The organism is Edwardsiella piscicida (genome assembly GCF_021733145.1).
Taxonomy (GTDB): Bacteria; Pseudomonadota; Gammaproteobacteria; order Enterobacterales; family Enterobacteriaceae; genus Edwardsiella; species Edwardsiella piscicida.
Genome location: NZ_CP090968.1, coordinates 2,121,485 through 2,179,155 on the forward strand (window position 1 = coordinate 2,121,485; position 57,671 = coordinate 2,179,155).

Annotated in this window: 48 protein-coding genes and 3 tRNA genes (2 of these 51 running past the window's edge); 30 read left to right on the forward strand and 21 right to left on the reverse strand. The window is 56.6% G+C overall.

The annotated features are described in order from the left end of the window. The 6 genes from atoC to L1P05_RS09665 form a co-directional block, all read left to right on the forward strand. A protein-coding gene (atoC, locus tag L1P05_RS09640; protein WP_012848848.1) for an acetoacetate metabolism transcriptional regulator AtoC crosses the window boundary here: on the forward strand, window positions 1-363 show its end. 1,023 nt of this gene lie to the left of the window's left edge; 363 of the gene's 1,386 nt are visible here — the last part of the coding sequence; its start codon lies beyond the left edge, outside the window; its stop codon occupies window positions 361-363. A 228-nt stretch (window positions 364-591) separates the two neighbouring features. Beyond that, window positions 592-1,254, forward strand: a complete 663-nt coding sequence (gene atoD, locus L1P05_RS09645; RefSeq protein WP_012848849.1) for an acetate CoA-transferase subunit alpha — start codon at window positions 592-594, stop codon at window positions 1,252-1,254. Continuing rightward, complete coding sequence (locus tag L1P05_RS09650; protein WP_012848850.1) at window positions 1,254-1,904, forward strand: 3-oxoacid CoA-transferase subunit B; 651 nt, start codon at window positions 1,254-1,256, stop codon at window positions 1,902-1,904. The genes atoD and L1P05_RS09650 overlap by 1 nt, the downstream gene beginning before the upstream one ends. Continuing rightward, on the forward strand, window positions 1,901-3,223 hold the full coding sequence (locus L1P05_RS09655; protein WP_012848851.1) for a TIGR00366 family protein: 1,323 nt from the start codon (window positions 1,901-1,903) through the stop codon (window positions 3,221-3,223). Before L1P05_RS09650 ends, L1P05_RS09655 begins: the two co-directional genes overlap by 4 nt. A 33-nt stretch (window positions 3,224-3,256) precedes the next feature. Further along, a complete protein-coding gene (locus L1P05_RS09660; protein WP_012848852.1) occupies window positions 3,257-4,441 on the forward strand; it encodes an acetyl-CoA C-acetyltransferase in 1,185 nt (394 codons plus the stop codon). A gap of 265 nt (window positions 4,442-4,706) precedes the next feature. After that, on the forward strand, window positions 4,707-5,264 hold the full coding sequence (locus tag L1P05_RS09665; protein ID WP_012848853.1) for a 5-methylcytosine restriction system specificity protein McrC: 558 nt from the start codon (window positions 4,707-4,709) through the stop codon (window positions 5,262-5,264). Window positions 5,265-5,453: 189 nt separating this feature from the next. On the opposite strand, the gene L1P05_RS09670 is transcribed toward L1P05_RS09665, so the two are convergent. Genes L1P05_RS09670 through L1P05_RS09680 form a run of 3 tightly spaced genes read right to left on the reverse strand, consistent with a single transcriptional unit; the run spans window position 5,454 to window position 8,103 of the window. Beyond that, on the reverse strand, window positions 5,454-6,464 hold the full coding sequence (locus tag L1P05_RS09670; protein WP_012848854.1) for a DUF2955 domain-containing protein: 1,011 nt from the start codon (window positions 6,462-6,464) through the stop codon (window positions 5,454-5,456). Further along, window positions 6,454-7,569, reverse strand: coding sequence for an HlyD family secretion protein (locus tag L1P05_RS09675; protein WP_012848855.1), 1,116 nt, complete (start codon window positions 7,567-7,569; stop codon window positions 6,454-6,456). Before L1P05_RS09675 ends, L1P05_RS09670 begins: the two co-directional genes overlap by 11 nt. Before the next feature lie 39 nt (window positions 7,570-7,608). Then, on the reverse strand, window positions 7,609-8,103 hold the full coding sequence (locus L1P05_RS09680) for a hypothetical protein (RefSeq protein ID WP_041692524.1): 495 nt from the start codon (window positions 8,101-8,103) through the stop codon (window positions 7,609-7,611). 996 nt (window positions 8,104-9,099) lie between these two features. Here L1P05_RS09680 and L1P05_RS09685 point away from each other — a divergent pair. Both L1P05_RS09685 and L1P05_RS09690 read left to right on the forward strand, forming a co-directional pair. Then, window positions 9,100-9,915, forward strand: a complete 816-nt coding sequence (locus L1P05_RS09685) for a Cof-type HAD-IIB family hydrolase (RefSeq protein ID WP_012848857.1) — start codon at window positions 9,100-9,102, stop codon at window positions 9,913-9,915. Between the two features lie 24 nt (window positions 9,916-9,939). Further along, the gene (locus L1P05_RS09690) at window positions 9,940-15,642 is read left to right on the forward strand and encodes a condensation domain-containing protein (RefSeq protein WP_012848858.1); all 5,703 of its coding nucleotides are present in this window, start codon (window positions 9,940-9,942) and stop codon (window positions 15,640-15,642) included. 395 nt (window positions 15,643-16,037) lie between these two features. On the opposite strand, the gene L1P05_RS09695 is transcribed toward L1P05_RS09690, so the two are convergent. The 3 genes from L1P05_RS09695 to L1P05_RS09705 form a co-directional block, all read right to left on the reverse strand. Further along, complete coding sequence (locus tag L1P05_RS09695; protein ID WP_015461660.1) at window positions 16,038-17,333, reverse strand: M4 family metallopeptidase; 1,296 nt, start codon at window positions 17,331-17,333, stop codon at window positions 16,038-16,040. 357 nt (window positions 17,334-17,690) lie between these two features. Further along, entirely contained in the window at window positions 17,691-18,443 is a 753-nt protein-coding gene (locus tag L1P05_RS09700) for a 4'-phosphopantetheinyl transferase family protein (protein WP_226081845.1), read from the reverse strand. A gap of 386 nt (window positions 18,444-18,829) precedes the next feature. Continuing rightward, a complete protein-coding gene (locus L1P05_RS09705; RefSeq protein ID WP_231295910.1) occupies window positions 18,830-20,656 on the reverse strand; it encodes a sigma 54-interacting transcriptional regulator in 1,827 nt (608 codons plus the stop codon). 833 nt (window positions 20,657-21,489) lie between these two features. Here L1P05_RS09705 and L1P05_RS09710 point away from each other — a divergent pair. Further along, window positions 21,490-22,431: a DMT family transporter gene (locus L1P05_RS09710; protein WP_034167962.1), complete on the forward strand. Its 942-nt coding sequence runs from the start codon at window positions 21,490-21,492 to the stop codon at window positions 22,429-22,431. Between the two features lie 185 nt (window positions 22,432-22,616). Here the strand turns inward: L1P05_RS09710 and L1P05_RS09715 are convergent, their stop codons facing one another. Continuing rightward, on the reverse strand, window positions 22,617-22,970 hold the full coding sequence (locus tag L1P05_RS09715) for a diguanylate cyclase domain-containing protein (protein WP_012848866.1): 354 nt from the start codon (window positions 22,968-22,970) through the stop codon (window positions 22,617-22,619). 330 nt (window positions 22,971-23,300) lie between these two features. Between L1P05_RS09715 and L1P05_RS09720 the strand changes: the two genes are divergently transcribed. The 6 genes from L1P05_RS09720 (at window position 23,301) to L1P05_RS09745 (ending at window position 29,381) form a co-directional block, all read left to right on the forward strand. Then, on the forward strand, window positions 23,301-24,494 hold the full coding sequence (locus L1P05_RS09720; RefSeq protein WP_015683391.1) for a CaiB/BaiF CoA transferase family protein: 1,194 nt from the start codon (window positions 23,301-23,303) through the stop codon (window positions 24,492-24,494). 2 nt (window positions 24,495-24,496) lie between these two features. Next, window positions 24,497-25,435, forward strand: a complete 939-nt coding sequence (locus tag L1P05_RS09725; RefSeq protein ID WP_012848869.1) for a hydroxymethylglutaryl-CoA lyase — start codon at window positions 24,497-24,499, stop codon at window positions 25,433-25,435. A gap of 59 nt (window positions 25,436-25,494) precedes the next feature. After that, window positions 25,495-26,760 carry a 3-isopropylmalate dehydratase large subunit gene (locus tag L1P05_RS09730; protein WP_012848870.1) on the forward strand — a complete coding sequence of 422 codons (1,266 nt, stop codon included), beginning with the start codon at window positions 25,495-25,497 and terminating at the stop codon, window positions 26,758-26,760. A gap of 10 nt (window positions 26,761-26,770) precedes the next feature. Further along, entirely contained in the window at window positions 26,771-27,274 is a 504-nt protein-coding gene (locus L1P05_RS09735) for a LeuD/DmdB family oxidoreductase small subunit (RefSeq protein ID WP_015461669.1), read from the forward strand. After that, window positions 27,264-28,421, forward strand: a complete 1,158-nt coding sequence (locus tag L1P05_RS09740; protein WP_012848872.1) for a 2-methylaconitate cis-trans isomerase PrpF family protein — start codon at window positions 27,264-27,266, stop codon at window positions 28,419-28,421. The genes L1P05_RS09735 and L1P05_RS09740 overlap by 11 nt, the downstream gene beginning before the upstream one ends. Before the next feature lie 471 nt (window positions 28,422-28,892). Continuing rightward, window positions 28,893-29,381 (forward strand): YbhB/YbcL family Raf kinase inhibitor-like protein, encoded by a 489-nt coding sequence (locus L1P05_RS09745; protein ID WP_080514640.1) that lies wholly within the window; start codon window positions 28,893-28,895, stop codon window positions 29,379-29,381. Between the two features lie 280 nt (window positions 29,382-29,661). Here L1P05_RS09745 and L1P05_RS09750 read toward each other — a convergent pair whose 3' ends face one another. Further along, window positions 29,662-30,183, reverse strand: a complete 522-nt coding sequence (locus L1P05_RS09750) for a papain-like cysteine protease family protein (protein WP_012848874.1) — start codon at window positions 30,181-30,183, stop codon at window positions 29,662-29,664. A 544-nt stretch (window positions 30,184-30,727) separates the two neighbouring features. Between L1P05_RS09750 and L1P05_RS09755 the strand changes: the two genes are divergently transcribed. Continuing rightward, entirely contained in the window at window positions 30,728-31,342 is a 615-nt protein-coding gene (locus L1P05_RS09755; RefSeq protein ID WP_146203337.1) for a hypothetical protein, read from the forward strand. 403 nt (window positions 31,343-31,745) lie between these two features. Here L1P05_RS09755 and L1P05_RS09760 read toward each other — a convergent pair whose 3' ends face one another. After that, entirely contained in the window at window positions 31,746-33,038 is a 1,293-nt protein-coding gene (locus tag L1P05_RS09760; protein ID WP_034167960.1) for a VasL domain-containing protein, read from the reverse strand. A gap of 362 nt (window positions 33,039-33,400) precedes the next feature. On the opposite strand from L1P05_RS09760, the gene L1P05_RS09765 reads away from it, so the two are divergent. Then, window positions 33,401-34,324 carry an IS5 family transposase gene (locus L1P05_RS09765; RefSeq protein ID WP_012848877.1) on the forward strand — a complete coding sequence of 308 codons (924 nt, stop codon included), beginning with the start codon at window positions 33,401-33,403 and terminating at the stop codon, window positions 34,322-34,324. A gap of 919 nt (window positions 34,325-35,243) precedes the next feature. After that, complete coding sequence (locus L1P05_RS09770; protein ID WP_015461695.1) at window positions 35,244-35,396, forward strand: Hok/Gef family protein; 153 nt, start codon at window positions 35,244-35,246, stop codon at window positions 35,394-35,396. Window positions 35,397-35,679: 283 nt separating this feature from the next. Here L1P05_RS09770 and L1P05_RS09775 read toward each other — a convergent pair. The 6 genes from L1P05_RS09775 to uvrY form a co-directional block, all read right to left on the reverse strand. Beyond that, a tRNA-Leu gene (locus L1P05_RS09775) sits at window positions 35,680-35,766 on the reverse strand. A gap of 14 nt (window positions 35,767-35,780) precedes the next feature. Continuing rightward, a tRNA-Cys gene (locus L1P05_RS09780) sits at window positions 35,781-35,854 on the reverse strand. Window positions 35,855-35,892: 38 nt separating this feature from the next. Beyond that, a tRNA-Gly gene (locus L1P05_RS09785) sits at window positions 35,893-35,968 on the reverse strand. A 137-nt stretch (window positions 35,969-36,105) separates the two neighbouring features. Then, entirely contained in the window at window positions 36,106-36,654 is a 549-nt protein-coding gene (gene pgsA / locus L1P05_RS09790; protein ID WP_012848878.1) for a CDP-diacylglycerol--glycerol-3-phosphate 3-phosphatidyltransferase, read from the reverse strand. A gap of 54 nt (window positions 36,655-36,708) precedes the next feature. Continuing rightward, on the reverse strand, window positions 36,709-38,541 hold the full coding sequence (gene uvrC, locus L1P05_RS09795; RefSeq protein ID WP_015683393.1) for an excinuclease ABC subunit UvrC: 1,833 nt from the start codon (window positions 38,539-38,541) through the stop codon (window positions 36,709-36,711). Beyond that, window positions 38,534-39,190: a UvrY/SirA/GacA family response regulator transcription factor gene (gene uvrY, locus L1P05_RS09800; RefSeq protein WP_012848880.1), complete on the reverse strand. Its 657-nt coding sequence runs from the start codon at window positions 39,188-39,190 to the stop codon at window positions 38,534-38,536. The genes uvrC and uvrY overlap by 8 nt, the downstream gene beginning before the upstream one ends. 566 nt (window positions 39,191-39,756) lie before the next feature. Between uvrY and L1P05_RS09805 the strand changes: the two genes are divergently transcribed. Both L1P05_RS09805 and L1P05_RS09810 read left to right on the forward strand, forming a co-directional pair. Then, the gene (locus L1P05_RS09805; protein ID WP_012848881.1) at window positions 39,757-39,981 is read left to right on the forward strand and encodes a DUF2594 family protein; all 225 of its coding nucleotides are present in this window, start codon (window positions 39,757-39,759) and stop codon (window positions 39,979-39,981) included. Window positions 39,982-40,073: 92 nt separating this feature from the next. Then, a complete protein-coding gene (locus L1P05_RS09810; protein ID WP_012848882.1) occupies window positions 40,074-40,403 on the forward strand; it encodes a GlpM family protein in 330 nt (109 codons plus the stop codon). 34 nt (window positions 40,404-40,437) lie between these two features. On the opposite strand, the gene hchA is transcribed toward L1P05_RS09810, so the two are convergent. Both hchA and icd read right to left on the reverse strand, forming a co-directional pair. Further along, window positions 40,438-41,292 carry a glyoxalase III HchA gene (gene hchA / locus L1P05_RS09815; protein WP_015461697.1) on the reverse strand — a complete coding sequence of 285 codons (855 nt, stop codon included), beginning with the start codon at window positions 41,290-41,292 and terminating at the stop codon, window positions 40,438-40,440. Window positions 41,293-42,223: 931 nt separating this feature from the next. Then, the gene (icd, locus tag L1P05_RS09820; RefSeq protein ID WP_012848885.1) at window positions 42,224-43,477 is read right to left on the reverse strand and encodes an NADP-dependent isocitrate dehydrogenase; all 1,254 of its coding nucleotides are present in this window, start codon (window positions 43,475-43,477) and stop codon (window positions 42,224-42,226) included. Between the two features lie 243 nt (window positions 43,478-43,720). Between icd and rluE the strand changes: the two genes are divergently transcribed. The 7 genes from rluE to L1P05_RS09855 all read left to right on the forward strand — a co-directional run bounded on the left by rluE (window position 43,721) and on the right by L1P05_RS09855 (window position 50,367). Next, window positions 43,721-44,350 (forward strand): 23S rRNA pseudouridine(2457) synthase RluE, encoded by a 630-nt coding sequence (rluE, locus tag L1P05_RS09825; protein ID WP_370686058.1) that lies wholly within the window; start codon window positions 43,721-43,723, stop codon window positions 44,348-44,350. Between the two features lie 37 nt (window positions 44,351-44,387). Next, window positions 44,388-44,834, forward strand: a complete 447-nt coding sequence (locus tag L1P05_RS09830; protein WP_012848887.1) for an NUDIX hydrolase — start codon at window positions 44,388-44,390, stop codon at window positions 44,832-44,834. 92 nt (window positions 44,835-44,926) lie between these two features. Next, on the forward strand, window positions 44,927-46,030 hold the full coding sequence (gene mnmA / locus L1P05_RS09835; RefSeq protein WP_012848888.1) for a tRNA 2-thiouridine(34) synthase MnmA: 1,104 nt from the start codon (window positions 44,927-44,929) through the stop codon (window positions 46,028-46,030). Between the two features lie 158 nt (window positions 46,031-46,188). Continuing rightward, window positions 46,189-47,244: a GGDEF domain-containing protein gene (locus L1P05_RS09840; protein WP_012848889.1), complete on the forward strand. Its 1,056-nt coding sequence runs from the start codon at window positions 46,189-46,191 to the stop codon at window positions 47,242-47,244. Between the two features lie 162 nt (window positions 47,245-47,406). Next, complete coding sequence (gene hflD, locus L1P05_RS09845; RefSeq protein ID WP_012848890.1) at window positions 47,407-48,033, forward strand: high frequency lysogenization protein HflD; 627 nt, start codon at window positions 47,407-47,409, stop codon at window positions 48,031-48,033. A 28-nt stretch (window positions 48,034-48,061) separates the two neighbouring features. After that, the gene (gene purB, locus L1P05_RS09850; RefSeq protein WP_012848891.1) at window positions 48,062-49,432 is read left to right on the forward strand and encodes an adenylosuccinate lyase; all 1,371 of its coding nucleotides are present in this window, start codon (window positions 48,062-48,064) and stop codon (window positions 49,430-49,432) included. Between the two features lie 176 nt (window positions 49,433-49,608). Beyond that, the gene (locus L1P05_RS09855) at window positions 49,609-50,367 is read left to right on the forward strand and encodes a GntR family transcriptional regulator (protein WP_012848892.1); all 759 of its coding nucleotides are present in this window, start codon (window positions 49,609-49,611) and stop codon (window positions 50,365-50,367) included. Between the two features lie 51 nt (window positions 50,368-50,418). Here the strand turns inward: L1P05_RS09855 and L1P05_RS09860 are convergent, their stop codons facing one another. Beyond that, a complete protein-coding gene (locus tag L1P05_RS09860; RefSeq protein ID WP_012848893.1) occupies window positions 50,419-51,471 on the reverse strand; it encodes an ADP-ribosylglycohydrolase family protein in 1,053 nt (350 codons plus the stop codon). A gap of 354 nt (window positions 51,472-51,825) precedes the next feature. Between L1P05_RS09860 and phoP the strand changes: the two genes are divergently transcribed. The 3 genes from phoP (at window position 51,826) to L1P05_RS09875 (ending at window position 55,243) form a co-directional block, all read left to right on the forward strand. Next, complete coding sequence (gene phoP / locus L1P05_RS09865; protein WP_012848894.1) at window positions 51,826-52,500, forward strand: two-component system response regulator PhoP; 675 nt, start codon at window positions 51,826-51,828, stop codon at window positions 52,498-52,500. Further along, complete coding sequence (gene phoQ / locus L1P05_RS09870; RefSeq protein WP_012848895.1) at window positions 52,497-53,963, forward strand: two-component system sensor histidine kinase PhoQ; 1,467 nt, start codon at window positions 52,497-52,499, stop codon at window positions 53,961-53,963. The genes phoP and phoQ overlap by 4 nt, the downstream gene beginning before the upstream one ends. Window positions 53,964-54,121: 158 nt before the next feature. Beyond that, the gene (locus L1P05_RS09875) at window positions 54,122-55,243 is read left to right on the forward strand and encodes a ribosomal protein uL16 3-hydroxylase (RefSeq protein WP_012848896.1); all 1,122 of its coding nucleotides are present in this window, start codon (window positions 54,122-54,124) and stop codon (window positions 55,241-55,243) included. A 78-nt stretch (window positions 55,244-55,321) separates the two neighbouring features. On the opposite strand, the gene cobB is transcribed toward L1P05_RS09875, so the two are convergent. The 3 genes in view from cobB to lolE are tightly spaced (at most 11 nt apart) and all read right to left on the reverse strand, a layout consistent with a single transcriptional unit that may run on beyond the window. Further along, entirely contained in the window at window positions 55,322-56,182 is an 861-nt protein-coding gene (cobB, locus tag L1P05_RS09880) for a Sir2 family NAD+-dependent deacetylase (RefSeq protein ID WP_012848897.1), read from the reverse strand. Continuing rightward, window positions 56,182-57,087, reverse strand: a complete 906-nt coding sequence (gene nagK, locus L1P05_RS09885; RefSeq protein WP_012848898.1) for an N-acetylglucosamine kinase — start codon at window positions 57,085-57,087, stop codon at window positions 56,182-56,184. The genes cobB and nagK overlap by 1 nt, the downstream gene beginning before the upstream one ends. A gap of 11 nt (window positions 57,088-57,098) precedes the next feature. Beyond that, window positions 57,099-57,671: the 3' end of a lipoprotein-releasing ABC transporter permease subunit LolE gene (gene lolE, locus L1P05_RS09890; RefSeq protein ID WP_012848899.1), read on the reverse strand. Its footprint extends 675 nt past the window's final position; the window shows 573 of its 1,248 coding nt (coding positions 676-1,248); its start codon lies beyond the right edge, outside the window; it ends in the stop codon at window positions 57,099-57,101.

Genomic DNA, 57,671 nt, shown 5'->3' on the forward strand with positions numbered 1-57,671 from the left:
ATGATTGAGATCGATCCGGCGGCGATGTCGCTGCTCAGCGCCTGGCCCTGGCCGGGCAACATCCGCGAGCTCTCCAACGTCATCGAGCGCGCGGTGGTAATGAGCACCGGCGCGGTCATTTTTGCCGACGATCTGCCGGCTCCGCTGCACCAGCCCATCGGCGGCGGCGCTGGCGCCAAAAGCGCCCCGCCCGGCGAGCGCAATCTGAAAGAGGAGATCAAGCGCGAGGAGCGGCGCATCATCAGCGAGGTGCTCGAACAGCAGGCGGGAAACCGCACCCGCACCGCCCTGATGCTGGGCATCAGCCGCCGCGCCCTGATGTACAAGCTGCAGGAGTACGGCATCGATCCGGCCGGGTGCTAGGCGCCGCCTATCGCCCTGCGGGGCCCCCCGCGGCCAAAATCTGCTATGCAGAATTTTGCACAGTGCGCAACGCTCTGCACAGCGCCCCGCGCGCCGCCGCACGGCGGCATTCATCATAATCCATATTATTCAATACGATAATCAATAATCTCGTCCACAGGCCACTCTGGCATTCGGCTTGCTATTCCCTGTACGTACTCACATTCGTGCAAACACCAGGGAACAATAATGAAAACCAAGCTGATGACCTTACAGAGTGCCCGCGCGCTGTTTCGCGACGGCATGACCATTATGGTAGGCGGTTTTATGGGCGTAGGCAGCCCGCCCCGCCTGATCTCGGCCCTACTGGAGTCCGGCGTCAGGGACCTGACCCTGATCGCCAACGATACCGCCTTTGTCGATACGGGCATCGGCCCGCTGATCGTCAACGGGCGGGTCAGCCGCGTCATCGCCTCCCACATCGGCACCAACCCGGAAACCGGGCGGCGCATGATTGCCGGGGAGATGGAGGTTCAGTTGGTTCCGCAGGGCACCCTCATTGAGCAGATCCGCTGCGGCGGCGCCGGGCTCGGCGGTTTTCTGACCCCCACCGGCGTCGGCACCGTCGCCGCCGAGGGCAAGCAGACCCTTGAGCTCGACGGCAAAACCTGGCTGCTGGAGCGCCCGCTGCGCGCCGATCTGGCGCTGATCCGCGCCCATCGCGCCGACCCCCTGGGCAACCTGACCTATCAGCTCAGCGCCCGCAACTTTAACCCGCTGATCGCCCTTGCCGCCGACGTCACCCTGGCTGAGCCCGACCAACTGGTGGAGACCGGCGCGCTGCTGCCTGACCACATCGTGACGCCCGGCGCGGTCATCGACCATATCGTCCTGCCTCAGGAGAATTCATAATGGATACCAAACAGCGTATTGCGCGCCGCGTGGCGCGAGAGCTGCGCGATGGCGACATCGTCAACCTGGGCATAGGCCTGCCGACGCGGGTCGCCAATTATCTGCCGCAGGGCATCCACATCACCCTGCAGTCAGAAAACGGATTCCTGGGGCTGGGGCCGGTCACCACCGCTCACCCCGATCTGGTAAACGCCGGGGGACAGCCCTGTGGGATCCTGCCGGGCGCGGCCATGTTCGACAGCGCGATGTCGTTCGCCCTGATCCGCGGCGGTCACGTGGACGCCTGCGTACTGGGCGGGCTGCAGGTCGATGAACAGGCCAGCCTCGCCAACTGGGTGATTCCCGGCAAAATGGTGCCGGGCATGGGGGGCGCCATGGATCTGGTCACCGGGGCGCGCAGGGTGATCATCGCCATGGAGCACTGCGCAAAGGATGGATCGGCCAAAATCCTCCGCCGCTGCACCCTGCCCCTTACCGCCCGCCATGCGGTGCATGTGCTGGTCACCGAGCTGGCGGTATTCCGCTTTATCGACGGCAAAATGTGGCTGACCGACATCGCCGAAGGGTGCGATCTGGCCACCCTGCGCGCGAAGACCGAGGCCCATTTTGACGTCGCCGCCGATCTGCAGATCCTGCGAGGTGACGCATGATTGGCCGCATCTCACGCTTTATGGCGCGCTTCGTCAGCCGCTGGCTGCCCGACCCCTTGATTTTCGCCATGCTGCTGACCCTGCTGACCTTCGGCATCGCGCTGTGGCTAACCCCGCAAACGCCGCTCAGCATGGTGCGCTTCTGGGGCGACGGCTTCTGGAACCTGCTGGCCTTCGGCATGCAGATGGCGCTGATCATCGTGACGGGCCACGCGCTGGCGAGCTCCGCTCCGGTGAAAAGCCTGCTGCGCACCGCCGCGTCGGCCGCCAAAACCCCCGCCCAGGGCGTGATGCTGGTGACCTTTTTCGGCTCCGTCGCCTGCGTCATCAACTGGGGATTTGGGCTGGTGGTGGGGGCGATGTTTGCCCGCGAAGTCGCCCGCCGCGTGCCGGGCTCCGACTACCCGCTGCTGATCGCCTGCGCCTACATCGGCTTTCTGACCTGGGGCGGCGGCTTTTCCGGCTCGATGCCTTTACTGGCGGCCACCCCGGGTAACCCGGTGGAGCACGTCGCCGGGTTAATTCCGGTCAGCGATACCCTCTTCACCGGCTTTAACCTGTTTATCACCCTCGCCCTGATCGTGGTGATGCCCTTTATTACCCGCCTGATGACCCCCAGGCCGTCGGAGGTCGTCAGCATCGATCCGGCCCTGCTGCAGGAGGAGGCCGATTTCCAAAAAAGATTACCGGCCGACGCCCCCCCGTCGGAGAAGCTGGAAGAGAGCCGGACGCTGGCGCTGATCATCGGCGCGCTGGGCATCGCCTATCTGGGCGTCTACTTCGTCGAGAAGGGGTTCAACATCACCATCAACACCGTCAACATGATGTTTATGATCGCCGGTCTGCTGCTGCACAAAACGCCGATGGCCTATATGCGCGCCGTCAGCGCCGCCGCGCGCAGCACCGCCGGCATTCTGATTCAGTTCCCGTTCTACGCCGGGATCCAGCTGATGATGGAGCACTCCGGCCTCGGCGGCCTGATCACCGAGTTCTTCATCAACGTGGCCAATAAAGACACCTTCCCGCTGATGACCTTCTTCAGCTCTGCGCTGATCAACTTTGCCGTGCCGTCCGGCGGCGGCCACTGGGTCATTCAGGGGCCGTTCGTCCTGCCCGCCGCGCAAACCCTGGGGGCCGATCTCGGGAAATCGGTGATGGCCATCGCCTACGGCGAGCAGTGGATGAACATGGCGCAGCCCTTCTGGGCGCTCCCCGCCCTGGCCATCGCCGGGCTCGGGGTGCGCGACATCATGGGCTACTGCATCACCGCCCTGCTGTTCTCCGGCGTCATTTTTGTTATCGGTCTGACCCTGTTCTGACCGCGCCCTCTCCCCGTTTTTAAGGAACAGAAGATGAAAAATTGTGTCATCGTCAGCGCGGTACGCACCGCCATCGGCAGCTTCAACGGCGCCCTGTCCGGCGTCAGCGCCATCGATCTGGGCGCCACGGTCATCAGGGCCGCCCTGGAACGCGCCCGCCTCGACCCGCAGCGGGTGGATGAGGTGATCATGGGCAACGTGCTGCAGGCCGGCCTGGGGCAAAACCCGGCGCGCCAGGCGCTGCTGCGGGCCGGCCTCAGCGAGGCGGTCTGCGGTTTTACCGTCAACAAGGTCTGCGGATCGGGGCTTAAGAGCGTGGCGCTGGCCGCCCAGGCCATTCAGGCGGGGCAGGCGCAGGCGCTGGTCGCCGGCGGTATGGAAAACATGAGTCAGGCGCCGTACCTGCTGAATGCAAAGGCGCGCTGGGGCTACCGCCTGGGCGACGGCACGCTGACCGACGTTATCCTGCAGGATGGCCTGCTGTGCGCCACCCACGGCTACCCGATGGGGATCACCGCCGAAAACATCGCCCGCGAATACGGCATCAGCCGTGAGATGCAGGATGCGCTGGCCCTGCACTCCCAGCAAAAGGCGGCCAGCGCCCTCCAGCGCGGCGCGTTTCGGGCCGAGATCGTCCCGGTCAGCGTGACATCGCGGAAAAAAACCACCCTCGTTGAGCGCGACGAATTCCCCAAAGCCGACACCACGGCGGAAGGGCTCGCCGCCCTGCGCCCGGCGTTCGATCAGGCCGGCAGCGTCACCGCCGGCAACGCCTCGGGGATCAACGACGGCGCGGCGGCGCTGGTGGTGATGGAGGAAAGCGCCGCCCGGGCGGCGGGGCTGACGCCGCTGGCGCGGATTAAGGGCTATGCCAGCGCCGGCGTCGCACCGGCGCTGATGGGGATGGGGCCGGTGCCCGCCGCCCAGAAGGCGCTGCGCCAGTGCGGGCTGCAGATGACCGATATCGATCTGATTGAGGCCAACGAAGCCTTTGCCGCGCAGTTCCTGGCCGTCGGCAGGACGCTGGGGCTGGAGGCTGAAAAGGTCAACGTCAACGGCGGCGCCATCGCGCTGGGCCACCCCATCGGCGCCAGCGGCGCCCGGATCCTGGTCACCCTGCTGCACGCGCTCGCCGCCCGGGACAAAACCCTGGGGCTGGCGACGCTGTGCATCGGCGGCGGCCAGGGGATCGCCCTGATCGTGGAGAGGATCGGCTAAAACCGGAGCGGGCGCGCGTCGGCGCGCCCATCGGCCTGCCCGTTATCCCCCAGCCAGCGACACGCTTCAGCCGGGATGCTCCCACCCCGCGCTGGCGCGCCCCACGCCGCCATCGCCGCGGCCGGCGCGACGTTTTACGGCGCCGCAGCCGCACATTGCCGCACCACAGAACGCCCCCCTGCGGCCCGGGGCGGCACTATCCGCGCCTCCGCGCCGGAGCCATCGCGCGCCCTGGGTCAAGATAGGTGGTTTTTCACCCCAAACCATGAAAGGCGATAACCGGGCCTTCTCACTGTTGTTTCCCATGGAGAAGGTATTTGAACACTACGTGGCGAAGACCCTGCGTGAGCAGTATGCGCCGCAGGTCGCGGTTCACGCGCAGGTTCAGAGCAAGAGCCTGGTCACCCATGCGGATGCGCAGTGGTTCAGGCTTAAACCCGACATGGTGATGATACAGGGTAAGCAGGTGATCGCCGTTCTGGATACCAAGTGGAAGCTGCTTGATCCCACTTTGGCCAATGGCGCTGATAAATATGCGCTGCAGCAGAGCGATTTCTATCAGATGTTTGCCTATGGTCATCATTATTTTGATCAGCAGATTACGGTGCGGGAGATGTTTCTGGTGTACCCGGCACATGCCAATTTTACCGCCCCGATCGCGCAGCATTTTGCGTTCCCTACGCCAGGTAAACCGCCTTTGCGCTTATGGGTGGTCCCTTTTGTCATCGATAAGGTTAATCCACGCCTGGCGCTACCCGAGGCGAGCCAGCTGTATCAGGCTTGCGCCGCTGCGGGCGCCGTATCGCTATCCGTGAGCGGATGATCGCCTGCGCCCGCCGCTCATCCACGGACTGCGGGCATACGTGGGAAAGGCGGCCGCTGCGATCAACGGCGTGAAAGACCCGCGGGTGGAACCCCCGCTTTTTTCAGGAGCACCCACCCAACATAGCGCGCCCCTTAATGCCGTATCGGCCTCATCGAGGGGCGCGGAAAAGCCGCAGGCGTTGCAGGGCTATCTTATCTCGGGTTCCGCGGATGGCGCTGGCTGCATGATAATCAGCGCCATGACGCCCAGGGCTACCGCCAGCATCACGGAGCTAAAGCGGATCAGGCCATCGCTGAACGCATCGATGCTGGTTGAGGTAATCGAGTAAAACACCAAGACCACGTAGCTCGAATAGAGCAGTTGAATCGAGTTGTAGCTGGCCTTTTTCTTCACCGCGTGGATCCCCATAAATAAGGCGCAAACCACCGTGACGCCCAGCTGCCCAATCAGATTGGTCTGTAGCACGCACATGATCAGCGGGGGAACAGCGTAGAGCACGCTGGCATAGGTCGTCAGTAAACGTCTGATGCCGTAGTTATGCCCCAGGGCGGGATTGGAATCTTTGATGATCAGCGCAACCACGATGGTAATAATCGTGCTCTGCTCCAGATCGAGCGAGATGCCGGTACAGAGAATCGTCAGCACCAGTGCCGCCTTAAACAGGGTGTGCCAACGCCGATGGGGACGCGTGCTGGCGCTATTGGCGGCTGCACAGGCATCGGTTAATGGCTCTCCGCCCGGGAAAATAAAATAGGCGAGGTAGGCGGTAAACCCTGCGACGAAGATATTCTTCAACAGAGCCAGCGGTATTTGATCAACCGAAATCGCTTTCTGTTTAACGAAAACGGCGATCATCGCCGTTGCCACAATAAGCAAAATCGCCACCAGGTCCTGCGCATTTTTCCGCGTTCGATCCATGCACCAGTAGAATATCCCCAGCAGCGCCAGATAATAGACCTGGGGATAATCCAGCAATAACGTTGCCAGCCAGGCCTGCACCCACGAGGTCAGGTACAATACCACGGCCATCAGAAATACCATGATGAGCGGCGGGGGATTGTGCGTCGTGGTGAGGAATACCGCACACATGGCCGGAGCCAGCAGCGGTAAGTCCGTCCCAAATACATACTGCCAAAACAGCAGCAGCACCGGAAATAGCGCTACCCGCAGCAAGGCGTTAGCGGGACTATGAAACATAGCTGATATAGCTCCATGCCCATATCCACAGATCTTCTAGCCGCTCGCCCAGGTATGAGCGCCCCGGGTAGAAGGCAACCACCGCACGGCCACCGTAGCGCAGATTTACACCGGGCGGCAGGGGATCAAGCTGGATATTGACAGGGAAGCGCTGGGCGCTCGGGTTCGCGGTCGGTGAATCCAGCAGTCCGGTGCTCGCATCGACCTGCAGATTGCCGTTGCCGCTGCTGCCAAAGCCTATCGAGCTGATTTTGCCCGAGAAGCGCTGACCAGAATACGCATCCAACACCACTTTGACGCCATCCCCCCGCTTCAAATGCGCCAGCGAGTTCTCCCTGACCATCGCGGTCAGCCACAGTTTATCGGTATTAATAAAGGTCAGCAGCGGCTGGCCGGCGCTGGCGTAGTTGCCTTTCGCCAACGCCATATTGGTGATGACGCCATTGGCCGGCGCTCTCAAATCCGTATATTCAAGATTGAGCCGAGCCTGGGCTCGCCTGTTGAGCACGGTCTGAATTTCGGGGTTTTCCTCACCGCGTGGGCCGCTCTCAAAGCGGGCTTTTTCCAGCGCAGAGGTGGTCTGCGCCAGATTGGCCTCGGCGGTTTTCAGCTGGGTCAACGTATCATCCATGGCGGCCTGGCTAATGGTGCCCTTTTTCAGCAGCACCCGATATCGCTCCACCTGTAGCCGGGCATTATGGGCAACGGCGCGGGCAGAGGCCTCATTAGCCTGCGCGACCTTGATGGATGCCGAGTCCGCATGATAGGACTGGGCGGCCTGCTGCAAAGCCAGATCGGCCGCCTTAACCTCCAGCGCGAAAGGCGTTTTATCAATGGTGGCCAGCAGCTGCCCTTTTGTCACTTCATCGTTATTGGCGACATCAATATCAGCAATGGGGCCGGAGACCTGCGGTACCAGACGGATTATCTCTCCATTGACCCTTCCCATGTCGGTCATCGGCGTAACGCGATCGGCCCACAGGCTGTAAATCCACAGAATAACAACGGCCAGGAAAATACTATAGGTCAGCGACCGCGCCTGCGTCGTCTTATCCTGCGCAGATGGCGCCGCACTACGCGCTTCCGACGGAGTGGAATCACTCATTAACCTTATTCCTTTTCTACAATCATTAGGGGTACACAATCAATCTAACAGACTAATTTTTTTAGTAATCAGACTCTGCTTGGTGCGATACTCGATGAACAGCGTGATGACAAATGCAAATCCACCGACCAAGAAGGCTGCCCATGAACTGGGGACGATGATCTCCCCCATATATTTGGTCCAGATCACCGCAAGCGCCACAAACCAACCGAATAGCGCAGCGCATTGGGTTATCGCAATAGGAAGCATGGTACGCCAGAACGACGGATTAAATTTGTTTTGCATCGCAGGCAATGCCTTGTGCAGATGCTTCACGAACAGCGCTGCGGTAATCAGCGACAAGATGATCCCCAGCCCAAACGTCAGCGAAATCACCTCTCCCCATACGGAGGTTTGTTCATGTGCAATGGCATTGAGTGATAAAGGGACTCGCGTAACATCCTTGAAGTGCCAGTGTGCAATCGCGCCATCGATCACTCCATTAATCAATCCCGCGGCAAGAGAATCTTGCAGCCGGATAGTCGATTTGGACATAAATAAACATCCTCATAACTGAATACAAAAATAGTTACCAATGTGAAAGTTTGGCCAAATAACGATACGCAATAGTCTATCCCGCGCAGAAAACGCAATCTGACGAAAAAACGGAAGGGGCGATCATAACATCAATACCCTGCCTTAAACGATGCCTAATATTGAAGGCGTGGGATAACCACCGTGATAAGCGCAATCCCCCGCAGCCCCGCCCTATCTTATCGGGAATCCAATAGATTGTGCGCATTGACGTGATATTTTGTTACCAAATACGCGCTATTGATTCATTTCAATCGTGACGTTAATTGCGTGAAAAACACACGACTAACGATGCCAATATAAGTAATACATTATTGCCAATGAATATCCGCCGGCGCGGTTTAGCGAATTCACTCCACGCAACCGGGATCAGCGCAAGTCTCCCCAATGGCGGTATCGCGAGCCCCTCACCTACGCGCGCCACGGCGCGTTGCGTTGGCGGCGAGGCCGTACCGACGGCGTGGGAACGCGCTAAAAATGGCCATAGGCAACCAGGCCACCCGCGGTTGGGCGACCGCGCCAGCGCGGACGCCTGCGGGATCGCCGCGCGGTGCTTTATCCCGCGGGGTCGGCAGCGGGGTCTGCCTGCCAGGCGGATGAGTTAATCGGCGCACCGTCCCCAATAGCTTTCATTTTGCTTCGAAGTACGCAATGAATATTTCAATTACTGGTGACTTAGGGTTAAATAGAAAGAATAATACCGCGGTATCATGCCTGCCCGACAGGATTTATCGACGAATAGGCGTCCGCGGTGCGCCGAATTATGATCATACCAATAGCGCGCCGTCGGGAGATAGATCGTCCGCGCCGGCGCTATTACAGCCGTGGCTGTAACCCATCTTATAAATCCATGAGTAATAGAATCAATATAAATAATAATTATAGGTTAAGACTAAAAAGACAAAAGTCGATGGATTTAGCAGCGAAGTGCTTGCATACTAGGCGCGGAATATTGTCATGGAGGACCATATATTGAAATATAAGGCTGTCGTTACTGATTTAGATGGTACGTTATTGAATCCGCAGGGCCAACTTTCTACGCATACCCTCGTCATATTAAAAAAGCTCAGCGCGTTAGGAATAACGCTGGTATTCGCCACGGGACGCCACCCGCGCGATGCCCAGAGAATAGCGCAGGCGCTGGAGCAGCGACCCCATATTGTCGGACTTAATGGCTCGCTGACGCTATGTCAGCAGAGCGACGCCATTCTTTGCGAGCATGTCATCGCGCAGGATATTATCGCCGACATAATGCGCTTCATCGCGCCCTATCATATTCACCTCAGTGCATTCGATAGCCATGGCTGGAAACTCTACGAAGTCAACGAGATGGCCAACGACTACGTCAAGCTCTCCGGATTTTCCTATCTACAGATCGCACCGTCAGATATTTTTTCATTAAAAATTAATAAATTATTACTGTGGAGCACGAATGATATCGCGCCGCTAGAGCAGCGACTGCAGCAGCAGTTCGGGCAATATTTAGCGTGTTATCGCACCTTCGCGCAGCAGTTGGAGATCGGCCCCAGGGGCATCTCCAAAGCCAGCGCCGTCGCGGCGCTACTCGCGGAGAAAGGAATCGACTTTCAGCGCCAGGCAATCGCATTCGGCGATGGGCACAATGATACAGAGATGCTACGCCAGGCGGGCCTTGGAATTGTCATGGACAATGCTCCCTGCGAATTAAAAATGCAGCTGGGCACCCTACCCGTCGCGCAGAGCAATGCTGACGATGGCGTCGCGCAGATGCTGCAGCACATTTTTAAAATATAATCTCTTTAGTTTAAGGCTCCCCTTATGAAATTGTTAGCTTCGCGCTACGAGAAGTCGTTCTATATTGAAGCGTTGACCGAAAGCCATAACGTTATATCCAACTCCTTCCTGACCCTGGACATCGAGGGCGCGTGCGATCCCGCATTAATGCAGCAGGCCATGCACCATGTCTTCAGCCACCCTGAATTCCATGTACGCTACGAGCTGCAGGGTGAACATCTGTACAAATTTGTTAATCACCAAGAATACGCTATACCGCACATTGACTTAACCACACAGCGCGACCCCGAATATGCGTTCCAACAATTACTGACGACCTATTACAGTGAAAAGCTAACCTTCGAACATCCCCTGCTCTTTAAGGCCTGCCTCTGCCAAATTGCACCGGCCCATTATCGGGCAATTATTATGGTTCACCATATTTGCCTGGACGGTACGGGTTTCCAGCGATTTTTTGATGAGTTAACCCAGAGCTATGGCCGACTGCGCCGGGGCGAGGCGCTGGCCCCCATCGCCGCCCCGTTAGCCCAGGAGCAGGCGCCGCCGCTGTCCGAGTCCCTGCAGCAGGAGGCATTGGCATTCTGGCGTCGCGCCCTCGACGGGCAGCCCGTACGTACCGACTTTAACCATGCCATTAACTCAGAGCAGCGCCGCGCCTGCACAGAGAAATGCGCGTTGGGCACCGACCTCAGCCAGCGGGTAAAGGCCTACTGCCGACGCCACGGACTAACGCCAAACCTGTTCTTCAAAGGGCTATATGCCCTTCTCGTCGGTCGCATGGCGAATCAGCGCATGATTGCCATCAGCTCGCCAATGGACAGACGCAGCAAGGCAATGCGGCGACAGATCGGCTGCTTCGTCAACACCCGTCTGGATCTCTTTGACCTGCGCAGCATCGCCACGCTCAGCGCCTATTGGGCGCAGATCAGGCAGTTTAATAAGGCGACCAAGCCGTACGCCGAGCTGCCCTATGCCCAGCTGGTGCACGCCCTACAGAAACAAAGCCAAGACCCCGAGGCGATGCTCAGCAACGTTGTCTTTGGTAGCACCGTGGGGATCGGCGAAACATACCCGCTAGACGCACAGTGCCGCATCGCACAGGATTACCGCTTTATCGATCTCAACGCCGATCTGCAGCTCCTGTTCTGTGAGTCCAGCCAGCACAGCTTCAATTTCCGCTTCGACTACCTACAAGGCTTTCAGGCGTGCGGCCTGTTCACCCACTTCCTGGCGCGTTTCCAGCGCCTGATCGCGTGGACGTTAGCGCAGGATGACGGGGCGCTGGCGCAGATGCCCTTTCTCGGCCGCGCGGAGCTGGACAGGCTGACGCAGCTGAATCAGCGGCGCCAGCCCTACCCCGATGACAGCCTGGCGCAGCGAGTCCAGCGCTGGGTTCAGGAGACGCCCGCGGCGACGGCGCTGATCGATAGTGAAAATAATCAGGCGATCGACTACGCACAGCTGCATGAGCGGGTTTCGGATATCGCCCACTACCTCTCGACGTTGGCCCCGGCGGATCAACGCGCGCAGGGCTGCGTCGTCATTAACCTGACGAGCCTGGTGGATACCGTCATCGCCATCCTGGCGACGCAGTACAGCGGCCTCGCCTTTACCTGCGTCGATGCCAGCGCCCCGATGGCCAGAAAGCAGCTGATCATGGAGCAGCTATCACCGTTACTCCTGATCGGCGACGCGATCCCCGGCGCACAGGCGAGCCACGCCCACCATATCGCCGCGTTGGAGCTCATTCCACCGGCGCCCGGTCGATACCTGCCGCGCCCCGACGCCGCCGAGCAGATCAGCCAGTATATCTTTACCTCCGGCACCACCGGCCAGCCCAAGGCGGTCGCCCTGACGCACCGCGCCTTGGTCAGCACCCTGTATCAGAATGACGCCATCCCGGTGGGGCAGCGCCTGCTCTATTCGGCCAATGAGGCCTTCGACGCGGCCTCCCTCCAGCTCTGGCTCGCCTTACTGCATGGGCGGACGCTGGTGATCCCCCAGCGGGGCGATATCGCCAACCCGCACGCCATGACCCAGCTGCTGCAGCGCTACCAGATAGACCACCTCTTTCTGACCACCGGGCTGTTTGAAACCTACATGGCCTCCGCCAAACGCGACATCTTCGGCCAGCTGGAGATCCTGTGCTTTGGGGGCGACAGCGTCTCGCAGCAGGCGGTGGCCCAGGGGCTTGAATGCAATATTCGGCATCTGATCAACCTGTATGGCCCGACCGAGACCAGCATTTATGTTACCGCCCACCGCTGCGGCCCCCAGGATCTCGCGGCGGGGATCATCCCCATCGGGAAACCCCGGCCGAACGCCCAAACCTGGATTGTGGACGATAGCGATAATCTGTTAGGCATCGGCATGGTCGGCCATATCATCGTCAGTGGCGACGGGCTGGCGCAGGGCTATCTGGGACAGCCGCACAATGCAGCCTTCTCGTCTATCCCGCTCCCCGATGCGACGGGCGAATCCACGCGCCGCATCTACCGTACCGGCGACTATGGCTACTGGCGGGAAGATGGCGAGCTGGTCTTCTGCGGACGGCGCGACCACCAAATCAAGCTGCGAGGCTACCGCATCGAACTGGGTGAGATCCGCCAGGCGCTGGAGCAGATCGCCGGGGTAACGATGGCCATCGCGGTGCTCAGCCGCAAGGGCCAGCACAAACGGCTGCTGGGTTACTATCAGGCGGCACAGCCGCTGGACAACCCGTACCTCATCCAGCAGCTGCAGCAGCGCCTGCCGAGCTATATGGTTCCCGCGCAGCTGATTTATCTGGAGCGGCTCCCGCTCAACCGCAACGGGAAGCTGGATCGCCAGGCCCTGCCCGAGCCGGAGCTCATCGTCGAGCAGGATGACAGCCTGACGCCGCTACAGCAGACGCTGCTCGCCCAGGCCGCCAGCGTTCTATCACTGCCCTCGCTGACCCTCAGCGACGACTTCGTCGCGCAGGGCGGAGACTCCATCTCTGCCATTCTGTTCTCGGTGGGGTTAGAGGAGCAAGGGATCCGGCTCTCCACCGCCGATATTATGAAATACCGCTGCTTTGCCGATATGGCCCGCCAGGCCTCATGGGTCGCCAGCGCCCAAACCTGCCTCGGTCAACAGACGGGAGATGTCGCGCTGCTTCCCGCTCAGCGCTGGTTCTTCGCGCAGGCGTTCGACGCGCCGGCGCATTTTAACCAGGCGATCACCCTGAGGCTGCCCGCGCGGATGGAGGATACGCGTCTGGCGGCGGCGCTTGAGGCGTTGACCCGCTATCACGACAGCTTCTGGCTGCGCTTTACGCCGAGCGGGCGGCAATTTTTTGCCGATCCCGCGGCGACTCACGTCACCCTATCGACCCTTGACGCCAGCGACTGGTCGCAGGTCGAGCGACAGGTCGCAGAGATTAACGCTGCATTCCATCTGCAGCAGGGCCCCTTACTCCGGGCACTGCGCTTCACCCTCGGGGACGACGACGCCACCTATCTCTATCTTTGCGCCCATCATCTGATTGTGGACGGCGTATCCTGGCGCCGTATCGCCGCGGATCTGCAGAGCTACTATGAACAAGGCGCCGCGTTCACCCCCGCCCCCTACTCGAACACCCACTGCTACCGCAGCCAATGGGAGGCATTCCAGCCCCGCGCTCACGAGGTCGATTACTGGCTACGTCATGCCGATGCCCTCGCCGCCTGCCGCCGCGGCGCCGCCGATAGCCGGCTGCAGCGCCGCCAGATCAGCCTGACGCCGCGCCAGACGCAGGCGCTGCTCGGCCAGGCCAATCACCCCTATGGCACCCAGATCAATGAGCTATTAATCAGCGCGCTGTACCGCCTCTTGCACCATCCCGAGCACGGCCTGGGGCTCCTGCTGGAGGGGCACGGTCGTAAAGCGTTCGGCGACGCGATCCGCAGCGAGGCGACGGTGGGCTGGTTTACCAGTATCTTCCCCCTTCACCTCCCGCCGCACGCCGGCGACTGGGATACGCTGATCAAGCAAACCAAACAGACGCTGCGCACCCTTCCCGATAAGGGGGAGAACTACCTGCACATCGCCTATCACCACCCGGAGCCGCGCGTTCAGCAGTCGCTGCAGGCGATGCTACAGCTCCCCGTCAGCTTCAACTTCCTGGGCCGCTTCGGCCACGGCGGCGACGGCGAATGGGCGATCGAGCATCATTTTAACCACCACCTGGTGGCCGCATCGAATAAGCCGCTGCGCGATCTGGATATCAATGCCTGGATTAGCGCAGATCGGCTCTATATCGATATTGAGATGGCCGGCGTAGAGGTCGCCGGCATGACGTTAGCGCAGCTCTGCGAGCGCCTCGGCCAGACGCTAGACCAGCTGCTGACGCACTGCTGCGATCCCCACTGCCGCGGGGGGCTGGTGCCCTGCGATCTGGACGACGTGGTCTTGGATCAGGCGACCATCGCGCGGTTAGAGCATCAGGTCGGCCCGCTGGATACGATCTACCCCGCCACCGACTTCCAGCGCGAGCTGCTCTATTTTAACCGTGCTAACCCCGACTATCAGATAGATCAGCTGGTTTTCCAGCTGGAGGGCGCGCTGGATCGGCAGGCCTTTGCCGACGCCTGGCGCCGCGTGCTGGCCCGCTACGACATGCTGCGGGCCGGGTTTAGCGACAGCGTCGATCCGGGGCAGCCGCTGGCGCTGATAGCGCGCCAGGTGCCACTGCCGCTGCGCATCATGGACTGGGAGGGGCAGGACAGCGAACGCCGCCTACAGCAGTGCATCATCGATGAACGGCAGCGCCCGTTCGACTGGAGCACGCCGCCGCTCCTGCGCCTGGCGCTGGCCCGGCTGAGCGCCACGCGCCATCTGCTGGTGTTCACCTTCCACCATGTGCTATTCGATGGCTGGTCCATGCAGATCTTCCTGCGCGAAATCATGCAGGACTACCAGCGTCTCACCCACGGGGAGCGCGTCACCCAGCCGCCGAGCAGCTTTGCCGCCTTTCCGCGCTGGCTGGCCGCGCAGGATAAATCGGCCGCCGCCGACTTTTGGGGCGCCTATCTGGCCGATGCCCCAATGAATATGCGCATCCCCGCCGACGTCTGCGACGACGGCAGCCATGCCCTGCGCGTTCAGTCGGTCAAGGGCCATCTGGAGGCACAGCACGGCGCGCTGCTGCAGACCTTTGCGCGCCGGTGCGGCCTGACGCTAAACCAGCTCTGCCAATTGGCCTGGGCCATTACGCTGGCAAAATATACCCACAGCCGCGATATCGTGTTCGGCACGACCTTAACCCGGCGCCCGGTGGAAATTAGCCGGGTCACCGACTTGGTTGGACTGTTTGTCGCCACCCCACCGCTCCGGGTCAAACTCACGGAAAGCCTGGACGCAATGGCGCAGCAGCTGATCGACGCCGGCGAACCCCGCACGGAGCACGCCTTCTACGACCTGAACCACTATGACGCGCGCTGGCGCCCCACCGCCCCCTTTGGCACCCTGTTTGTGTTTGAGAACTACCCGGAGCAGAAAAGCCAGGAGCCCTATCAAGTGCAGTACCACCATCGGGGCACCGTCAGCGGCAGTAACCACCAGATCGTGCTGTGCCAGTTCCCCGCCGACAGCATGCCGTTCAGCCTGTTCTATGACAGCGCAGAGCTTTCCGCCGCGTTGGCCGAACGCATTGCGCATGACTACCGCACCACCCTGCTGCAGCTGCCCGCCAGCCGTCAGCTAAGCGATCTGTTGCCTCACGCATAGCCCCCGCCCACGGGATGCCGGTCATCCCGTGGGTCCACCTTAACCCCGCAAGCCCCAACGCCACAGACACACCCGCCCCCGATGCCCAGCAGAATTAAAGCACAGAGGTAAATAGGGATTACGCTCGCTATCTATATGCAGAGCCCACGCACAGGAAAGGCCGTGGCCTTCGGCCTGACGCGCGGTGCCCCCGCGATGGGGCGTCTCCCGCATAGCGGCGCAGGGAATGGCGTAGGGAATAAGGAGATAATGTATTGACGCTCGGGGAGATGCTGCCAGCGGTTCAGCGCTCGCGGCATGGCGGAGTCCGCCGTAGTGATAAACTGACAGGAGTCAATAGTATTGATATCTTCCTGTCAGTTTAGTTTTAACATGGCGATCTATCTATGTGACGCTTATTCAAAGGGGAAGATCTCCGCCTGCGGCGAGAATATGGTGCCCCAGCTTTTTATCCACTGGCTTTTGAAGCTTTCCGGGAACAGGAGCTTAAAGGTTTTAAAACCCTCCAGATCGATCTGCACAAATATCGTGCAGCTCTCTGAGCCGACAATGGGGATCTGCACGTCCGTTGGAATACCAACGGAAACCTGATGGCTATCAATAGTGTGGGTCTCGCCCTGCTGATCGATATAGACCACCTGTATCCTGGCTACGTATCCTCCGCCATTGTAAAATCGATAGGTGACTACCGGATCTAAACCGACATCATCCATCGCTTCAACTAGCACATGCTCCGGTATTTTATCTTTGTGTCCAAATTTATTGTATAACTTGTAGATGTCGCCGGCGAAGTCCTCCAGCTTCATACTTTTACTAAAAGCATTCTTTCTCAAATCATAAAACAAATCATATGCGGTACTGAGCGCCTCACGCACCGCCATCGTTGCCGATAATTTTTTCACCAGTTGGTGATAGAAGTATCTAATAAACCCACCTTTTTGGTAACGCTTCATATCTGGTGTGATTTGATCTACTCGCGTGGTCGACTTTGGCACGTCATTCTCTGGGTGATCCAGTGAGCGAACTTTATCTGAGCCAAAGCTGGGGTATACATACCCGGTCCCGATAGACCAATCAATTTCATCAAAACTATTTACATTTTGGTTAACAAAGAAGCAGGCGAAGACGTCACACCAGGCCTCAGCAAATGCCGCGGCAAAGTTTTCATCCACGAATACGCCTTGATAGTTTATTGCATGACCAACCTCATGATAAATAATACTTCTATCGCTGAGTGTTTTGAATGAAAAATCATCCTTCCCGACTTTTATTGATATTGTCCTATCTTGATTCATCCAGCTTGTAGCGGCCACTTTATATATTGACGTATCCTTGTCAAGCAACAGCGTAACTAATCCATCAAAAAGCCGTTCACCATAGTAATTAGCGTATTTATCCAGAATCTCAGTGGCATAGGTAAATGCCTCACCAAATGGCTCGCGGATACCGTTGATACTGCCTTCCGCGATCCTGGCATCCTTCTCGTCCTCAATATGATACTCAGGAAGGTAAGCTTCACCTGCGCCAGGGTTGTGAATTTTCCCCTCAACATAATTATTCAAGGCAAAAAATATCTTATTCTCTGCGAAATAGTCAACGCTCACCGCGAGCTCGACCGCAGGTTGAGATAAAGCACCGCCGATGGTTTTTGCTTTGATTCTTTTTAAATTACTGTCAGATGGCTTTTTCATAATGACCTCGTCTTTTGGTTGGTGACAGTAATAAATATAACCAAGCAAATTAAACAATCATGCAACGAAGCCAGGTGAACGAAGCTATCGGTAATTTTTAGGACGATTTCCGTTTTGTTTGAAAATATTTCAACAGGCCGAGAAAATATCTCCGGGTGAATTTAATTAATTCCACATGCTCGCTAACGATTTGTTTCAACAATATATTTAACGATTTATTTGACGCTGGGCCACGACACATATTCACCCTTTGGACGACGTAGTATTGCGCCCGGCGATCAGATAAATCAGCGCATTTTCAGCGTGAACGCTCGCAGGTGCAGCGCACCTGCGCCGCGCCTGCCCGTTGGCCCGGCGCTAACAGTAAATCAGGGTCATGACCGCCTCATCATCGCTCAGAAACTGCCCATGGAAACACCGACCGGCCGGATAGTCCGACGCCAGCGACGTCAGCAGAGTAAGGCGAAAGGTCCGCCGGCGCCAATCGATAGCCGTCATCTGGGCGTCATGAAAATCAAACCACCGCTTCACCTCGGGATACAGCGCCTTAAAGAGACTCTCTTTGGCCGAAAAGAGGAGCGTGATGAGCAGACGGCTAGCCGGTGCAGTGCCGAGCAGCGCAGCCAGCTCGTGTGGATGGGCGATCGCCGACTGAAGGGTGCACGCGCGCGACGGCGCAAGCCAGGTTTCAACGTCGATCCCCACGCCGCCGCGCCGCGAGGTCGGGTGCGCAGCGCACAGCGCCATCCCGGCAGCGTGGCTAATCGAACCGGCAATGCCCGGCGGCCACTGCGGGGCGTGGTCCGCACCGCGGGCGATCACGCCATCGCAAATCCCGAGCGCCGTCATCACCTGGTGGGCGACCCAGCGTCCCGCAATAAACTCGGCCTGCCGCTTCGGCGCCGCCTGCTGAAGCGACAGCGGCAGCGCAATCCCTTGATATGCCCCCTCATCGCGATAGCGGCTGAGCGAGAAGCGGCAGGCGCCTATCCTGCCGGGATAACCGGGAAAAGAGAGCCACGTAACGCCCTGAATAAAATCCGCATCATCCCCCTGCTCGGCCCCATCGCGGGACACTCGGGGCACAATACTGCCGGAGGAAGAACGCATAAAAACCTCGTAATGGGTAAGACGTCATGGATATCGCCCCCCATAGTAGCAGCGAAGAGCACCCGCACTCACGGTCGGTGAGCGCCTCCGATATCAAAAAATGAGCAAAACCGATCGATCCCCGAGATAACGGCGCATCGCTGATGGATATTCCGCCGATGCGCCGGCCTAAGGTGTCGCAGGTATTGACGGCGGCAAAGGCGGGGTGAGCGTCCACGCCGCATCGCGGATGATCGCAGCGCGTCATCGTTCAATATGTCGAAGACAACCTGGGTTACTATCGTTCAGAGGGAAGCACCACCGCCGAGCATGACATCCGCGTTGTACTGCGCGCTGATATTTCCCAACGGGGCAGTAGCCCGTGCAACGGCAGTAAGCCTCTCATATCACCGAAGATGACGATATATACTCATCTTGCTAATTTTTAGCTGCTGTGCAACCTTCTGATGGTTTTGCTGATTTTTATCCAAATAGTGCTGAATGATCTGACATTGGCAATGGTGAGTCATTAACTTGAAATCATCCAGCAAGGGGACTTGGCAAGTCAGTACCTCGCCCTCTTCAGCGCCGTTTTTTTCATCTATGCGAGATGTCTCCTCGGTCAAGCAATAACGTTGCAAAAGCTGCGCCGGTGAGAGCGCCGGGAAAACGCGGTATAGAATAGAAAAACGCTCCATAATGGCCCGCAGCTCGCGGACGTTGCCATTAAAGGGATGCCGACACAGCGCCACTAAAAGCGCCTTTTCTTGCGGCTCCGCTAAGCTACATTCCATTTCTTGCAGAAAACGACGCCCCAGAAAGCAAAGATCATCATCTCGGCTACGCAAAGGTGGAATCTGAATATGAAGCGTATTCAATCGATAGTACAGGTCATTGCGAAACAGACGCTCACCGATCAGCTCCTGCAGATCCTGATTGGTTGCGGTGATAATGCGGACATCGACAGGCACGACCTCGTTACTGCCAATACGCATGATCTCTTTCTCCTGCAAAACGCGCAGCAGCTTGGTCTGCATATTCAAGGGCAATTCACCGATCTCATCTAAGAAGAGCGTACCGCCATGTGCCAGCTCGAAAAGCCCGGCCTTACCCTTACGGGTCGCGCCAGTGAAGGCGCCATCGACATAGCCAAACAGCTCACTCTCCAACAAGTTTTCCGGAATGGCGGCACAGTTAATCGCGACAAAGGGGCGATGGCTACGTGAACTATTGCGGTGAATACTCTGAGCGAACAGCTCTTTACCGGTACCGGACTCTCCCTGTATCAATACGTTAGCCTGCGTCGCCGCATAGTGCAGCACCAGCGTTTTAAGCGCCTGCATCTTCGGCGATGATGTCAGAATATCATCGATATTATAACGCGCGACAAACCCTTGGCGGAGGCGCTCTTTCTCACGGAGACGGTGCTCGGCGTGGCGGATCAGACGCGAGGCCGACAGCGTACAGACGACGCCCAGGCTACGTCCTTGGCTGATAATGGGGACTCGGTTTGCCACAAAGGTTTCCCCTTTTACCTCAAGCACTTGTCCAAGCTGGCTCTGTTGGCTTCTTAATACATCCTGGGTTTGGGAATCGGGTATCAGAGAGCGAATCTCCAGTCCCATCACTTCAGATACCTCACACTGCAAGATCTTCAGCGCCGCCGGATTGACCTGGATGATGCGATCTTGATCGTCGGTCACAATCAGTGCCTCGGCAATCGTCGATAGCATCGTGTCCAACTGTGCGGCCTTGTGACGACTTTCATCCTCCGCCTGCGCCAACAATATCGCCTGCTGCAGCGCGCGATGAATCGCATCCTCATCCGCGGTCAACAACCGCGCATTCACCCCCAAACGCTGTGCAGCGCGCACCACGAGGATCCCCCCGACGATAATATCCAAATTGCGCATCTCATCGCGCTGCAGTAAGGCATCGATATCCTCCCGGCTATGGAATACGTCCTGGCAGATACGCATCCCCAATGCCTGAGCAATCAGTTCGACCCCGGGTAATGGCTGGCGATAGCTGATCACCCCGATGGTCGCGGCCTGCCCACGCAGCGGCAGCAGTAGCGCCAATAGATCGAGCGCGCTCGTCTCAATTGAGACGACCGGCTTATGCGTATATAAGCGGATTTTCTCCGCGGTTCCGCCGCGACTGATCACCGCCGCGATCTCTTTGGGTAAGCAGGAGACCTGGCGAGCTACGCTATCAAAAGCCCCATCAATCACCGTCAAACGACAGTTCAGCGCATCAGCCTGCTGCTGCGCTAGCGTTGCCAGCTGGGGGTAAGGCGCGATAAAGGCAAAATGAAACGGGACAGCCATAGCGATTCCTCTAAATGATGCCCCACTATAGGCTAAAACACATCAACGCTAACGGGGACAAGCTGTAAGCAATTCAGTATATTATCTTACGAAAACGATAGAGCTACAGGTTATTACACAGGCGTAACCGATCGATAATGTAGAGATGGCGCATGCGCTATCTACACCCAGCCGCTGATATCAGCTTAAGCAAAAATTTATAGCGCCACGTTCTACTGCATCAGTTCGACGTTATAGATTATATGGCTATTTTGTCCCGCTGAATTGCATGCAGCGCAAACTTATAACATCCATCGCCACAGGTTAGATAAGTGCGACCACGCGTTGTACGCGCCGGCTACGTTAACATGTCTGCATATTATTACTCAATAGTACCAGAGCACTCCCCCGTAGCCAGCCAATAATAAAGAAAGAGATCTAAATATAAAAGCAGAAAACCGCTCTGCGCTATGCCAACGTATTTTCATTAAGCGATGTTATCATCACCGAAAGGAAATAAAAAACGCTAATTTAGCCTTAGCACAGCGATAGTGATCTCGATCGCAACCATCATAAATATTAATATCTAATTTGGGATCGAGCGATAACAAAAAAGTTATTAACATTCTACATCACGCGCCAATGGAAAACAAAAAGACTTTATATTCAATTGGTTGCAATATTGGCATGATAGGTGCTTTATACATTCCGTCTTTTTCGTCAAATCACTTCCGATTACATAAATGAGTGAGGGTATTATGGATGGTCTGTCTAAAGATAAAAAAACAGCGTATTTGCTTCTCGTTGTCCTATGGCTAGTCTGGGGTAACTTCTGGGTTGTATCAAAGAATGCTCTCCCTGTAATGGGGGGGGCCTGGATGCTAAGCCTACTCAAGATAGCGGGGGGTGTCGTCGTATTGTTCATCGCGCTTTTCATTAAAAGAAAAAGCCTGTCAATGACACCGCCGCCGTTCCTTCCAACACTACTCTATGGATTGACTCAAACCACTGGATTTACTGCGCTGACCGTTTTTGCACTAACTCATGGCGGCGCCGGGAAAGTATCGGTGTTAGCCTATTCAATGCCGATTTGGGTTATTATCTTAAACACGTTAGTGTTAAAGCAAAAATTAGCCATTAGTCAGGCGATTAAACTCTCTATTCCTATTATTGGTTTTGTCATCGTGGTCGCACCTTGGAGTATTAATGAAAGCAAACAAGTCATATCCTCTGTCATGGCGTTACTGGGTGGACTCTCCTGGGGGATTAGCGTGCTTATCCTCAAATGGATTCTTAAAAAGAATCCTACCGTCAATGTATTAAACCTTACTGCATGGCAAATGCTTTATGGACTCATTCCGTTAATCGCACTGGCATGGTATATGCCACATCCCCCGATTGTTTTTAATCAGACATTTATTTTATCTTTCCTCTATATCGCTATCGTTGTAAGTGCATTAGGCTGGTTCTGCTGGGCAGCTATTGCCAGCAAGCTCCCGGCTAACATTGCCTCGATCAACTCACTTGCTGCTCCGGCAGTTGCCATGATGTCCGGTATGATTTTTTTAGGAAATATGTTATCCGCGACAGATTTACTGGGCGTCACGCTGATTTTTGGCGGTATCATTATCATATTTGCGACATCAAAGAAGAAAAGCAATAAAGTTTCCACCACCGTAGCTTCATCACAAAAATCATAATATAGTGAAATGCCTGATTAATACAAGATAGAACGTTTTCCCCACCCTACAGATTGCCATCCTAGATTAGGATGGCAATTTTTAATCTTAAGATGAGCAATCACGGTCTCTCTATCACCGCGCAATAGATTTCCTGCTCCCATTCAAAAACAGAAAAACAGAAATGCTCCCTATTTATAGCACCGTTAATGAAAATAATACCGCTCACCAATGACAACATTAACCTTTTCTGTACATTTATCATCTTTATTATTTTTCTTTTCTAATTTATTTTTATACATTAAACGATCAACCTCAGCGGGCGTCTTTTCAAGACTGGTCTTAAATTCACAATAGCCCAGTGAAAAATCGAATCCAATATCCATATAATTGTTAAACGCAGTATGAACTAGCACCCTGATATCACAGATATGTTTTTTAATATGAGCACGACCTTCAACCGCCTTAACGATGACGAGAAACTCATCGCCACCAACTCTAGCAACAAGGCTATTATTCACTGAAAATACATCAAGCAATATATTAGAAAAAGAAACCAATATATCATCTCCGCTCGCAGGGGTGTGTACTGTTAACCTGTCCGTAAATGTTATAAAGACACATTAACGCCAATAAAAACCGCGCCTGTAGAGTAGGCAGAATATTGCCCCAGTCTCGCGCTGGCGTTGATACCAGAATCCAGACACATAACAAAATTGTTTTATAGATAACGATATTGTTATAGGCATATCCCTCTCCCCTTTTTTCTCAAAATCAAAAAATCAATAGTTTTCAACATATTACAACAAACTCTAATTGCATTAAAAGTTGGCATGATATCTGCAACCTTAATGACATCATCAACAAACACCTATAGAGAGTGATGCGCTATGAGCAACAAAACAATCAGTGACCTGGTGGTACTGGATCTGACACGTGTGTTAGCAGGCCCCTTCAGTGGGATGTTACTAGCTGATATGGGTGCCACGGTGATCAAGATAGAAACGCCGGTTCATGGCGATGACAGCCGCTCTTTTGCCCCATTTATTAATGGCGAAAGTGCTTATTACATGAACTTAAACCGTAATAAAAAAGGGATGACGATCAACCTGAAAGATCCCGATGGTGTTGATATCTTCCTGAAACTAGTCGCCAAAGCAGATATTCTTATTGAAAACTTCCGCCCAGGTACCATGGAAAAACTAGGCGTTGGCTATGAAAAATTAAAAGCAATTAATCCTCGCCTCGTATATGGCTGTGTATCGGGATTCGGTCACTATGGCCCTTATTCAAAACGTGCTGGTTACGACATCATCGGTCAAGCAATGGGGGGATTGATGAGTACCACGGGTTGGCCAGGTGGCGAAGCTACCCGATGTGGTACCGCAATTTCTGACGTCCTCGCAGGTTTGTTTATGACGGTAGGCGTTCTCGCCGCAGAGCATCGTGCAAGAATGACGGGCGAAGGACAAAAAGTGGATGTTGCCCTGGTTGACTCCGTCGTCGCTGGACTCGAAATCATTAATCAGATCTATTTAAGCTCCGGTCGTCTCCCTGGGCGTAACGGTAACCGTTATGAATCGATCTACCCGTACGACTCCTTTAAATGCTCGGATGGAAGCATGGTTATCGGGGCCGGTAACGATAAGCTGTATCATGCCCTTTGCCATCTGATGAATATGCCTCATCTGATTGATGATCCGCGTTTCCAGACTAACCCTCTGCGCGTAAAAAATCACAGCGCGCTGAAAGAAATCATTGAAGAATGGCTGAGTGATAAAACTATCGATACCGCCACCAATATGATCCTTGACGTTGGTGTTCCCGCTGGCCCAATCAATACCATTGATCGCGTCGTTAATGACCATCATATCGCCAATGTCCGTGAGATGTTTGTAGATATGGAACACCCGATCGCGGGGAAAATTAAAGTTACCGGCAACCCAATTAAGCTTAGCGAAGATCATTACGTACAGCCGGAGTCCTCACCTCAGCTGGGGGAACACAATGTAGAAATTCTGCAGAAATACCTTGGGTTGAGTATTGAAGAAGTCAATGCACTGGCCAACAAGGGGGCACTATAAAAATGAATGCTGCAACCGGTTCATTATTTAGCCTGCCGGCATCGGTAACGCTAACTGAAGTCAGTCCACGTGATGGATTTCAAAACATTGAGCAATGGATTCCAACAGAAACTAAAATCAATATAGTTGAAGGGATTTTTCGCAGTGGTGTAAAAAATATCGAAGTAACGTCATTCGTTAGCCCGAAAGCGATTCCTCAAATGAAGGATGCTGCGATAGTTGCAGAATACGCTGTTGCCATGGCAAAAAACACTGATGTTAATATCATGGCGCTAATTCCAAACGTAAAGGGCGCGGAGCGTGCGCTTTCATGCGGCATCAGAAAAGTTAACTATATTATTTCAGCAAGTCCTCTACATAATAAAAAAAATATGAATCGGACTCCACAGGAGTCATTTGAAGCATTATGTGAATTAAAGAAAAACTTTCCAGAGGCAGATGTGACCTTAGGTGTTGCAACGGCTTTTGGCTGCCCATTCCAGGGTAAAGTACCCGTCGATGATGTTATTACATTAATGCGTGCCGCCCGAGATATTGGTATCAATAGCTTCACCTTATGCGACACCATCGGTGTTGCTAACCCGCGGCAAGTCGAAACTTTACTACATGAAGTCAAGAAGAATTTTTCTGATATTCAGCTAGCACTACATCTCCATAATACCCATGGGATGGCTCTGGCAAACATCTATGCCGCCATGCTGCAGGGGGTTGACCGCTTTGAAAGCGCTATCGGTGGACTGGGAGGATGCCCCTTTGCGCCGGGTGCGGCCGGAAACGCGGCAACAGAAGATTTAGTCAACATGCTAAATCGCATGGAAATTAACAGCAATATTGATTTAGCCAAGCTTTTAGATGTTGCCAATCAAATCCGGGAACTCGTACCATGCTCTATCAGTGGTATGTTGGTAAAAGCCAGACGCTATGACGAATTCTCCTTTTAACTAATATGTTATGTAAGGGCGGTTTCCATAGTTAAACTGCCCTGCTAGAGTGAGGATGTATGGGCAAAACAATTGCTGAGAAAATTATCGCGGAAAAGGCTGGCGTTACAGAGGTCAGTGCTGGTGATGTCGTTTGGGTTAATGTGGATAAGGCGATGATGGATGACATCCTCGGGCCTCGGGTGCAGATTGCAGAGCAGATGGAAATGCTCAAGATGCCAATTCTGTACCGCGATCGTGTCGTTGTTATCTCGGATCACTACACACCTCCGGCGAATACCCGACAGGCTGACATTGTCAAATTTACCAGGGATTGGTCCCGAGACCACGGCATCAGTAATTATCATGAATTTAAAGGGCCATGCCACCAGATCATGGTTGAAGAAGGGCATGTTCTTCCGGGTACTTTGATTCTGGGAACAGATTCACATACCTGCATGGGGGGAGCGCTTGGTGCTTTCGCCAGTGGCGTCGGCTCTACGGAGATGCTGGGGATCTTAGTCACAGGGAAAACCTGGCTAAAGGTGCCTGAAACCCAGAAGGTCGAATGGAATGGTAAACTCCAGCCGGGAGTGATGGCCAAAGACATCTCATTGAAAACGATCGGCCGTATCGGCCATGCTGGGGCGACCTATCATTCAGTTGAGTTCTGTGGTTCAACATTTGCTGATATGCCAATTGAACAGCGTATGGCCATCACCAACATGGCCGTCGAAATGGGTGCTAAAGTCGGTTTGATGCCAGTTGATAGACTGGCTCAGGAATACTTGGAGAGTATGGGCATTAGCGCCAAACAATATAAAATATATCAACCTGATGCCGATGCACACTATATTAACACGCTCCACTTTAATGCTGAGGATCTGCCTCCGCAAATCGCCTGCCCGCATAATGTGGATAATGTGACAGACATTATCAATGTTGCCGGAAAAAAAATCGATCAGGCTTACCTCGGCTCATGCACCGGTGGTCGTTATAGTGACCTAGAAGCGGCAGCCAATTTTTTGAAAGGTAAAAAAATAGCCAGTGGTATCCGCTTCCTCGTCTCCCCGGCATCACAAAAAATATGGCAAAAAGCCAGTCATGATGGGATCCTAAGCACTCTTGCTGATGCCGGCGCGACCATTCTTGCTCCAACCTGTGGCGTCTGTGTCGGCCTACATTCCGGTCTGTTAGCTGATGATGAAACATGCATTTCTGCCAGTAACCGGAACTTTATTGGCCGCATGGGAAGCAAAATATCAAATATTTACCTGGCATCACCGCTATCTGTAGCAGCAGCAGCATTAACCGGATATATAGCTTCACCGCAAAACTTTATGTGAGGAAGAGATAATGAACAATCATATTCGAGGTAAGGTTTGGAAATTCGGTGATAATATAAACACGGATATTATCTCACCTCCTCAATATATGGAACTAAGCATTAAAGATGCTGCTCCATATTGCATGTCAGCGGTCAATCCTGATTTTGCCAGTCAGGTTAGAGTGGGTGATATTTTTGTCGCAGAAAATAACCTTGGCTCAGGATCTTCCCGCGAGACCTCTCCCTTAACATTAAAATACCTTGGTATTCAGGCTGTTGTCGCATGTTCTTTTGCTCGGATTTTTTATCGCAATTGCATTAACCTTGGTATTCCTGCAATAACGACACATCAGGCAAGCGAGATTCATCAGGGGGATGATTTAGTTATTGATATTACTCAGGGTGAGATTAAAAACATAACGCAGGGAACGATTTATCAGTGCACCAAACTACCTGATAATATTATGGAGATGATCCGCGCCGGGGGATTGGTAAACTATTTAAAAAAAGTAGGAGCTAATCATGCAAACTGAAACAACGCTGTTTCCCGTATCTATTGTGAGAGGGGGAACCAGCAAAGGTATTTTTATTATGAAAAATGCCTTGCCGGATGATGAGGCGTTAAGAGATCGGATCATTTTATCCGTTTTTGGTAGTCCGGATCTGCGTCAAATCGATGGTCTGGGCGGTGCTGACCCGCTGACCAGCAAGCTTGCCATTATCTCTCCGTCAAGCCGAGCGGATGCCGATGTTGACTATATTTTTGGCCAGGTAAGCATTACCGATGCTTTTATCGACTATAAAGGCAATTGCGGTAACATCTCCTCTGCTGTCGGGTGTTTTGCCATCCATAAAGGCCTAGTGCAGGCTCAAGAGCCGATTACCACTATACGTATCCATATGGTCAATACGGGACGTATTCTAATCGCCCATGTTCCTGTTAAAAATGGGATGCCCAGCGTTGATGGTGAATTGCAGATTGATGGTGTGCCGGGAACGGCTGCTAACGTTGAGTTAGATTGGGCCGATAGCGGCGGTGCTACCACCGGATGCCTATTGCCTACCGGACAGCCGTATGACGTTATTGAATGTAGGGATAGAAAATATAAAGTTTCTATTGTTGATGCGGGTAACGTCACTGTTTTTATCTCCTCATCCGATTTAGGTCTACAGGGCACAGAAACACCGGCTGAAATCATTGCCGATCCAGACAGAATGAATCTAATTGAAGAAATTAGGGGTAAGGCAGCACAAAAGATAGGATTAGTTGACGATTGGCGCAACGCTGCGAATACGATTCCTTTTGCACCGTTCTTTTCAATCGTTAGTGCCCCCAAGAAGCACACTACATTTAACGGTAGGGATATTGACGAGCCCGACTGCGATATTATTTCACGCTTAGTTTTTATGCAAACGATGCATAAGGCTCACCCTGTTACGGGGACTATTGCATTAGGCGCCGCTGCACGTATTCCTGGTACGTTAGTCCATGATATATTACCATTACATGCTCATCAGCGTGAACGCTTGAACATCGGCCATCCCAGTGGAATTATCTTTATCGATACCGCCGTCATCCAAGAGGATGGTGGATATAAACTATCAAAATCAGTCGTAAACCGCACCGCTAGAATGTTGCTAGACGGTTATTTTTATCTTCGCAATAGCATTTTATATTAACAGGCGGGAAAAGTACGCATTGGTTAAGGACACGTTCATACTTCATGACGTGCCCTTAACTGCAGCCAACAATAAATATATTATTATCATTGACAATTAGTATTAAGCATAGAGGATATGGCCAGCCATATCACTCATAACGATCAAGCATCTCTCGCTATAAGAATTGACATGTTCTCACCCACGGCGTTGGAAGAACTATTTTCATAAGGTGACTGATGCGGCTTGCTTCAGTTGAGTAATTATCATGGAGTATCACCATGCACTATCTCATCATCATCCGTTACCCACTACGCCTTGCTGATTAATTTATTGCGTTAAAAAATCAGATCCTATGCATTCCGGCCCATATTATTATCACATAATAATGGCCAATAACAGTCGCACCGATGGAGATAAGCTTATGTTTACCAAAAAAATCTCTCTAGAGCATTAATACTATGTGGTTTATTTAGTCTAAGCGCTCATGCAATGGAGTTGAGTAGCCCAACGGTAGAAAATAGCCAGGGGCTACAGAATGCGCAAATCTTTAACGGTTGGGGATGTACGGGAAAGAATGAGTCGCCGGCGCTAACATGGACCGACATTCCTAAGGGAACAAAGAGTTTTGCGCTGACCATGTATGACCCGGACGCTCCCACAGGAAGCGGTTGGTGGCATTGGATGATGATCAATATACCCGCTAATGTACACCATCTATCTGAAAATACCGGGGTAAAAAATAGCCAGACTTTACCGAAGGGCGCCATTCAGCTACGTAATGATTTCGGCTATGATGGCTTTGGCGGCGCTTGCCCTCCGGCTGGAGCAAAGCCCCATAACTACCAAATTACCATTTATGCGTTGAATGTGGCAAAGTTAGATATTCCAGCGAATGCTTCTCCTGCCTATGCGGGTTTCTTTATTTTACAGCATAAGATCGGCGCAGCACGCTTAACTGCGCCCACAAATGCACGCTGAGTATCGTTAATACACAGGATAAAAGAATCGTGATCTTCTGTTTCTTTTATCCTTCATGCTCTCATGAACAGCGCTTAAGAAGCACACCATGCTTTATTATCAATACCGCAGGACTGCACGCGATAGGCTATCGTTAACCAGGCAAGGATTCCATGTATCATCAGCAAATTAATCTTATATATAGCATTGACATAAATGTGCTGACACGGAGCAAAGGGAGGCGGTCATTCGCGCCGATCGCTGATCGCGCCCCATGATTGAGCTGAGCAAAAATAGCCATTTAATTTGGCTCAAGCAATGGTTGCATTTTCATTGCGCAGTTTACGGAGAATTGATTAAGGATTAGTGTGCCTTCCAAGATCGCCATGAACTGTTTAAACTTCATTACCGTTGGCTTCGATTTTCTAACGCTATGTAGATTTATACTTAGCGGGTTATATATGATAATCTCATTCTGCTTAACTCTAACCCCGACGATTAGCACATAATGCCCAAGGTTTAACCCCGGTATTCTTGACTTTATAGCGGCAATAATGGGTCCGTGGCGCAGTAACTCTTCTTTATATTTTTCTGGCTTATTAATGATGTTAATCTTTTGGCAAAAGCTTTCCTCCGGATCAAAGCCGAAGCTCATCCTATTACACTTTGCAGTCTTGGTGAAGATATCACTTGGCAAGTAGTTTTTTTTGCAATACCATTTTAACAACGCATCTTGGCAATACCACCCGCAGTTAAGATCAATAACGCCACCGACGCCAGGTCTCCATTGGTTAAACATCTCTACCTTGTAGAAAAAATCCATTTTCGGCCTCACCTCTGATAGTTAAAGTTAGTGTCTATGCCATTATAAGCACTTCGCTTAAAAGTCTATTCCATGTTAATATCAATAGATAATTGGTGCACCTTACACCCCCCCAATCTTTACCGATATCGATATTGACGGCAAAGCCTTCACTCATCCTATGACCTATTACCATCACCCCCTGTTGATCGAGTGCATCGCTAATCGATGCCGTTATCGTCTCACCTTGGTCTCTTTGGGGTTATCGCAAAGTAGAGTATATTATCTAACCACGTTGATTTTGGAATAAATGTCAGATGTATATATGTTTATTTTCTAAACTTAAAGCTATAGCCCTCTATTTCCCCTGTCAACTTTTTTTCATATGCAGATTCAATAATCAATAGTAATGAATTTTTTCTAAAAAACTCAGAGAGCACGCGCTCCCCGCGGTTAATAGCAATAGACAGTTTTATAGAACTGTCTACAGAAAAACAAAAGCAAGCGTCATCGATAGCGCTTATGTTAACGGCATGTTAAACCAACTAATGTCGAGGGTAGCAAAATGCTAAAAAAGATCGTCCCAAATCGCCGCATTATTCTTGACGGGTTTAATAACTCATGCACCGCACCCGATCCTGGCCTCCCTCCTGATTTTTTAAAAGCATCGGGGATGATATATAATATTCAAACATCCGTAAAATCTGGAACATTTTTCAATAGGCAAAAAACCAGTTTAATCGCTGAGGGCCCACATGCAAAATCTCAATCCAGAAACTTCCTCTGGTTGCCATGGGTTGAAGGCGCCGTGACATACTCACCGATAAGCACCATCGATATACTTACAGGCCCAATGTCAGGCTGCTGGGTTTCTGTATTCGAAAGTCACGGGAAGCGCTATGTCGCGCATATTGGAACATCCTTATGCGCTGAGCTCAGTGAGCAAGCAAAGGCATCATGGCGGGCGGCGGTAAACAGTAACACAATCACTCCATTACACGCCTTCGACCCGTTTGTACCCATAGAGTCAGAATTTGAAGCATTTTACAGCATAATCACACCTCACAGACAAATATACTCCGTAGCGCTGGCCTATGCCTCAGCGTTAGACTGCAGAGAGCGAATGATTACACGAATTATACCAAGCGATAATCAACTCATGGATGTGACGGGTTTCTAATATAAAATGGGCCGCCCGCCTCGGTAGACGATCCGGCCCAATCGTTGGACAGCCCAGCGTTATTGAATAAATCGGACTTTTGCTAAATAGAAGGTTCCGATCACGCATCATCCCGCCAACGCCGGCCGTTCCAAGGTAAAGCAGACGTTCAGCATCATCGACTGGCACCGTGGCAATCAAGCCCTCATCAATCGAGCGCCCATGATGCTCTGACTGCACGGTGTAGCCACTCAGGCTTGATGTGCCTCGGCGACGGCCTCATAGAGGCGTGACCCCGACGGCGTCCGCTCACCGTATTCAACGCGAATACCGCCGCGACGGCGACACAGGCAGCGCCGCTCGCCGATACCGTTCGGCACACTGAAAGCGCGTATTGCCCATATTTTTATGCCGGCATATCCATTCAGCGCATTGCCTGCTGCTTGATCAGCGCATAGCGATTTAATAGTTGCTCAAAATAGATATCCTCCTGCAATATCTGCGCAGACGGCAGCGCCGCCCCCTTCTCTCTCTGACTTAATCGATACAGACGCTCCTCTACGGGGATCGTCCGCCCGAAGCTTTGCGTTATGGTAAAGACCATCGATTTCAACTCTGAGCCGGTCAGATATTTGCCTTTACGCTCATCCAGGGCATTCAGGCGGCGGGTCAAATCCGTTAACCCCGCCATGCCCTGATGCCAGCCGGAAAGCGACTCGGCGGGCAGGGCGTTTCCGCTGATATAGCGCTGCCACTGTTCCCGCATTTTCTCCGCCTCAGCGGGCACCGCCCGCGCGGCCAGCGCAAAGCCATACTCCTGTCGCCACAGCGCGGGCATCTGCTCAAGCGTCTTCAGCGAGGCGCCCTTTGCCGCAACGGGCACCGGGCTGAGCGGATTCGGATTGATCACCTGCCAGCCCCACGCGGTGGCCGCGCCTATCGCCAGCGTCGAGCAGATGCCGGCGATGAAGAACCGCCATTTTTTCGCCGGGGGCGGTAGCGCCGCCAGCACCTCCACATTCGCCTGTCGCCTTGGCTGCGCGACATACACCCACTTGACCGAACCGCCGGGCTCATTGCGCTCTTGACGCCCGACGCCGGACAAGATATCAGCCGAGGCACCCATGCCGCTCATTACCGTCGCTGGCACGACAATACCGGCCTGAATAACGGTATCGGCGCGGGATGCGGCGTCGCTGTTTTCCAGCCGGACCGCACTGTTGTGTATCATCGCTCGCAGGGGATCAAGCTGGCTCAGGTGCTTAAGCTCCAGACGCTGTAACACGCCCCCGAGACGGCTAAGCAGCTGCTCTGCCTGATACAGCTGACTGAGATCGCTGTAGCTTAGCGGAAGCGTACGCATCAGCTGCTGCAGACGCTGGCTCAGACCGCCGAGGATCTCCATGCGGGTATGTATCGGCTGCGGCCAGAGCGCGCCCCACTGATGGCTTATCAAGGCATCCAAAATCGCCAGCCCCTCATTGAGTCCGTACAACCCGGCCAGGTGCGTGCGGGCCAGCGTGTACCAGACCGCGGTCTGTAGCTCCACGCCATTGTGTTCAAACAGCGAGAGACAACGCTTTTCGACATAGTGCCAGTTCACATCCGGGCGCGCCGGATGGGTTAATTTGCTCATTTCATCGCGCAGGGCGGCATAATCCGGCAGGGTTCGCGGGTCACCGCCGGTTTTAATTTTACGGGGGGAGGTCTCATTCATAACCAGATATCCATCTGAGGTCTCTACAGCGGTGGAAGATAATGGTGTATGCGGCGGTGCTTCGCCTCGTCAGAACGGTGCCGATGCGCCAGAGCACCCGACGCGGGAAGACACCCGATGCAGCGACGATCGGGCGCCGGGGTTCAGCCTGCGTAGCTAACCCGACCGGCATAGCTGCGCTCGGAAATAGCAGACGTCGACGTCAAAAAAGTCATCGCTATTTGCCGCGCTCGGTATTTTAATGGGATCTTTAAATACGACGTTTCAAATGCTCAATGATCAATGGGCGTTGTTGAATAAATCGAACTTTTGCTGTGTTGAAGGATCAGAGCTCAGATCCTCCCAACAACGAAGACGATGCCGTGGCAAAACAAAATTTCAAAATCACCAACTGGAAGACCTACAACAAGGCCCTCATTAACCATGGCTCCCTCACTTTCTGGCTGGACGATGAGGCTATTCAGGCCTGGTATGAGTCAGCCACGCCTTCATCCCGGGGAAGGCCTCAGCGCTATTCTGACCTTGCTATCACGACCGTCCTCGTGATTAAACGCGTATTCCGCCTCACCCTACGCGCCGCACAGGGCTTTATTGATTCCATTTTTACGCTGATGGACGTTCCGCTGCGCTGCCCGGATTACACCAGCGTTAGCAAGCGGACAAAGTCAGTTAATATCAGTTTTAAAGCCCCCACCCGGGGTGAGATAGCCCATCTGGTGATTGATTCAACAGGACTGAAAGTCTTCGGTGAGGGTGAATGGAAAGTCAAAAAACAGGGTAAAGAACGTCGTCGCATCTGGCGAAAACTGCATCTTGCAGTCGATGCTAAAACACATGAAATAATCTGCGCAGACCTTTCACTGAACAATGTCACGGACGCAGAGGCCTTTCCCGGGCTAATCCGGCAGACACACAGAAAAATCAGGTCAGCAGCTGCAGACGGAGCTTACGACACACGGTTATGTCACGATGAACTGCGCCGAAAGAAAATTAGTGCCCTCATCCCTCCCCGAAAGGGTGCCGATTACTGGCCCGGAGAATACGCAGACCGCAACCGTGCTGTTGCTAATCAGCGTCTGAGCGGGAGTAATGCCCGGTGGAAATGGACAACAGATTACAATCGTCGCTCGATAGCGGAAACGGCGATGTACAGGGTGAAACAGCTATTCGGAGGTTCATTGACGCTGCGTGATTATGATGGGCAGGTTGCGGAGGCTATGGCCATGGTGCGTGCATTGAACAAAATGACGAAGGCAGGTATGCCAGAAAGCGTTCGTATTACCTGAAAACACGACCCGCTACGGGGATCCTTGCCCGAAACCTGATTTATTCAACAAAGCCAGGGGGTGTGCAATAGCTCTGTAGCACCCAAAACCCAAGGGCCTAACTCGCTCGACGGGCGTTATTTTTTGGTTATTTGCGCAGAAGAGGGAAAGACGATAGATTAGCCGCGGGTGCCTTGGACTTGTCTGTCTGGGCAACCAGCAGGCAAAGAAAAAGCCCCACCTGACGATAAATCAACGTGGAGCTTCTCTCATGCACAGACAACATGATAGTAGCCCACTTACTCGCCAAATGGCAAGGAGAAGTCGGCTATGGAGCCACAAAAGCCAGCGCTCATCGCGCTGATCGTTATTAGCATCACCCTGCTGGGCGTGTTGCTACTGACAAACAAGAGTCCTGCGACGTTAGCTTCCGAAACGGCAAAGTGGAGATAGTGGCTCACATGGCCTACGGATCCGAGTAAGTGAGCGACAGGGGCGGTTCGCCGCCCCGATCGCTTTGTCGAACGCATGGCCCCAAGGCACCCAAACCTCAGTAACACAAAAAGCCCGCAGGGAGACCTGCGGGCTTTTCTGTTTATACGTTGCATGGCTACGTCGCCACCCTATCGCCATTTCATCGCAACGAGAAAGCTGAGGGGCAGCCGCGTAGGCAAGCCAGTGACCGCATCGCGACCCTCCGCAGAAACCCCACGCAAAATGGACCGTAGACTACGCGGCGGCAGAATGAGTATGCGGTGATTATTTGCGCAGAACAGCGAAAGGCGATAGATTAGCCGCGGGTGCCTTGGACTTGTCTGTCTGGGCAACCTGCAGGCAAAGAAAAAGCCCCACCTGACGATAAATCAACGTGGAGCCTCTCTTATGCATGACAACATGATAGTAGCCCACTTACTCGCCAAATGGCAAGGAGAAGTCGGCTATGGAGCCACACAAACCAGCGCTTATCGCGCTAATCGTTACCAGTATCACGCTATTAGGCGTATTACTGCTGACAAAACAAAATCTCTGCGACGTTAGCTTCCGAAGCGGCAAAGTGGAGATAGTGGCTCACATGGCCTACGGATCCGAGTAAGTGAGCGACAGGGGTGGTTCGCCGCCCCGATCGCTTTGTCGAACGCATGGCCCCAAGGCACCCAAACCTCAGTAACACAAAAAGCCCGCAGGGAGACCTGCGGGCTTTTCTGTTTATACGTTGCATGGCGGGAAACCGCGGGTAGAAAAACACGGAGAAGTCGGTGGCGCGTTTTTATCTGCTGCCATTTTGCTGCCACTGAATAAATTTAAGATACAAAAAAACCACCTTGCGGTGGCTTAAACACAAAACATATCGTTTTGATTTTTATACTATTTTGTCATGGTACCCGGAGCGGGACTTGAACCCGCACAGCGCGAACGCCGAGGGATTTTAAATCCCTTGTGTCTACCGATTCCACCATCCGGGCGGCGACAAATAAAATGGAGGCGCGTTCCGGAGTCGAACCGGACTAGACGGATTTGCAATCCGCTACATAACCGCTTTGTTAACGCGCCAAACTGATTGACCCTGCCGTGGAGCAAGATCTTAAATTTGGAGCGGGAAACGAGACTCGAACTCGCGACCCCAACCTTGGCAAGGTTGTGCTCTACCAACTGAGCTATTCCCGCATAATCAACTTATTTAGTTGTATCTTCTGGCTTTTCATTATTGCCGTCCGATGCGATGCATTCTACTTATCTGACCGGCGGCGTCAACTCTCTTTTTCGCATCGGCCGCCCGTTTGCCGCTTTTTAACGCAGCGTCGTCAGGAGTCCAGCAGATCGCTGCGGGCAGCGCTCAGGTATTGGAACATCGACCAGAAGGTCAACACCGCGGCGATATACAGCGCGACGATCCCGGCGACGGTGATATAGATGTCTGGGCGCCACAGCAGGCCGACCAACGCCATCATCTGCGCGGTGGTTTTCACCTTGCCGATCCAAGAGACGGCGACGCTGCTGCGCTTGCCGATCTCCGCCATCCACTCACGCAGGGCGGAGATGATAATTTCGCGGGCGATCATGGTCGCGGCCGGCAGGGTCACCCACCAAACGTGGTAATACTCCGTGACCAGCACCAGCGCCGTCGCCACCATCACTTTATCGGCCACCGGATCAAGGAAGGCACCAAAGCGGGTAGTCTGCTTCAAGCGGCGGGCGAGATAGCCGTCAAACCAGTCGGTCACCGCCGCCACCACAAAGATCAGCGCGCAGGCGAAGGGGGCCCAGGCAAACGGAAGATAGAACGCCAGAACAAAAAACGGAATCAATATAACGCGGAACAGCGTTAATAACGTGGGGATATTTAATCGCATAGTACTGGACTATCTTCCTTTCGTGGATACTGCGTTTATGTTGCTACAACGCCCTCATTGTTTCAACGCATAGTGGATCTTTTCCGCCAATGCGACTGAAATACCGGGCACTTTTGCGATCTCATCAACACTGGCATCGCGCAGCGGTTGCATTCCGCCCATATATTTGAGCAGCTGCTGGCGCCGCTTGGGTCCGATGCCTTCAATGGACTCAAGCGCGCTGGTGCTGCGTACCTTCGCCCGTTTTTTCCGATGCCCGGCGATCGCGTGGTTATGCGACTCATCGCGGATATGCTGGATCAAATGCAGCGCCGCTGAGTCTGGCGCCAGGGAGAAGCCCTCCCCCTGTGCTTCAAAGAACAGCGTCTCCAGCCCCGCCTTGCGATCGCTCCCTTTGGCAATCCCCAGCAGCAGCGGATGATGCGTATCCCAAGGCACCTCCAGTTCGGCAAACACCTGCTTAGCCTGCGCCAGCTGTCCCTTACCGCCGTCGATAAAAATAACGTCGGGGATTTTCTCTTCGTTCAGCGCCTTACCATAGCGACGGCGCAGCACCTGGCGCATGGCGGCATAGTCGTCGCCCGGGGTAATGTCACTGATATTATAGCGCCGATATTCGCTGCGCAGCGGTCCATTGCGATCGAATACCACGCAGGAAGCCACCGTCTCCTCCCCCATAGTGTGGCTGATATCAAAACACTCCATGCGTTGAATGTCCGCCCGTCGCAGCACCTGCTCCAGCTGCGCCAGGCGCTGCAGAATGGTCGACTGCTGGGAGAGCTTGCTGTTCAAGGCCGTCGAGGCGTTGGTGCGCGCCAGCTTAAGGTAGCGGGCGCGATCGCCGCGCGGCTGCGACTGGATGTGGATCCGTCGTCCGGCCAGCTCACTGATGGAGTCCGCCAGCAGCTGGCGATCCGGCAGGGCAAAGTCGATCAGGATCTCTCCCGGCAGCGTGCGCATCTGACTGCCCTGCAGGTAAAACTGGCCGACAAAGGTCTGCAGGACCTCAGCCAGCGTCGTGCCTGCGGGAACCCGAGGGAAGTAGCTGCGGCTGCCCAACACCTGCCCCTGGCGAATAAACAGCACATGGATGCAGGCCATCCCCGCCTCAAAGGCGACGCCAATCACGTCGATATCATCGTGATCGCCGGAGATAAACTGGCGCTCGGTCACCCGTCGCACCGCCTGGATTTGATCGCGCAGCCGCGCGGCCTCCTCAAAGCGCAGCGCCCGGCTGGCCTCCTCCATCCTGGCCACCAGCGCGTCGATCACCTGACTGTCCTTTCCCGAGAGGAACAGCCGCACATACTCTACCTGGCGGGCATACTCCTCATCGCTGACCAGCCCGGCGACGCAGGGGCCCAGGCAGCGCTGGATCTGGTATTGCAGGCAGGGACGTGAGCGGTTGCGGTAGACGCTGTCTTCACACTGGCGAATGGGGAACAGCTTCTGCAGCAGGGCTAGCGTCTCACGCACCGCGTTCGCGTTGGGAAACGGGCCAAAGTAGTCGCCCCGGGCGCGCTTGGCGCCGCGGTGTACCGCCAAACGCGGGTGGCGCTCGGCGCTGAGAAAGATCAGGGGGTAGGATTTGTCGTCGCGCAGCAGCACGTTATAGCGGGGCTGGTAGCGCTTGATGTAATTGTGCTCCAGCAGCAGCGCCTCCGTTTCCGTGTGGGTCACGGTCACGTCGATCTGGGCTATCTGACGTACCAGGGCTTCGGTTTTACGGCTGGCAAGCTGGCGACGGAAGTAGCTGGCGAGGCGTTTTTTGAGATCTTTTGCCTTACCGACATAAATAACCTCTGCGCCGGCATCGTACATCCGGTATACACCCGGTTGGTTGGTCACCGTCTTTAGGAAGGCGACCGCATCAAAGCGCTCACTCACTGCTCAAGATTTTCTCTGCGTTGCACAGCCCGTGACGGATAGCCAGGTGGGTTAACTCGACATCCCCGCTAATGTTCAGCTTGCTGAACATACGGTAACGATAGCTGTTCACTGTTTTTGGGCTCAGATTCAGCTGTTCAGAAATCTCGGTCACCTTGCTGCCTTTGGTGATCATCAGCATAATCTGCAGCTCGCGCTCAGAAAGCGAGCCAAACGGGGATTCACTCTGCGGCGTCAGCTGGCTCAGCGCCATCTGCTGGGCGATATCAGAGGCGATATAGCGCTGACCGGCGTATACCGCCCGGATCGCGCTGATCATCTCCTGCGGCGCCGCCCCTTTGCTCAGATAGCCGAACGCGCCGGCCTGCATCACCTTCGCCGGCAGCGGATTTTCCGTATGAATGGTCAGCATGATGACTTTGATCTCCGGCTTTACCCGTAGGATCTTACGTGTGGCCTCCAGCCCGCCGATGCCCGGCATGTTCATGTCCATCAATACGATATCTGCACAGTTGCTGCGGCACCACTTCACCGCATCTTCGCCGCACTGCGCCTCGCCTACCACTTTAATCCCTTTGATATCTTCAAGAATGCGTCGGATCCCTGCGCGCACCAGTTCGTGGTCATCAACAAGAAGAACGCTAATCAAAGATAAATCTCCCAGCTAGAGGAAACAACAGCATACTTTTATACCAAGCTGTCTCAGTTTACTGTTTTTTGCCGAAAGAATGAATAGTGTAAATGTTACTTAATGCGGAAATATTGATAAGGCGGTTGGCGTGTACCGATATCCTCACGCGCCGGCATCGCACCGAAACACTCTTTTAAAACCAATAAGTTATCTGTAAATCGTTTAAAAACGCTGCGCTACCCCATAAACTGCCGCGTAAAAAAACGCGATTTTGACGCAGCCTCGTAATAGGCTGAATATAATCAGCGCATTGAGAAAATACACGACAAAAATGACTTAATCCCACCGCAGATAAATGGCGTGCCTATCGCCTTAGTGTATACAAAAACGACATTTTTCTGTGTATATAAAGTAAAAAATAAACGGCGCTATAATCGGATCAATCCCCGTAACGTTACAGCGCAATAAACTGGGTTTTGTGATATACTCCGCTATCGATTTTGCCCTGCGCAATTGCTATCGACCCCCTATGAACAGCCGTGTGCCACAGGCGAGCGGTATATTATCTGAACGAAAGGTAACCTATGAGTAACGTTGATTTTTCTACCGAAGCGACCATTGAAGCCTTAACGCACGAGGTCACCTGCCTGAAAGCGACCCTGACCGAGATGCTCAAGGCGATGGGCCAGGCCGACGCCGGTAAAGTGATCATCAACATGGAAAAATACGCCGCCCGCATCGAGGATCAGGACCAATCCGACGCCTTTAAGAAAACCATGGCGCAGATCAAGCACGTCTACCGCCAGTAACCGGTTCTCCCCGGCGCGGCGGGTGCCGTTGTCAACGGCGCATCCGCGTCGGGGGTCTCCTCCGCAGCCCATCCGCAAAGGAGTGCCGCGCCATGGGACTCACCCTCAAAGCGCTAATTGGCGCGCTGGCGGTATTGCTAATCGCCCTGCTCTCGCGCAGTAAAAGCTACTACCTGGCTGGGCTGGTGCCCATGTTCCCCACCTTCGCGCTGATCGCGCACTATATCGTCGGCCGTGAACACAGCGTCGATGCCCTGCGTCGGACGATCCTGTTCGGCATCTGGGCCATCATTCCCTATCTTGTCTACCTGCTCTCGCTGTACCTGCTGGTTCCCCACCTTCGCCTCTCCCTGGCGCTGCTGAGCGCCGTCGTCGCCTGGGGGATCGCCGCCGCGCTGCTGATCCTGCTGTGGGGACGTTAAGCATCCCCACTCACAGAAAACGCGCCGCAGCGCCTCAGGCGCCGTACTGCGCCAGCAGCGTCCGCGCGGCCAGCTGCCCCAGCGCGTTGGCGGCAAACGGGCTGTCTCCGCTCAGCAGCTTGCGATCCTGGTGCACCTGCCCCGAAATCGCCGTATTGACCAAGGTCATTCCCATCGCCTGTAGCCGCTCCCCGAAAAACCACGGCAGCTCGCCCGGCATATAGCCGATCGCCGGCGTTTGTCGATCGGCGCTGTCGGGAAAGGCGCACAGGGCATAGCCCCGCAGCGGGTTCTCCCCCAGCGCCAGAGAGAGAAACGCCGCCGGACCATGACAAATGGCAATCAGATAGCGATCTTCGCGCATGGTCCAGCGGATCGTCTCCGCCACGTCGGCGTCAAAGGGCAGGCCGATCAGCGCGCCGTGACCGCCGGGAATAAATACGCCGGCATAGTCCTGCTCTCCCGCCGTCAGCGCCGACAGGACCTCTCGCAGACGACGCGGGCGACGAAACTGCGGTAGATAATGCTGGTACAGCCCCTGAATCGCCGCATCTTCACAGGGCATGGCCCAATGCTCAAACTTCACCATCAGGCCCGAGGGCGTCGCAATATCAAACGCAAAGCCCGCCTGGTGCAGATGATACATCGGCAGCAGCGTCTCTACCGGATGGTTCCCGGTGGAGAAAAGCGTACCGTTCGCCATCGCGAGATAGCGCTCATCCGTCGCAATAACTAAGATTTTTTTACCGCCGTCGTAGCGCTGCGCATAGTCCGCGCCGCTCAGATCGGAGGTGGAACGGGTAAATTGATTCAGCGAAAACGCCGAGGGAAAAAACGCATTCGGCTCCGCGCGGTCGGGCACCGGTTGCTGACTGAGCTCCTGTTTCATTCCATTCCCCATCGTGGCTATCAATATGCCCGTTAATTATAGGAGGCGCCGTCATTACCAGGGATGATAAAGCGTATTATTGTTTAACCGAAAGCCACTCGTCTCTGTATCCATTGGTGGCCACTGGCGCATCAACTCCCCGCGCTACGAGCCGCCGCGCTTCTACGGCAGCATGAGGATTTAACCTTCGGACGTAGGCTGGCGCCTTACCCTGCCCTGCCTCTCGTGACAAACCACAGGCTGCCCCGAGCGTTTTGAGAACGCAGAGCGAACCACGCCATAGAGAGGCCGCCTTGGTCAGCTGGGGAGTCATTCATAACAGAGCGCCCCGAAAACGGGGCATTCATTTCAAAGTGAATAAAACGATCAATAAATATCAGCGTATCCCAGCGGGATTAACCCTACTAAAATGTTACCAGCGAAGCGGTAACGTCGGAGAACCGGCGTAATGCGCAGCGTGGCGTAAGGTTGTCAAAGACAGTATTCTCTTCTCTATATAAATTCCCCGATATGTCAATCGTGTTGATTATCCGTAATCAGCGCGAGGCGCTAATGTGTGGCGATAAGCATAACGTTTAGATTGATTGATCGTTTAGTCAAAAACGATATTCAGCACGCCGTGTCTGATGGGAAGTCGTTTACCGTGACGAAGGGGCTATCGACCCAAAAGTATGGAGCGATGCGCGGATGTCAGCAGACGATACCAGGCAAAACGTATTATCTATATGCGGTATACCCGGCAATTGTCGAGCCATAAATCATCCAATTAGCCGGTGAGATACCGATGACGATAGGCGGAGAAAAACGGGCGACAAACTCGGTGTCGCGGTGTAATGAAGGGAGCGTCGGTCATTTTTTGATGTCCATTCGCATACGACAAAACCAAACGGAGGTTATTACACCTCCGTTGATTTTCTAACCACTCAGAACATCACATGTTGTCGATGATCGCATCGCCAAACTCTGAACATTTCAGCAGCTTAGCGCCATCCATCAGACGTTCGAAGTCATAGGTCACGGTCTTATTGGCGATCGCCCCTTCCATACCTTTAACAATCAGGTCCGCCGCTTCCGTCCAGCCCATGTGACGCAGCATCATTTCGGCAGACAGGATGATCGAACCGGGGTTCACCTTATCCTGACCCGCGTACTTCGGCGCGGTGCCGTGGGTCGCCTCAAACAGCGCGCACGCGTCGCCAATGTTGGCGCCCGGCGCAATGCCGATGCCACCGACCTGCGCCGCCAGAGCGTCGGAGATATAGTCGCCGTTCAGGTTCATGCAGGCGATCACGTCATACTCCGCCGGACGCAGCAGGATCTGCTGCAGGAAGGCATCGGCGATCACATCCTTGATCACAATGGTTTTCCCACTGTGTGGATTCTTCACCGCCAGCCACGGTCCGCCGTCGATGGGCTCGCCGCCAAACTCCTCGCGCGCCAGCTGGTATCCCCAATCTTTAAAGGCCCCTTCGGTAAACTTCATGATGTTGCCCTTGTGCACCAGGGTCACCGAGTCGCGATCGTTGGCGATAGCGTACTCGATCGCCGCGCGCACCAGGCGCTGGGTCCCCTGCTCGGAGCACGGCTTCACCCCGATGCCGCAGTGCTCAGGGAAGCGGATCTTATTGACGCCCATCTCTTTGCGCAGGAAATCGATGACTTTTTTGGCCTCGGGGCTGTCGGCTTTCCACTCGATGCCGGCGTAAATATCCTCGGCGTTTTCACGGAAGATCACCATGTCCGTCAGCTCCGGCTGTTTGACCGGGCTGGGCGTCCCTTGGTAATAGCGCACCGGACGCAGGCAGATATACAGATCCAGCCGCTGGCGCAGCGCCACGTTGAGAGAGCGGATCCCGCCGCCGACGGGCGTCGTCAGGGGGCCCTTAATCGCTACGCGGTATTCGCGGATCAGATCCAGCGTCTCATCGGGCAGCCAGACATCCGGGCCATAGACCTGGGTCGCCTTCTCTCCGGTGTAGATCTCCATCCAGGCGATGCGGCGCTCACCGCGGTACGCCTTGGCGACGGCGGCATCCACCACCTTGATCATCGCCGGCGTTACATCGACCCCGATACCATCGCCTTCGATGAAGGGAATAATCGGCGTCGCCGGGACACTCAGCTTTCCCTGCGCATCGGCGCTAATCTTCTGCCCGTTGACCGGAATAACGACTTTACTTTCCATTAACCTATCCCTCCGCGTAACTCGCTCAGGCCTCGCCTGCGTTAACAGACGCCAACCGGTTGATTTAATAAAAATTACACCTTATCTTTCTCTGCTATTTTGTTAAATCACTGTAAAACTTATGTCAATATTACTGAAATTAAAGACAGACGCCAATCGGAATCCATTTTTAGGTATAATCCGTGCGCCGCCGCACAATCCTGCGCGGACAGCTCCTTGCTAACATCCTATATGGCCACAGAAATGTCAAAAACAGCCCCCATTTCCCGCGCTCGGCGTCCGGCGTCATTCTCCCGCCGTCCCAGTATAGCCAAGCGTCCCGCGGCGCCGCGTCAGGTGGTGATTTTTAATAAGCCCTTCGACGTCCTGCCGCAGTTTACCGATGAGCAGGGGCGCGCCACCCTGAAAGACTATATCTCGCTGCAGGGGATTTACGCCGCGGGGCGGCTGGATCGCGACAGCGAGGGGCTGCTGGTGCTGACCAACGATGGTCGGCTGCAGGCGCAGCTGACCCAGCCCGGCAAGCGCACCGGCAAAGTCTACTATGTGCAGGTCGAGGGCGAGCCTGACGAGGCGGATCTCCGGCGCTTTTGCCAAGGGCTGACGCTGAAAGATGGCCCGACCCTGCCCGCCCTGGCCGAGCGCGTCGCACAGCCGGAGTGGCTCTGGCCGCGCAATCCGCCGATCCGCGAACGTAAAAATATCCCGACCAGCTGGCTTAAAATCACCCTGTATGAGGGGCGTAACCGCCAGGTTCGCCGCATGACGGCCCATATCGGTTATCCTACGCTGCGCCTGATCCGCTATAGTATGGGTTCTCTTACCCTGCAGGATCTGGCGCCGGGGGAATGGCGCCTGATCGACTGGCCCTGACGGCCTCTGGCCTCAGCGCCGCGACGGAGGCATCACCGTGCTCAAACCCCATGTGACCGTGGCCTGCGTAGTTCAGGCCGAAGGGCGTTTTTTAATCGTTGAAGAGACCATTGACGGCCAGCCGCGCTGGAACCAGCCCGCCGGGCACCTGGAGGCCGGGGAGACCCTGCTGCAGGCGGCGGCGCGCGAACTCTGGGAGGAGAGCGGCCTCCGCGCCGATCCGCAGCATCTGCTGCAGATCTTTCAGTGGGTGGCGCCGGACGCCACGCCGTTTCTGCGTTTTACCTTCGCCATCGATCTGCCGCGCATGGTCGACGCTGTCCCCCATGACGACGACATCGACCGCTGCCTGTGGCTAGACGCGGCGCAAATCCTTCGCGCCACGCAGCTGCGCTCCCCTCTGGTGGCGGAAAGCCTGCGCTGTTACCAGCGGGGCGCACGCTACCCGCTGGCTCTGCTGTGCGCCTACCCCACCCAGCCCTGAGGCGAACGGGGCACCCGAGAGGCGGTGCGCGCACGTAGGCAACGTGATAAAATGCGGCTTCGTTTATGTTCCACTCAGACTGCGAGAGTCTCATGTCAGATAACAGCCAGAAAAAAGTGATCGTCGGAATGTCCGGCGGCGTCGATTCCTCCGTATCCGCCTACCTATTACAACAACAGGGATATCAGGTTGCTGGCCTGTTCATGAAGAACTGGGAAGAGGACGATAGCGACGAATACTGTTCAGCGGCGACCGATTTAGCCGATGCCCAGGCCGTCTGCGATAGGCTGGGCATCGAGCTGCATACCGTCAACTTCGCCGCCGAATACTGGGACAATGTCTTCGAGCTGTTCCTGCAGGAGTACCGCGCCGGGCGCACGCCCAATCCGGATATTCTGTGCAACAAAGAGATCAAGTTTAAGGCGTTTCTGGAGTTCGCCGCCGAAGATCTGGGCGCTGACTACATTGCCACCGGCCACTATGTGCGCCGCCGCGACATCAACGGCACCACCCAACTGCTGCGCGGCGTCGATGCCAATAAAGATCAGAGCTACTTCCTGTACACCCTCAGCCACCAGCAGGTTGCGCAGAGCCTGTTCCCGGTAGGCGAGCTGGAGAAGCCCGAGGTGCGGCGCATCGCCGCCCAGCTGGATCTGGCCACCGCCAAGAAAAAGGACTCTACCGGCATCTGCTTTATCGGCGAACGGAAGTTCCGCGAGTTTCTGGGCCGCTATCTGCCGGCGCAGCCGGGTAAGATCGTCACCGTGGACGGTGAGACGATCGGCGAGCATCAGGGGCTGATGTACCACACCCTGGGACAGCGCAAAGGGCTCGGCATCGGCGGCACTAAAGAGGGCAGCGAAGAGCCGTGGTACGTGGTGGACAAAGATCTGGACAACAATGTTCTGGTGGTCGCCCAGGGCCATGACCACCCGCGCCTGTTCTCCAACGGCCTGATCGCCCAGCAGCTGCACTGGGTCGATCGCCGTCCCCTCGGCGCGCCGCTGCGCTGCACGGTGAAAACCCGCTACCGTCAGGCCGACATTCCCTGCCTGGTCACCCCGCTCTCCGACGACCGCATCGCGGTGCGCTTTGACCAGCCCGTCGCCGCCGTCACGCCGGGGCAGTCTGCGGTGTTCTACCAGGATGAGGTCTGCCTGGGCGGCGGGATCATCGAAACCCGCCTGGTCGACTGATCGCGCCAGCGCTTCCCGCGCGCCCCCTCGGTGCGCGGGTCTTTCCCAGTGTCTGGCTGGCTTTACATTCCCCCGGCAACGATTCCGCCCGCGCTTTTCGGCTGCCCGCCTCCCTGTGCTAGACTAAGAAAAATCTTAATTTTGCGCCCGTAGTCCTGATGAGCCCGCTGCAATCCCTCGACGTTCTGTACATCAACGCCTGCGTTACCTACGCCACGCTCTCCGTGAGCTATTTCGCGCTGAGTAAACAGGGGGCCCTGGGGCCCGCATCGCCGCTATCTGGCCGTATTCTGTGGGGGATCGTCGCCGGCCTGCTCTCCTGGTATCTGACCGGCAGCAAGATGTACTTTACCGCGCAGATCCACTACACCTTTGAAATTGTTCCGATGCTGCTGGTGACCTTCTTCGGCGGCTGGTGCGCTGGCCTGACGGCCTGGCTGCTCAACTTCGTCACCACCGGTGGCTTTGTCCTCGACAACCTGTTTATCGGGATGATGCTGGCGCCGGTGCTGCTGGCGCGCGTGTGGCGGCGCAATACCCTGCGCACCTTTATCCTGTGCATTTCGCTGGTAACGCTGTTCCGCCTGCTGATCGTGATCCCCTATGTGACCCAGCGCATCTATCTGCTGGACGTACTGCTGCATCAGACCATCTCCTACTTCTGCCTGCTGGTCTGCTACCAGACCCTGGCCCTCAAGCAGCGCAGCATCAGCGCCTATTTCACCCTGAGCGAGTCGGCCCTGCGCGACCAGCTGACCCAGACCAATAATCGCCAGGGGCTCCAGCAGCAGATCCTGCGCCTGGAGCACAGCCGCAGCGCCTGCTGCATCGCCATGATCGATATCGATAACTTTAAGCAGATCAACGATCGCTACGGCCATCTGTGCGGCGACCGGGTCTTGACCGCCGTCGCCGCCATCGCCTCGCAGACCCTGCAGCCCCGGGACTACATGGCCCGCTTCGGCGGAGAGGAGTTTGTCATCCTGTTTCCCGGGAAGACGCTCGAGCGGGCCAACGCGCGCTGCGAGCAAATTCGCCAGGCCATCTGCAGTACTCCCATCTACCTTTGCCATAACCAGCAAATCCGGGTGACCGCCTCCTTCGGCCTTAGCTATTTCGACGGTCGCGACAGCCTGCAGCAGGCCATCGCGCGGGCCGACGGCGCCCTGTACCGCGCCAAGCGCCGCGGTAAAAACCGCGTTGAGTGCGCCTGACGCACCGCGCGGGCGCCATCGTTTGCGCAGATGTGCGCCAGTTACCCGCGCCAATCGCCCGTGCCGCTAGGTTTAACGCCGCGTTTATGGCATGATCGTGCGTCAGAATCTGACACCGACGCCGCGGCGCCGGTGTTTCGCTGCCCGCAAACAGGAGTCCACGTGGCGAAGAATTACTATGACATCACTCTAGCGCTGGCCGGCATCTGTCAGTCAGCGCGTCTGGTTCAGCAGCTGGCCCATGAAGGGCAATGCGACAATGCCTCGCTGCGTACCTCGCTGAACAGTATTCTTCAAACCGATCCGCCGAATACCCTGGCCGTCTTCGGCGACCATGAGCGCGTGCTGAAGCCGGGTCTGGAGACCCTGCTCAACGTACTGAACGCCAACCGCCAGGGACCGGGCGCAGAGCTGACCCGCTACTGCCTTAGCCTGATGCTGCTGGAGCGTAAGCTGTTCGGCAACCCGCAGGCCCTGCGCACCCTCTCAGAGCGTATCGGCGAGCTCGATCGCCAGCTGGCGCACTTCGATCTGGAGTCCGACACCATCGTCAGCGCGCTGGCCGCCATCTATGTGGATGTGATCAGCCCGCTGGGGCCGCGTATTCAGGTCACCGGCTCTCCCGCCGTGCTGCAAAATGCCCTGGTGCAGGCGCGGGTGCGCGCCGCGCTGCTGGCGGGGATCCGCGCCGGGATCCTGTGGCAACAGGTCGGCGGCAGCCGACTGCAGCTGATGTTCTCTCGTAACCGCCTGTTCCAGATGGCGCAGAATTTATTGACCCACAGTTAACCTTTCCCAATCCCAGGAGTTGCTACCGATGGAATTATCCTCCCTGACCGCCGTATCCCCGATCGACGGCCGCTACGGCGACAAAGTCAGTGCCCTGCGGCCGATCTTTAGTGAGTTCGGCCTGCTGAAGTTTCGCGTCCAGGTAGAAGTGCGTTGGCTGCAAAAACTGGCCGCCTGCGCAGAAATCGGCGAAGTTCCCGCTTTTGACGCGGACGCAAACGCTTTCCTTGACCGGATCGTCGACCAATTCAGCGAAGAGGATGCCCGCCGCATCAAAACCATCGAGCGTACCACCAATCACGACGTGAAGGCGGTCGAGTACTTCCTGAAAGAAAAAGTGGCTGACCAGCCCGCGCTGCACGCGGTCTCCGAGTTTATCCACTTCGCCTGCACCTCCGAGGATATCAACAACCTCTCCCATGCCCTGATGCTGAACAGCGCGCGTGAAGAGGTGCTTAAGCCGGTCTGGCGCCAGCTGATCGATACCCTGCGCGATCTGGCGCAGCGCTACCGCGATATTCCGCTGATGGCGCGCACCCATGGTCAGCCGGCCACTCCCTCGACCGTCGGCAAAGAGTTCGCCAACGTCGCCTACCGCCTGGAGCGTCAGTTCCGTCAGCTGACGCAGGTTGAGATCCTGGGCAAAATCAACGGCGCCGTCGGCAACTATAACGCCCATCTGGCCGCCTACCCGCAGATCGACTGGCACGCCTTCAGCGAAAGCTTTGTCACCTCGCTGGGGATCCAGTGGAACCCCTACACCACCCAGATCGAGCCGCACGACTATATCGCCGAGCTGTTTGACTGCGTCGCCCGCTTTAACACCATTCTGCTCGACTTTGACCGCGACGTATGGGGCTATATCGCGCTCAACCACTTCAAGCAGAGAACTATCGCTGGCGAAATCGGCTCCTCGACCATGCCGCACAAGGTCAATCCGATCGACTTCGAAAACTCCGAAGGCAATCTGGGCCTCTCCAACGCCCTGCTGGGACACCTGGCGTCCAAGCTGCCGGTATCGCGCTGGCAGCGCGATCTGACCGACTCCACCGTCCTGCGCAACCTGGGGGTCGGCCTCGGCTACGCCCTGATCGCCTACGCCTCGACCCTCAAGGGGCTGAGCAAGCTGGAGGTCAACCAGGATCATCTGCTGGACGAACTGGATCACAACTGGGAGCTACTGGCCGAGCCGGTGCAGACGGTGATGCGCCGCTACGGTATCGAAAAGCCCTATGAGAAGCTCAAGGAGCTGACCCGCGGCAAACGGGTCGACGCCGCCGGGATGCAGCGCTTTATCGACGGTCTGGCGCTGCCGGAAGAGGAGAAGGCGCGCCTGAAGGCCATGACCCCGGCCGCGTATACCGGTGCGGCCGCCGCGCTGGTCGATAAATTAAAGTAACACGCTGAACTGCTTGAAATTACGCCACCCGTCTACGCGGGTGGCGTCGCCGTACTCCTCCACGCGCCCGCGGTCACACTGCGCCGACTTTTTACTTCTGCCGCGCCCCGTCAGCGACTACACTGATATCCTACAATATTGCTTATCATTGAGACCATCTCCGGACCCTGAACGCTATGAGTGCCGACCCGACCCCACTGTTACAAAAGCTGCGTGACGATCTCGCGCAAAGCGGCTCAATGCCGATCTATCTGCGCTTTAACGAATCCATCCGCCAGGCCATCGCCCAGGGCATGCTGCAGCCGGGCGACTTTCTGCCCAGCGAGCGCGCCTTTACCGATGCCCTGAAAATTTCACGCATTACGGTACGCAAGGCGCTGGCCTGCCTTGAGCAGGATGACATTATTGGTCGCGGACGCGGCTTTGGTACCCAGATCAAGCAGGTGCCAATGTCCTCGCTGGCCTACTCGCTGGCCAACATCAAGGGCTTCTCCGGCGAGGTCGCTATGCAGGGGCGCCAGCCCGGCACCCGCTGGCTATCGCGTGAGCTGGTGCCCGCCTCGGCGACCATCGCCGACAAGCTGGACATCGCGATCGATACCCCGGTCTACCGTCTGGAGCGCATTCGCACCGTGGACGGCCAGGCGCTCTCCGTCGCCATCTCCTACGTGATTCGCGAGGCTATCGATGACTGTCAGGCGATCGGCGAGTCGCTGTATGACTACCTGCGCGCGCGTCAGATCCAGTTCGGCCGCCTCTCCAGCCAAATCGGCGCCTGTCTGGCCGACCCCTCGCTGCAGCAGAAGCTGGGGATCGGCGCACCGACCGCCATGCTGGTGATCCGTCAGGTGCTTAGCGATCGCGCCCAGCGTCCCCTAGAGTACAGCATTAACTACTGTCGCGGGGACATGTACGAATATACGGCGGAAGAGTAAGCGGCGCGGCCCGTCGTCGCGACGGCCCGGCCTTGGCGGCGACGGCGCGGATCAGCCCGCGCAGCGCCGCTGACGCAGACGCAGCAGCTCGGCGCCGTAGTGACCCATATCGCGCGGATTCACCTGGCGCAGCGTCGTCAGCCAGTCAGCACGGATCCCCTGAACCCCGGAGAGCGCCCCGCAGATCGCCGTCGCCATCGCCCCGATGGTATCGGTATCGCCGCCCAGGTTGGCACATAGCTCGGCGCAGCGATTGGGGCACCCGCCGGCCAGATCGACCATGGCGATCGCCGCCGGCACCGACTCAACGGTGTCAACCCCGGCGCCGATCAGCTGATACACCCGCTCGCTGCCCTGCTCATAGCCCGTCGCCGCCGCCGTCAGCGACAGCGCCAGCTCGATCCGCGCCGCCAGCGAGGGGCTGAAGGTCGACGGGCGATAGCGCTGGGCATAGTCGGCAACGCCCGGCAGCGCCAGGCGGATGGTCGCCCAGTCGGCCCCCTCGATGGCGCGGGAGACCGCCCAGGCGATCACCGCGGCGCCGGCGACCGCGATATCCGACTTGTGGGTGGGGCTGGAGGCCAGCCATACCTGCTCGACAAACGCCGGCAGCGGCGCCGACGGCAGCAGACAGCCCAGCGGGGAGACCCGCATGGCGGCGCCGTTGGTCACCCCGTTGTTCTCCAGATCGGCGATGGCCACCCCCTCCTGCTGCGCACTCAGCGCGCGGCGAGAGCTGGGGCCAAGAATATTGCGCTCAAAGGCGTCAAACCCCTGCGCCCAGGCCATGATATTGCGCGCGATCAGCTCAGGGACGACCTCGCCCTCCGCCTCCAGCAGCGCATCGGCCAGCGCTAGCGCCATCGCGGTATCATCGGTATACTGCCCGGCGCTAAAATAGCAGGCGGCGCAGTTCTCCTGCGGCCCGTCCAGAAAGCGGTCTATCCAGCCAAAGTGACGGCGCACGCGCTCACGCGGCCACAGCTCCGACGGCATCCCCAGCGCATCGCCCAGCATCTGCCCGTACAGCGCGCCGAGAATGCGCTGCTCGATCTCGGCTTCGCCCGTGGTTTGTGCGGTTGCCTGTGCGGTGGATAATGTCATACCTTCCTCTCTCTCTCTGTCCGACGACGACGCTGCCGCGGTGCCACATAGTACCTTAATAATACCACAAGAGACAGTCTACGACAGCGCCCCCGTCGACCTTCGCCCTCGATCACATTATTCCGTCATACAAGTGCCCACGATCACCCCAGCCTCTCCGTCAGTTTACCTACCGTTGACGCTACGGTGTTTATGGTTAGCCGACGGAGGCTCCGCTACGGCGCCCCACCGCGGCCTAGGGAGAGTCGTTCTCGGCATCATTATGCATGGACGCTACACAGACTTTCCGCTAGGGTGAAACAGTGGATCCGGCGAACGGCCGGTAACCCGATTCGGGAGTGAAAGAACCTATACATGCGTATCTTAGTCGTCGAAGACAACAATCTGCTGCGCCATCACCTGTCGGTACAAATGCGCGAGCTGGGCCACCAGGTCGATGCCGCGGAAAACGCCAAAGAGGCGGACTTTTTTGTCCGCGAACAGAGCCCTGATATCGCGATCGTCGACCTCGGCCTGCCGGGAGAAGACGGCATGAGCATGATCCGCCGCTGGCGCAGCGAGCAGATCACCCTGCCCATTCTGGTGCTCACCGCCCGGGAGAGCTGGCAGGAAAAGGTGGCGGTGCTGGAGGCGGGCGCCGATGACTATGTCACCAAACCCTTCCATTTAGAAGAGGTGCTGGCGCGCATGCAGGCGCTGATGCGCCGCAACAGCGGCCTGGCCTCACAGATCATCAGCATGCCCCCTTTCCAGGCGGATCTCTCTCGCCGCGAGCTGCGGGTCAACGAAACGCTGATCAAGCTCACCGCTTTCGAGTACACCATCATAGAGACCCTGATCCGCAACAGCGGCAAAGTGGTCAGCAAAGATGCCCTGATGCTGCAGCTCTATCCCGACGCCGAGCTGCGCGAAAGCCATACCATCGACGTACTGATGGGACGCCTGCGCAAAAAGCTGCAGAATGAGTACCCGGGCGACGTCATCACCACCGTGCGCGGTCAGGGCTACCGCTTCGACGTGCCGGCATGATGCTACAGCGCTGGCGGGCATGGAAAGCCCGCCCCTTCTCGCTGCGCACCCGCTTTATGCTGGCCACCGCCGCGATGGTGTTTCTGCTCTCGCTGGCCTATGGCCTGGTGGCGGTGGTGGGCTACGCCGTCAGCTTTGACAAGACCACCTATCGCCTGCTGCGCGGCGAGAGTAATCTGTTTTTTAGCCTGGCCCACTGGCAAGATGGGCGCCTGACCATCACCCCGCCGCCCAACATGGCGCTGAATACCCCGACGCTGGTGATGATTTACGACCGCGAAGGGCGCCTGCTCTGGTCTCAGCGCCAGGTGCCAGCGCTGGAAAAGCGCATTGCGCGCAGCTGGCTGGAGAAGCCGGGCTTCTATGAGATCGACAGCAACAAGCATTTCAGTAGCACGGTGCTCGGCGACAACCCGCAGATGCAGGATCAGCTGAAGGACTACGATGACGACAGCGCCGACGCCATGACCCACTCCGTCGCCGTCAGCCAATATACCGCCACCGCGCACCTGCCGGCGCTGACCATCGTGGTGGTCGATACCATCCCCCAAGAGCTGCAAAACTCCGACATGGTCTGGGGCTGGTTCAGCTATGTGCTGATCGCCAACGTGCTGCTGGTGATCCCCCTGCTGTGGCTCGCCGCCTACTGGAGCCTGCAGCCGATCAAGGCCCTGGCCACCCAGGTGCGCGAGCTGGAGAAGGGGCAGCGCGATAGCCTCAGCGAAAATCCGCCCCATGAGCTGCGCGGGCTGGTGCGCAACCTTAATATTCTGCTGAGCAACGAGCGCCAGCGCTATACCCGCTACCGCACCACCCTCGCCGATCTGACCCACAGTCTGAAGACCCCGCTGGCGGTGCTGCAAAGCACCCTGCGCTCCCTGCGCAACGGCAAAACGCTGAGCGTCGAACAGGCCGAGCCGATCATGCTGGAGCAGATCAGCCGTATCTCCCAGCAGATCGGCTACTACCTGCACCGCGCCAGCGCCCATTCGGAGCACAGCGTGCTCAACCGCGAGGTACACTCGGTATCGGCGATCCTCGACGCCCTGACCTCGGCGTTGAACAAGGTTTACCAGCGCAAGGGGGTCGACATCTCGCTGGATATCCCGCCGGAGCTTACCTTTATCGGTGAAAAAAACGATCTGATGGAGGTGATGGGGAACCTGCTGGATAACGCCTGCAAATACTGCCTGGAGTTTGTGGAGGTCAGCGCCTGCCTGCACGGCGACGGCCTGATGCTGTGGGTCGACGACGACGGCCCCGGCATTCCGCGCGACAAACGCGAGCTGGTGTTCGCCCGCGGTCAGCGCGCCGACACTCTGCGCCCCGGCCAGGGGCTGGGGTTGGCCCTGGTGGACGAGCTGGTCAATCAGTACGACGGCAGCATCACCGTCGGTGACAGCCCGCTGGGCGGCGCACGCATCTGCGTACGCTTTGGCCAGCAGCAGCCGGATTGTGATTAAATCGGCCACCGGCCGCACAATATTCCCCTTAGCCCGGCGGATCGCCCCGCGTCATCCGTTATACTAGGCTGTACTCCGCCGCGCGCTGTGACCCCGATGTCCTCGCGCGGCGGAGCACCTGCGACCGCTGTGCCCACCACCATCACAGGACACTCACCATGGATTATCAGCTCGATCTCGACTGGCAGGACTTTCTGCAAAACTATTGGCAAAAACGCCCGCTGGTTATCCGGCACGGTTTCAAGAACTTCATCGATCCGCTCTCACCGGATGAGCTGGCCGGACTGGCGATGGAGCAAGAGGTGGATAGCCGCCTGGTCTGCCGCGACGACGCGCAGTGGCAGGTGTCCCACGGCCCGTTTACCAGCTACGATCACCTGGGCGAGACCAACTGGTCGCTGCTGGTGCAGGCCGTCGACCACTGGCACACGCCGGCGGCGGCGCTGATGCGGCCGTTTCGGCGCCTGCCGGACTGGCGCCTCGACGATCTGATGATCTCCTTTTCGGTCCCCGGCGGCGGCGTCGGCCCCCATATCGACCAGTATGATGTCTTTATCATCCAGGGCAGCGGGCGGCGACGCTGGCGCGTCGGCGAGAAAGGACAGCGCCGCCAGCACTGCCCGCACCCGGATCTGCTGCAGGTCGATCCCTTTGACGCCATCATCGACGTCGAGCTGTCCCCGGGCGATATCCTGTATATCCCGCCCCACTTCCCCCATGAGGGCTATGCGCTGGAGAACGCCCTGAACTACTCGGTGGGGTTCCGGGCGCCCAATGCCCGCGAGCTGATCAGCGGCTTTGCCGATCACATGCTGGCCCACGATCTCGGCGGCAACCACTATGCCGATCCGCAGCTGGCGCTGCGCGACAATCCGGCGGAGATCCTGCCGCAGGAGCTGGAGGCCCTGCGCGCCATGATGGTGGCCCAGCTCAACGACGGCGACAGCTTCCAGCGCTGGTTCGGCGAGTTCATCAGCCAGTCTCGCCACGAACTGGACATCGCGCCGCCGGAGCCGCCCTACCAGGCTGGCGAGGTGTATGAGCTGCTGCAGGCCGGTGAGGTGCTGGAGCGTCTGGGGGGAATTCGGGTGCTGCGTATCGCGGAGCGCTGCTATATCAACGGGGAGCCCCTCGACTGCGAGAACGCCGTCGCGCTCGATACGCTGGCGCGTCATACCTGCCTGAACGCCGCCGCGCTGGGCTGTGCGCTGGACGATCCCGCCTTCCTGACCGCCCTGACCGGGCTTATCAACAGCGGCTACTGGTTCTTCCAGGACTGAACGCGCGCACAAGTCGCGCCGTAAACGGGGCGGCCGTCGGCCGCCCCTGACGCCACCGCACCGCGGCGGGCGCGGGCATTACTGCCCGTTGGAGGGAAAGCCGCAGCGGATCAGCAACTGCTGCAGATACTGCGGCACCACCTGACTGGCCGGCCCGTAGTGTCGCTCATCGAACTCGCTCTCCACCTGGCTCGGCTCCAGATTCAGCTCCACCGTATGGGCGCCGCACAGACGCGCCTCATGGACAAACCCTGCGGCGGGATAGACATGGCCCGAAGTGCCGATGGCGATAAACTCATCGGCCTGCTGCAGCGCCTGGTAGATCTCATCCATCCCGATCGGCATCTCACCGAACCACACGACGTGCGGGCGCAGCGGCGCCGGGATCTGGCAGCAGTGGCAGCGGTCGTCCACGCTCAGATCGCCGCCCCAGCGGAACACCTGACCGGACTGGGTGCAGCGCACCTTGAGCAGCTCGCCGTGCATGTGGATCACCCGCTGGCTCCCGGCGCGCTCGTGCAGGTTATCGATATTCTGGGTGACCAGCAAAAAACGGTCGCCCAGCGCCTGCTCCAGACGCGCCAGCGCCAGGTGCGCCGCGTTGGGCTGGATCGCCGGTTGCTGCAGCTGGCGGCGGCGATCGTTATAGAACGCCTGCACCAGCGCGGGATCGCGCTGATAGCCCTCCGGCGTGGCCACGTCCTCCACCCGGTGCTCTTCCCACAGGCCATCCGCCGCGCGGAAGGTCCGGATCCCGGACTCCGCCGATACGCCGGCCCCCGTCAGTACCACGATGAAAGGTAACTTCATGGTCTCCCCCCTATCGGCCTCCGCGGCGTGCCCCCAGACGATATCCTGATAATAGACCAGAGAGCGCAGACGCTGGTGGCGTAGCCGTTTGTTTTTCCTGATGCGACAAATACGATGACGCGTTTTCATTATGATGACTCCTTATCCGCGCAGGCCGCCGTGCGGGCCATGCAGCGGGTGTCGCTCAGATGTAAAAAAGCGGCGCCGCGCGTGCCACCGTCGTCCCCATAGCGGGCCGCAATGATCGGCGGCACCCGGGCGACGCGCAGCAGGTAACGCGCAATCCGCGTTTCCAGCAGGGCAAACAGCTCGCTAAAGTTAGACAGCCCGCCGCCGATCACGACCAGATGGGGATCGAGGACGGTGAACAGATTGGCCAGACAGATGGCCAGCAGATCGGCGAAGCGCGCGACGTGGGCCTGCGCCCGCGCATCGCCTTCCCGATAGCGGGCCACGATCTGCGGCGCCGTCAGCGCCTCGCCATAGAGATGATGGTACAGCCAGGCAAATCCGCGCCCCGAGATGTAGTTCTCCATACAACCGCGCTGACCGCAGCCGCAGGCCAGACGCGGCGTATCCGCGCCCAGCAAATCGAGCGCATCCAGCGGCAGGCGCAAATGGCCAAACTCGCCGGCGACGCCGTTGCCCAGAATGATCCCCAGCACGCTGGGGTAGGCCTGCGCCGCGCTGTCCCACGCCTCGGACAGGGTAAAACAGTTGGCATCGTTCTCTACCCGCACCTCGCGGCCAACGCGCGCCGCCAGATCCTGGGCCAGCGGACGACCCATCGCCGCCGGCACATTGGCGCAAAACAGGGTGCCGTCCGGGCGCTGCAGGCCGGGGATACCGATCCCGACGCAGCCGCATGTGCCGTAGCGGCGATCGGCCTCGTGGATCAGCGACTCCAGCGCCGTCAGCAGCGCGGCGTAATCCTCGCGCGGCGTCGCCACGCGCCGGTAGCCGACCTGGCTCAGGCGCTCATCATACACCCCCAGCGCCAGCTTACTGCCGCCGAGATCGAAACCGTAGTACATCGGCCCCCCCGTCACTGACCGCCGCTCAGCACCCGCGCAGGGTCGATGCGGCTGGCGCGCCGCGCCGGATACCAGCTGGCCAGCAGACTCAGCACGATGGCCGTCAGCAGCACCGCCAACACGTCGCTCCACTGCAGCTGACTGGGCAGGAAGTCGATGGGATAGATATCGCCCGAGAGCAAGCGATGTCCCAGCAGGCGCTCGATCAGGCGGCCAATCAGCGTCAGCTTCAGCGACGCCGCGACGCCGATAGCCACCCCGCACAGGCTGCCCACCAGCCCGGACAGCAGTCCATACCAGATAAAGATGGCGCGGATCAGCCCATCCCGGGCGCCCAGCGTACGCAGCACGGCGATATCGCCGCTCTTGTCCTTCACCGCCATCACCAGGGTCGAGACGATATTGAAACAGGCGACGCCGATCACCAGCACCATGGCCAGATACATGATGACGCGGATCATCTGAATATCGCGGAACATATAGCCGTAGGTGCCCTTCCAACTGCGGATGTAGACATAGTCGTTAGTCACCTCCCCCGCCGCGCGCACCACCTTGTCGGCCTGGAACGGATCGGCGACCCTGAT

What these genes read in the sequence shown, in the direction of transcription:
- atoD (WP_012848849.1), top strand. Translation starts at nt 592, where the DNA reads ATGAAAACCAAGCTGATGACCTTACAGAGTGCCCGCGCGCTGTTTCGC.
- L1P05_RS09650 (WP_012848850.1), top strand. Translation starts at nt 1,254, where the DNA reads ATGGATACCAAACAGCGTATTGCGCGCCGCGTGGCGCGAGAGCTGCGC.
- L1P05_RS09655 (WP_012848851.1), top strand. Translation starts at nt 1,901, where the DNA reads ATGATTGGCCGCATCTCACGCTTTATGGCGCGCTTCGTCAGCCGCTGG.
- L1P05_RS09660 (WP_012848852.1), top strand. Translation starts at nt 3,257, where the DNA reads ATGAAAAATTGTGTCATCGTCAGCGCGGTACGCACCGCCATCGGCAGC.
- L1P05_RS09665 (WP_012848853.1), top strand. Translation starts at nt 4,707, where the DNA reads ATGAAAGGCGATAACCGGGCCTTCTCACTGTTGTTTCCCATGGAGAAG.
- L1P05_RS09670 (WP_012848854.1), bottom strand. Translation starts at nt 6,464, where the DNA reads ATGTTTCATAGTCCCGCTAACGCCTTGCTGCGGGTAGCGCTATTTCCG.
- L1P05_RS09675 (WP_012848855.1), bottom strand. Translation starts at nt 7,569, where the DNA reads ATGAGTGATTCCACTCCGTCGGAAGCGCGTAGTGCGGCGCCATCTGCG.
- L1P05_RS09680 (WP_041692524.1), bottom strand. Translation starts at nt 8,103, where the DNA reads ATGTCCAAATCGACTATCCGGCTGCAAGATTCTCTTGCCGCGGGATTG.
- L1P05_RS09685 (WP_012848857.1), top strand. Translation starts at nt 9,100, where the DNA reads ATGGAGGACCATATATTGAAATATAAGGCTGTCGTTACTGATTTAGAT.
- L1P05_RS09690 (WP_012848858.1), top strand. Translation starts at nt 9,940, where the DNA reads ATGAAATTGTTAGCTTCGCGCTACGAGAAGTCGTTCTATATTGAAGCG.
- L1P05_RS09695 (WP_015461660.1), bottom strand. Translation starts at nt 17,333, where the DNA reads ATGAAAAAGCCATCTGACAGTAATTTAAAAAGAATCAAAGCAAAAACC.
- L1P05_RS09700 (WP_226081845.1), bottom strand. Translation starts at nt 18,443, where the DNA reads ATGCGTTCTTCCTCCGGCAGTATTGTGCCCCGAGTGTCCCGCGATGGG.
- L1P05_RS09710 (WP_034167962.1), top strand. Translation starts at nt 21,490, where the DNA reads ATGGATGGTCTGTCTAAAGATAAAAAAACAGCGTATTTGCTTCTCGTT.
- L1P05_RS09720 (WP_015683391.1), top strand. Translation starts at nt 23,301, where the DNA reads ATGAGCAACAAAACAATCAGTGACCTGGTGGTACTGGATCTGACACGT.
- L1P05_RS09725 (WP_012848869.1), top strand. Translation starts at nt 24,497, where the DNA reads ATGAATGCTGCAACCGGTTCATTATTTAGCCTGCCGGCATCGGTAACG.
- L1P05_RS09730 (WP_012848870.1), top strand. Translation starts at nt 25,495, where the DNA reads ATGGGCAAAACAATTGCTGAGAAAATTATCGCGGAAAAGGCTGGCGTT.
- L1P05_RS09735 (WP_015461669.1), top strand. Translation starts at nt 26,771, where the DNA reads ATGAACAATCATATTCGAGGTAAGGTTTGGAAATTCGGTGATAATATA.
- L1P05_RS09740 (WP_012848872.1), top strand. Translation starts at nt 27,264, where the DNA reads ATGCAAACTGAAACAACGCTGTTTCCCGTATCTATTGTGAGAGGGGGA.
- L1P05_RS09745 (WP_080514640.1), top strand. Translation starts at nt 28,893, where the DNA reads ATGGAGTTGAGTAGCCCAACGGTAGAAAATAGCCAGGGGCTACAGAAT.
- L1P05_RS09750 (WP_012848874.1), bottom strand. Translation starts at nt 30,183, where the DNA reads ATGGATTTTTTCTACAAGGTAGAGATGTTTAACCAATGGAGACCTGGC.
- L1P05_RS09755 (WP_146203337.1), top strand. Translation starts at nt 30,728, where the DNA reads ATGCTAAAAAAGATCGTCCCAAATCGCCGCATTATTCTTGACGGGTTT.
- L1P05_RS09760 (WP_034167960.1), bottom strand. Translation starts at nt 33,038, where the DNA reads ATGAATGAGACCTCCCCCCGTAAAATTAAAACCGGCGGTGACCCGCGA.
- L1P05_RS09770 (WP_015461695.1), top strand. Translation starts at nt 35,244, where the DNA reads ATGGAGCCACACAAACCAGCGCTTATCGCGCTAATCGTTACCAGTATC.
- pgsA (WP_012848878.1), bottom strand. Translation starts at nt 36,654, where the DNA reads ATGCGATTAAATATCCCCACGTTATTAACGCTGTTCCGCGTTATATTG.
- L1P05_RS09805 (WP_012848881.1), top strand. Translation starts at nt 39,757, where the DNA reads ATGAGTAACGTTGATTTTTCTACCGAAGCGACCATTGAAGCCTTAACG.
- L1P05_RS09810 (WP_012848882.1), top strand. Translation starts at nt 40,074, where the DNA reads ATGGGACTCACCCTCAAAGCGCTAATTGGCGCGCTGGCGGTATTGCTA.
- hchA (WP_015461697.1), bottom strand. Translation starts at nt 41,292, where the DNA reads ATGAAACAGGAGCTCAGTCAGCAACCGGTGCCCGACCGCGCGGAGCCG.
- icd (WP_012848885.1), bottom strand. Translation starts at nt 43,477, where the DNA reads ATGGAAAGTAAAGTCGTTATTCCGGTCAACGGGCAGAAGATTAGCGCC.
- rluE (WP_370686058.1), top strand. Translation starts at nt 43,721, where the DNA reads ATGTCAAAAACAGCCCCCATTTCCCGCGCTCGGCGTCCGGCGTCATTC.
- mnmA (WP_012848888.1), top strand. Translation starts at nt 44,927, where the DNA reads ATGTCAGATAACAGCCAGAAAAAAGTGATCGTCGGAATGTCCGGCGGC.
- L1P05_RS09840 (WP_012848889.1), top strand. Translation starts at nt 46,189, where the DNA reads ATGAGCCCGCTGCAATCCCTCGACGTTCTGTACATCAACGCCTGCGTT.
- purB (WP_012848891.1), top strand. Translation starts at nt 48,062, where the DNA reads ATGGAATTATCCTCCCTGACCGCCGTATCCCCGATCGACGGCCGCTAC.
- L1P05_RS09855 (WP_012848892.1), top strand. Translation starts at nt 49,609, where the DNA reads ATGAGTGCCGACCCGACCCCACTGTTACAAAAGCTGCGTGACGATCTC.
- L1P05_RS09860 (WP_012848893.1), bottom strand. Translation starts at nt 51,471, where the DNA reads ATGACATTATCCACCGCACAGGCAACCGCACAAACCACGGGCGAAGCC.
- phoP (WP_012848894.1), top strand. Translation starts at nt 51,826, where the DNA reads ATGCGTATCTTAGTCGTCGAAGACAACAATCTGCTGCGCCATCACCTG.
- phoQ (WP_012848895.1), top strand. Translation starts at nt 52,497, where the DNA reads ATGATGCTACAGCGCTGGCGGGCATGGAAAGCCCGCCCCTTCTCGCTG.
- L1P05_RS09875 (WP_012848896.1), top strand. Translation starts at nt 54,122, where the DNA reads ATGGATTATCAGCTCGATCTCGACTGGCAGGACTTTCTGCAAAACTAT.
- cobB (WP_012848897.1), bottom strand. Translation starts at nt 56,182, where the DNA reads ATGAAAACGCGTCATCGTATTTGTCGCATCAGGAAAAACAAACGGCTA.
- nagK (WP_012848898.1), bottom strand. Translation starts at nt 57,087, where the DNA reads ATGTACTACGGTTTCGATCTCGGCGGCAGTAAGCTGGCGCTGGGGGTG.